At 59.0% G+C, this 57245-nt stretch carries 56 protein-coding genes and 2 tRNA genes (2 of these 58 only partly in view); 50 read left to right on the top strand and 8 right to left on the bottom strand.

What is annotated here, in order from left to right:
- The 6 genes from FAY22_RS09725 to FAY22_RS09700 all read left to right on the top strand — a co-directional run.
- Window positions 1-858 carry the 3' portion of a 2-oxoglutarate dehydrogenase E1 component gene (locus FAY22_RS09725; protein WP_146333397.1) on the top strand. The gene continues 1998 nt to the left of window position 1, outside the view, so the window shows 858 of its 2856 coding nt (coding positions 1999-2856); the start codon falls outside the window, past its left edge; the stop codon is at window positions 856-858.
- Window positions 859-918: 60 nt separating this feature from the next.
- Window positions 919-2172, top strand: coding sequence for a 2-oxoglutarate dehydrogenase complex dihydrolipoyllysine-residue succinyltransferase (odhB, locus tag FAY22_RS09720; protein ID WP_146330017.1), 1254 nt, complete (start codon window positions 919-921; stop codon window positions 2170-2172).
- 77 nt (window positions 2173-2249) lie between these two features.
- Window positions 2250-3677: a dihydrolipoyl dehydrogenase gene (lpdA, locus tag FAY22_RS09715; protein WP_146330016.1), complete on the top strand. Its 1428-nt coding sequence runs from the start codon at window positions 2250-2252 to the stop codon at window positions 3675-3677.
- 10 nt (window positions 3678-3687) lie between these two features.
- Window positions 3688-4089 (top strand): hypothetical protein, encoded by a 402-nt coding sequence (locus FAY22_RS09710; RefSeq protein ID WP_146330015.1) that lies wholly within the window; start codon window positions 3688-3690, stop codon window positions 4087-4089.
- Window positions 4090-4246: 157 nt separating this feature from the next.
- Complete coding sequence (gene zapE, locus FAY22_RS09705) at window positions 4247-5344, top strand: cell division protein ZapE (RefSeq protein WP_146330014.1); 1098 nt, start codon at window positions 4247-4249, stop codon at window positions 5342-5344.
- Window positions 5345-5466: 122 nt separating this feature from the next.
- The gene (locus tag FAY22_RS09700) at window positions 5467-6066 is read left to right on the top strand and encodes a hypothetical protein (RefSeq protein ID WP_146330013.1); all 600 of its coding nucleotides are present in this window, start codon (window positions 5467-5469) and stop codon (window positions 6064-6066) included.
- A gap of 60 nt (window positions 6067-6126) precedes the next feature.
- On the opposite strand, the gene FAY22_RS09695 is transcribed toward FAY22_RS09700, so the two are convergent.
- Complete coding sequence (locus FAY22_RS09695; protein ID WP_146330012.1) at window positions 6127-6933, bottom strand: PP2C family serine/threonine-protein phosphatase; 807 nt, start codon at window positions 6931-6933, stop codon at window positions 6127-6129.
- 273 nt (window positions 6934-7206) lie between these two features.
- Here FAY22_RS09695 and FAY22_RS09690 point away from each other — a divergent pair, with 273 nt between their 5' ends.
- The 3 genes from FAY22_RS09690 to FAY22_RS09680 all read left to right on the top strand — a co-directional run bounded on the left by FAY22_RS09690 (window position 7207) and on the right by FAY22_RS09680 (window position 10531).
- A complete protein-coding gene (locus FAY22_RS09690) occupies window positions 7207-7407 on the top strand; it encodes a YdcH family protein (RefSeq protein ID WP_040041125.1) in 201 nt (66 codons plus the stop codon).
- A 172-nt stretch (window positions 7408-7579) separates the two neighbouring features.
- Entirely contained in the window at window positions 7580-9469 is a 1890-nt protein-coding gene (locus FAY22_RS09685; protein WP_246860746.1) for an ATP-dependent DNA helicase, read from the top strand.
- Between the two features lie 129 nt (window positions 9470-9598).
- On the top strand, window positions 9599-10531 hold the full coding sequence (locus FAY22_RS09680) for a flagellar brake protein (RefSeq protein WP_168204814.1): 933 nt from the start codon (window positions 9599-9601) through the stop codon (window positions 10529-10531).
- Window positions 10532-10613: 82 nt separating this feature from the next.
- Here the strand turns inward: FAY22_RS09680 and FAY22_RS09675 are convergent, their stop codons facing one another.
- Window positions 10614-11594, bottom strand: a complete 981-nt coding sequence (locus tag FAY22_RS09675; RefSeq protein WP_146330009.1) for an NADPH:quinone oxidoreductase family protein — start codon at window positions 11592-11594, stop codon at window positions 10614-10616.
- 157 nt (window positions 11595-11751) lie between these two features.
- Between FAY22_RS09675 and surE the strand changes: the two genes are divergently transcribed.
- The 7 genes from surE to FAY22_RS22335 all read left to right on the top strand — a co-directional run bounded on the left by surE (window position 11752) and on the right by FAY22_RS22335 (window position 17944).
- The gene (gene surE / locus FAY22_RS09670) at window positions 11752-12489 is read left to right on the top strand and encodes a 5'/3'-nucleotidase SurE (protein WP_146330008.1); all 738 of its coding nucleotides are present in this window, start codon (window positions 11752-11754) and stop codon (window positions 12487-12489) included.
- Entirely contained in the window at window positions 12486-13358 is an 873-nt protein-coding gene (locus FAY22_RS09665) for a protein-L-isoaspartate(D-aspartate) O-methyltransferase (RefSeq protein ID WP_146330007.1), read from the top strand. The genes surE and FAY22_RS09665 overlap by 4 nt, the downstream gene beginning before the upstream one ends.
- Window positions 13359-13413: 55 nt before the next feature.
- Window positions 13414-14364 (top strand): peptidoglycan DD-metalloendopeptidase family protein, encoded by a 951-nt coding sequence (locus FAY22_RS09660; RefSeq protein WP_146330006.1) that lies wholly within the window; start codon window positions 13414-13416, stop codon window positions 14362-14364.
- A gap of 6 nt (window positions 14365-14370) precedes the next feature.
- Window positions 14371-15399, top strand: coding sequence for an RNA polymerase sigma factor RpoS (rpoS, locus tag FAY22_RS09655; protein WP_146330005.1), 1029 nt, complete (start codon window positions 14371-14373; stop codon window positions 15397-15399).
- On the top strand, window positions 15396-16178 hold the full coding sequence (locus FAY22_RS09650; RefSeq protein ID WP_146330004.1) for a 3'-5' exonuclease: 783 nt from the start codon (window positions 15396-15398) through the stop codon (window positions 16176-16178). Before rpoS ends, FAY22_RS09650 begins: the two co-directional genes overlap by 4 nt.
- Before the next feature lie 64 nt (window positions 16179-16242).
- Window positions 16243-17583, top strand: coding sequence for a 23S rRNA (uracil(1939)-C(5))-methyltransferase RlmD (gene rlmD, locus FAY22_RS09645; RefSeq protein ID WP_210411929.1), 1341 nt, complete (start codon window positions 16243-16245; stop codon window positions 17581-17583).
- Window positions 17584-17731: 148 nt separating this feature from the next.
- Window positions 17732-17944, top strand: a complete 213-nt coding sequence (locus FAY22_RS22335) for a GDCCVxC domain-containing (seleno)protein (protein ID WP_146330002.1) — start codon at window positions 17732-17734, stop codon at window positions 17942-17944.
- An 8-nt stretch (window positions 17945-17952) separates the two neighbouring features.
- Here FAY22_RS22335 and FAY22_RS09635 read toward each other — a convergent pair whose 3' ends face one another.
- Window positions 17953-19776, bottom strand: coding sequence for a hypothetical protein (locus tag FAY22_RS09635; RefSeq protein ID WP_210411823.1), 1824 nt, complete (start codon window positions 19774-19776; stop codon window positions 17953-17955).
- A 117-nt stretch (window positions 19777-19893) separates the two neighbouring features.
- The gene (locus tag FAY22_RS09630; protein ID WP_146333395.1) at window positions 19894-20583 is read right to left on the bottom strand and encodes a Bax inhibitor-1/YccA family protein; all 690 of its coding nucleotides are present in this window, start codon (window positions 20581-20583) and stop codon (window positions 19894-19896) included.
- 177 nt (window positions 20584-20760) lie between these two features.
- On the opposite strand from FAY22_RS09630, the gene ndk reads away from it, so the two are divergent.
- The 17 genes from ndk to FAY22_RS09550 all read left to right on the top strand — a co-directional run bounded on the left by ndk (window position 20761) and on the right by FAY22_RS09550 (window position 37118).
- Window positions 20761-21186 (top strand): nucleoside-diphosphate kinase, encoded by a 426-nt coding sequence (gene ndk, locus FAY22_RS09625; RefSeq protein WP_146330001.1) that lies wholly within the window; start codon window positions 20761-20763, stop codon window positions 21184-21186.
- A gap of 79 nt (window positions 21187-21265) precedes the next feature.
- Window positions 21266-22435, top strand: a complete 1170-nt coding sequence (gene rlmN / locus FAY22_RS09620) for a 23S rRNA (adenine(2503)-C(2))-methyltransferase RlmN (RefSeq protein WP_146330000.1) — start codon at window positions 21266-21268, stop codon at window positions 22433-22435.
- A 5-nt stretch (window positions 22436-22440) separates the two neighbouring features.
- On the top strand, window positions 22441-23229 hold the full coding sequence (gene pilW, locus FAY22_RS09615; RefSeq protein ID WP_146329999.1) for a type IV pilus biogenesis/stability protein PilW: 789 nt from the start codon (window positions 22441-22443) through the stop codon (window positions 23227-23229).
- A complete protein-coding gene (locus tag FAY22_RS09610; protein WP_246860745.1) occupies window positions 23129-24184 on the top strand; it encodes a RodZ domain-containing protein in 1056 nt (351 codons plus the stop codon). The genes pilW and FAY22_RS09610 overlap by 101 nt, the downstream gene beginning before the upstream one ends.
- 12 nt (window positions 24185-24196) lie before the next feature.
- Window positions 24197-25468, top strand: a complete 1272-nt coding sequence (gene ispG, locus FAY22_RS09605) for a flavodoxin-dependent (E)-4-hydroxy-3-methylbut-2-enyl-diphosphate synthase (protein WP_371417388.1) — start codon at window positions 24197-24199, stop codon at window positions 25466-25468.
- Between the two features lie 30 nt (window positions 25469-25498).
- On the top strand, window positions 25499-26845 hold the full coding sequence (gene hisS / locus FAY22_RS09600) for a histidine--tRNA ligase (protein ID WP_146329996.1): 1347 nt from the start codon (window positions 25499-25501) through the stop codon (window positions 26843-26845).
- Between the two features lie 18 nt (window positions 26846-26863).
- Window positions 26864-27508, top strand: a complete 645-nt coding sequence (locus FAY22_RS09595; RefSeq protein ID WP_146329995.1) for a tetratricopeptide repeat protein — start codon at window positions 26864-26866, stop codon at window positions 27506-27508.
- Window positions 27509-27528: 20 nt separating this feature from the next.
- Window positions 27529-28677, top strand: coding sequence for an outer membrane protein assembly factor BamB (bamB, locus tag FAY22_RS09590; RefSeq protein ID WP_146329994.1), 1149 nt, complete (start codon window positions 27529-27531; stop codon window positions 28675-28677).
- A 6-nt stretch (window positions 28678-28683) separates the two neighbouring features.
- Window positions 28684-30030: a ribosome biogenesis GTPase Der gene (der, locus tag FAY22_RS09585; RefSeq protein ID WP_146329993.1), complete on the top strand. Its 1347-nt coding sequence runs from the start codon at window positions 28684-28686 to the stop codon at window positions 30028-30030.
- Between the two features lie 122 nt (window positions 30031-30152).
- Window positions 30153-30389, top strand: coding sequence for an RNA chaperone Hfq (hfq, locus tag FAY22_RS09580; RefSeq protein WP_146329992.1), 237 nt, complete (start codon window positions 30153-30155; stop codon window positions 30387-30389).
- Between the two features lie 27 nt (window positions 30390-30416).
- Window positions 30417-31538 (top strand): GTPase HflX, encoded by a 1122-nt coding sequence (gene hflX / locus FAY22_RS09575; RefSeq protein WP_146329991.1) that lies wholly within the window; start codon window positions 30417-30419, stop codon window positions 31536-31538.
- Between the two features lie 168 nt (window positions 31539-31706).
- Window positions 31707-32996, top strand: coding sequence for an FtsH protease activity modulator HflK (gene hflK / locus FAY22_RS09570; RefSeq protein WP_146329990.1), 1290 nt, complete (start codon window positions 31707-31709; stop codon window positions 32994-32996).
- On the top strand, window positions 32996-33892 hold the full coding sequence (hflC, locus tag FAY22_RS09565; protein ID WP_146329989.1) for a protease modulator HflC: 897 nt from the start codon (window positions 32996-32998) through the stop codon (window positions 33890-33892). The genes hflK and hflC overlap by 1 nt, the downstream gene beginning before the upstream one ends.
- A gap of 12 nt (window positions 33893-33904) precedes the next feature.
- Window positions 33905-34099, top strand: a complete 195-nt coding sequence (locus FAY22_RS09560) for a DUF2065 domain-containing protein (protein ID WP_210411928.1) — start codon at window positions 33905-33907, stop codon at window positions 34097-34099.
- Between the two features lie 12 nt (window positions 34100-34111).
- Entirely contained in the window at window positions 34112-35257 is a 1146-nt protein-coding gene (locus FAY22_RS22135; RefSeq protein WP_210411927.1) for an ATP phosphoribosyltransferase regulatory subunit, read from the top strand.
- A gap of 9 nt (window positions 35258-35266) precedes the next feature.
- Window positions 35267-36565: an adenylosuccinate synthase gene (locus FAY22_RS22130; protein WP_210411926.1), complete on the top strand. Its 1299-nt coding sequence runs from the start codon at window positions 35267-35269 to the stop codon at window positions 36563-36565.
- A 16-nt stretch (window positions 36566-36581) separates the two neighbouring features.
- Complete coding sequence (locus tag FAY22_RS09550) at window positions 36582-37118, top strand: phosphoribosyltransferase (RefSeq protein WP_146329988.1); 537 nt, start codon at window positions 36582-36584, stop codon at window positions 37116-37118.
- Between the two features lie 174 nt (window positions 37119-37292).
- Here the strand turns inward: FAY22_RS09550 and FAY22_RS09545 are convergent.
- Window positions 37293-37379, bottom strand: a tRNA-Leu gene (locus FAY22_RS09545).
- 147 nt (window positions 37380-37526) lie between these two features.
- Between FAY22_RS09545 and rnr the strand changes: the two genes are divergently transcribed.
- The 4 genes from rnr to FAY22_RS09525 all read left to right on the top strand — a co-directional run bounded on the left by rnr (window position 37527) and on the right by FAY22_RS09525 (window position 42315).
- Complete coding sequence (rnr, locus tag FAY22_RS09540; RefSeq protein WP_146329987.1) at window positions 37527-39980, top strand: ribonuclease R; 2454 nt, start codon at window positions 37527-37529, stop codon at window positions 39978-39980.
- Window positions 39981-39983: 3 nt separating this feature from the next.
- Window positions 39984-40724, top strand: a complete 741-nt coding sequence (rlmB, locus tag FAY22_RS09535) for a 23S rRNA (guanosine(2251)-2'-O)-methyltransferase RlmB (protein WP_146329986.1) — start codon at window positions 39984-39986, stop codon at window positions 40722-40724.
- A 126-nt stretch (window positions 40725-40850) separates the two neighbouring features.
- Complete coding sequence (gene cysE / locus FAY22_RS09530; RefSeq protein WP_146329985.1) at window positions 40851-41603, top strand: serine O-acetyltransferase; 753 nt, start codon at window positions 40851-40853, stop codon at window positions 41601-41603.
- 10 nt (window positions 41604-41613) lie between these two features.
- Window positions 41614-42315: a YceH family protein gene (locus FAY22_RS09525; RefSeq protein WP_371417387.1), complete on the top strand. Its 702-nt coding sequence runs from the start codon at window positions 41614-41616 to the stop codon at window positions 42313-42315.
- Here FAY22_RS09525 and FAY22_RS09520 read toward each other — a convergent pair.
- Genes FAY22_RS09520 through FAY22_RS09510 form a run of 3 tightly spaced genes read right to left on the bottom strand, consistent with a single transcriptional unit; the run spans window position 42296 to window position 44216 of the window.
- Window positions 42296-43111: a UDP-2,3-diacylglucosamine diphosphatase gene (locus FAY22_RS09520; protein ID WP_146329984.1), complete on the bottom strand. Its 816-nt coding sequence runs from the start codon at window positions 43109-43111 to the stop codon at window positions 42296-42298. The genes FAY22_RS09525 and FAY22_RS09520 overlap by 20 nt on opposite strands.
- Window positions 43112-43122: 11 nt before the next feature.
- Window positions 43123-43611: a peptidylprolyl isomerase gene (locus FAY22_RS09515; protein ID WP_146329983.1), complete on the bottom strand. Its 489-nt coding sequence runs from the start codon at window positions 43609-43611 to the stop codon at window positions 43123-43125.
- A 26-nt stretch (window positions 43612-43637) separates the two neighbouring features.
- Window positions 43638-44216 (bottom strand): peptidylprolyl isomerase, encoded by a 579-nt coding sequence (locus tag FAY22_RS09510; protein WP_146329982.1) that lies wholly within the window; start codon window positions 44214-44216, stop codon window positions 43638-43640.
- A gap of 234 nt (window positions 44217-44450) precedes the next feature.
- On the opposite strand from FAY22_RS09510, the gene cysS reads away from it, so the two are divergent.
- From cysS to FAY22_RS09445, 13 genes are all read left to right on the top strand, one after another.
- Window positions 44451-45842, top strand: a complete 1392-nt coding sequence (gene cysS / locus FAY22_RS09505) for a cysteine--tRNA ligase (RefSeq protein WP_146329981.1) — start codon at window positions 44451-44453, stop codon at window positions 45840-45842.
- A gap of 5 nt (window positions 45843-45847) precedes the next feature.
- Entirely contained in the window at window positions 45848-46486 is a 639-nt protein-coding gene (locus tag FAY22_RS09500; protein ID WP_146333392.1) for a DNA-3-methyladenine glycosylase, read from the top strand.
- Between the two features lie 32 nt (window positions 46487-46518).
- Window positions 46519-47493 (top strand): acetyl-CoA carboxylase carboxyltransferase subunit alpha, encoded by a 975-nt coding sequence (locus tag FAY22_RS09495; RefSeq protein ID WP_146329980.1) that lies wholly within the window; start codon window positions 46519-46521, stop codon window positions 47491-47493.
- Window positions 47494-47496: 3 nt separating this feature from the next.
- Window positions 47497-48900: a tRNA lysidine(34) synthetase TilS gene (gene tilS, locus FAY22_RS09490; protein ID WP_168204812.1), complete on the top strand. Its 1404-nt coding sequence runs from the start codon at window positions 47497-47499 to the stop codon at window positions 48898-48900.
- 129 nt (window positions 48901-49029) lie between these two features.
- Window positions 49030-50280, top strand: coding sequence for an aspartate kinase (locus tag FAY22_RS09485; RefSeq protein ID WP_146329979.1), 1251 nt, complete (start codon window positions 49030-49032; stop codon window positions 50278-50280).
- Window positions 50281-50379: 99 nt separating this feature from the next.
- Window positions 50380-50473, top strand: a tRNA-Ser gene (locus FAY22_RS09480).
- Between the two features lie 337 nt (window positions 50474-50810).
- Entirely contained in the window at window positions 50811-52502 is a 1692-nt protein-coding gene (locus tag FAY22_RS09475) for a methyl-accepting chemotaxis protein (protein ID WP_146329978.1), read from the top strand.
- Between the two features lie 402 nt (window positions 52503-52904).
- Window positions 52905-53222, top strand: a complete 318-nt coding sequence (gene flhD, locus FAY22_RS09470) for a flagellar transcriptional regulator FlhD (RefSeq protein ID WP_146329977.1) — start codon at window positions 52905-52907, stop codon at window positions 53220-53222.
- Between the two features lie 52 nt (window positions 53223-53274).
- Window positions 53275-53835: a flagellar transcriptional regulator FlhC gene (gene flhC / locus FAY22_RS09465; RefSeq protein WP_146329976.1), complete on the top strand. Its 561-nt coding sequence runs from the start codon at window positions 53275-53277 to the stop codon at window positions 53833-53835.
- Between the two features lie 47 nt (window positions 53836-53882).
- Complete coding sequence (locus FAY22_RS09460; RefSeq protein ID WP_146329975.1) at window positions 53883-54650, top strand: class I SAM-dependent methyltransferase; 768 nt, start codon at window positions 53883-53885, stop codon at window positions 54648-54650.
- A 191-nt stretch (window positions 54651-54841) separates the two neighbouring features.
- Complete coding sequence (gene motA / locus FAY22_RS09455) at window positions 54842-55702, top strand: flagellar motor stator protein MotA (protein WP_146329974.1); 861 nt, start codon at window positions 54842-54844, stop codon at window positions 55700-55702.
- A gap of 38 nt (window positions 55703-55740) precedes the next feature.
- Window positions 55741-56685 carry a flagellar motor protein MotB gene (motB, locus tag FAY22_RS09450; protein ID WP_146329973.1) on the top strand — a complete coding sequence of 315 codons (945 nt, stop codon included), beginning with the start codon at window positions 55741-55743 and terminating at the stop codon, window positions 56683-56685.
- Between the two features lie 50 nt (window positions 56686-56735).
- Window positions 56736-57245, top strand: partial view of a chemotaxis protein gene (locus tag FAY22_RS09445; RefSeq protein WP_146329972.1) — the 5' portion only. Its footprint extends 36 nt past the window's final position; 510 of the gene's 546 nt are visible here — the first part of the coding sequence; its start codon is at window positions 56736-56738; the stop codon falls past the right edge of the window.

Genomic DNA, 57245 nt, shown 5'->3' with positions numbered 1-57245 from the left:
TCTGTGCTGTCCGAAGAAGCGGTACTCGGCTTCGAATACGGCTATTCGACCGCAGAACCGAACACGCTGACGATCTGGGAAGCGCAGTTCGGCGACTTCGCCAACGGTGCGCAGGTCGTGATCGACCAGTTCATCAGCTCCGGCGAAGTGAAGTGGGGGCGCGCATCGGGCTTGGTGATGATGCTGCCGCACGGTTATGAAGGCCAGGGCCCGGAACACTCGTCCGCGCGCCTCGAACGCTATCTGCAGCTATGCGCCGACAACAATATGCAAGTGGTGCAGCCGACCACGGCTGCGCAGATTTTCCACCTGCTGCGCCGCCAGATGATCCGCCTGTTCCGCAAGCCGCTGGTTATCGCCACGCCGAAATCGCTGCTACGTAACAAGGATGCCGGCTCGCCGCTGTCCGAACTGGCGAAGGGCTCGTTCCAGACCGTGATCGGCGAAGTGGACGAGAAGATCGATCCGAAGAAGGTCAAGCGCGTGCTGGCGTGCTCCGGCAAGGTTTACTACGACCTGGTCAACGCCCGCAAGGAGCGCGGCGCATCGGATGTGGCGATCATCCGCGTCGAGCAGCTGTACCCGTTCCCGCACAAGGCGTTCAACGCTGAATTGCGCAAGTTCCCGAACCTCGCGGAGCTGGTATGGGCGCAGGACGAGCCGCAGAACCAGGGACCGTGGTTCCAGATCCAGCACAACATCTTCGAAAACCTCGAAGATGGCCAGAAGCTCGCCTACGCCGGCCGTCCGGCCAGCGCATCGCCTGCTGTCGGTTACTACGACAAGCACTATGCGCAGCAGAAGGCATTGATCGACACCGCGTTTTCGAAGCTCAAGGGCTTCGTGCTGACTAAGTAAAGACCCGACGGCGCGTTAGAAGCTGGCGCGCCGAACGAACAACCCGAAACGGAGAGTTACATGGCAATTCTTGAAGTGAAAGTTCCGCAACTGTCGGAATCCGTCGCCGAAGCGACCCTGCTGCAATGGCACAAGAAAGTGGGCGAAGCGGTCGCCCGTGATGAAAACCTGATCGACATCGAAACCGATAAAGTCGTGCTTGAGCTGCCTGCGCCGGACGCCGGCGTGATCGTCGAAGTCATCAAGGGTGACGGCAGCACCGTCGTCGCCGGCGAAGTGATCGCCAAGATCGACACCGAAGCCAAGGCAGGCGCCGTGGCAGCGCCCGCAGCCGCTGCAGCACCGGCTTCGGCCGCTGCGCCGGCCGTGGCAGCAGCGGCTGCTCCGGCAGCGAGCGCGGCAGGGATTGCGATGCCCGCCGCCGCCAAGATGTTGGCCGACAATAACATGTCCGCTGGCCAAGTCGCCGGCACTGGCAAGGATGGCCGTGTCACCAAGGGCGATGTGATTACTGCGCTGGACAAGAAGCCTGCTCCTGCCGCTGCGCCGGCACCGGCCGCTGCCAAACCCGCGCTGCAACAGGTCGCCGCTCCGGTCGGCCTTAACCTAGCCAACCGTCCGGAAGAGCGCGTGCCGATGAGCCGTCTGCGCGCCCGTATCGCCGAGCGCCTGCTGCAGTCGCAATCGACCAACGCCATCCTCACCACGTTCAATGAAGTGAACATGCTGCCGGTGATGGACCTGCGCAACAAGTACAAGGACAAGTTCGAGAAGGAGCACGGCGTCAAGCTGGGCTTCATGTCCTTCTTCGTCAAGGCTGCCGTCGCGGCACTGAAGAAGTATCCGATCCTGAACGCATCGGTTGACGGCAACGACATCGTCTACCACGGCTACTTCGACATCGGTATCGCGGTCGGTTCGCCGCGCGGCCTGGTTGTGCCGATCCTGCGTGACGTCGACCAGATGACGATCGCGGAAATCGAGAAGAAGATCGCCGAGTTCGGCGTCAAGGCCAAGGACGGCAAGCTCACGCTGGACGAGCTGACCGGCGGCACGTTCTCGATCTCCAATGGCGGCGTGTTCGGCTCCATGCTGTCCACCCCGATCATCAACCCGCCGCAATCCGCCATCCTCGGCGTGCACGCGACCAAGGATCGTGCCGTCGTTGAAAACGGCCAGATCGTGATTCGCCCGATGAACTACCTGGCGATGTCCTACGACCACCGCATCATCGACGGCCGCGAAGCTGTGCTCGGCTTGGTCGCGATGAAGGAAGCGCTGGAAGATCCGGCACGTCTGCTGCTGGACCTGTAATCATTCACGCGTAGCGGCCACGGAGCAGCGATCCTGTTCCGTGGTCGCAGTCCATCCTGCGAAAAAAGGTTAAGAACATGGCAAAGAATTTCGATGTGGTTGTCATCGGCGGCGGTCCCGGTGGCTATATTGCGGCGATCCGCGCCGCGCAACTGGGCTTTTCCACTGCATGTATCGACGAGTGGAAGAACGAGAAGAACGGTCCCGCTCCGGGCGGCACCTGCACCAACGTCGGCTGCATTCCGTCCAAGGCGCTGCTGCAATCGTCCGAGCATTATGAGCATGCAGGGCACGCATTTGCCGATCACGGGATCGAGGTCAAGGGCCTGACGATGAATGTCGGCCAGATGATTGCTCGTAAGAATACGATCGTCAAGCAGAACAACGACGGTATCCTGTACCTGTTCAAGAAGAACAAGGTCACGTTCTTCCACGGTCGCGGTTCGTTCGTGAAGGGCGATGCAAACGGCTATGAAATCAAGGTGGCCGGCGCGTCCGAAGAAACGATCACCGGCAAGCAGATCATCGTGGCGACCGGCTCCAATCCCCGCGCGTTGCCGAATGCGCCGTTCGACGAAAAATTAATTCTCTCCAATACCGGTGCTCTGGCAATCGATGCAGTGCCGAAAAAGCTTGGTGTCATCGGCGCCGGCGTGATCGGCCTGGAAATGGGCAGCGTATGGCGCCGTCTCGGCGCGGAAGTCTCTGTGCTGGAAGCGCTGCCGGCGTTCCTCGGCGCAGTTGACGAGCAAATCGCGAAAGAAGCTCACAAGCTGTTCGCCAAGCAAGGGCTGGCCATCAGCCTCGGCGTGAAGATCGGCGCTATTGCCGCAGGCAAGAAGGATGTCACGGTTGAATACACCGACGACAAGGGCAATGCGCAAAAGGCGGTGTTCGACAAGCTGATCGTGTCGATCGGCCGCGTGCCGAACACGATCGGCCTGAATGCGGAAGGCGTCGGCCTGAAGCTCGATGAGCGCGGTTTCATCGCAGTCGACGGCGATTGCAAGACTAACCTTCCGAACGTATGGGCGGTGGGCGACGTAGTGCGCGGCCCGATGCTGGCTCATAAGGCGGAAGAAGAAGGCGTGGCGGTCGCGGAGCGCATTGCGGGCCAGCACGGTCATGTGAACTTCAATACAATTCCATGGGTCATATATACATCGCCGGAAATTGCATGGGTCGGCAAGACCGAGCAGCAGTTGAAGGCGGAAGGCGTGGCTTACAAGGCCGGCACCTTCCCGTTCATGGCCAATGGCCGTGCCCGTGCACTCGGCGATACCAACGGCATGGTGAAGTTCCTGGCCGATGCCAAGACTGACGAAATCCTCGGCGTTCATATCATCGGACCGATGGCCTCCGAGCTGATTTCGGAAGCGGTGGTGGCAATGGAGTTCCGTGCATCGTCGGAAGACATTGCGCGTATCTGCCATGCGCACCCGTCGTTGTCGGAAGCGACCAAGGAAGCTGCGCTGGCGGTCGACAAGCGTTCGCTCAACTTCTGAGGAGTATGGCATGCGTCATCTGATCCTGTTACTGACGATGACGCTTGCGGCGTGCGCGACCACAGGATCGGGCGGACACGGCCTGTCGGTGGAGACTGTCTCCCACGGGCAGGCCGTGGTGACCGGCGCCAATTGCACGGTCAGTACCGGCGGCGCGAGCTGGAATGTCATCACGCCCGCCACGGTACCGATCGAAAGTGCAGGCGGAGACTTGCGTGTAGTGTGCAGCAAGCCCGGCTATCGCACCTCTGAACTGATCGTCAAGCCATCGAGCCCGGTCGGATCGAGCATGGGTGTCGGTGTCGGAGGCGGTAGCGGCAATGTCGGTGTCGGAGTCGGGCTTAACTTCCCGATCAGGATGGGCGGTGGCGGCTATCCCTCACGCGTGACGGTCGAATTAAATCCGCAATGAGCTGGGCGGACCTGAAGGGCGCAAAACGGGCATAATTCAAGGATTGCCCGGAGCTAATTCTACGAATCAATCATGTTGGGCGAGCTTGTCTCGCCCATTTTTTCGTGCCGGCTGGGCGTGGCTCTAGTCAATGGCAGGAACGGGTGAAACAAGAGATATGAATGTCAGGGAGTTCTACGAACATGCGCTGGCGCAGCGTGGCTATCAGGCCGATGAGGCGCAGCGGCGCGCGATTGACCGCCTGCAGCAGGCATATGATGACTGGGTTGCATACAAGTCGCATCGCGCCAGCAGACTGAAGCGCCTGATCAGCCGACCAGACGTGCCGCGCGGCGTCTATATGTGGGGTGGTGTGGGCCGCGGCAAGTCGTTTTTGATGGACAGCTTTTTCTCGGCTGTACCCGTGGTACGCAAGACCCGGCTGCATTTCCACGAATTCATGCGCGGCGTGCACCGGCAACTGGACGATCTCAAGGGCGTCGCCGACCCGCTCAATGAAGTGGCCAAGCGTATCGCCAAGAAATACCGGCTGATCTGCTTTGACGAGTTTCACGTGTCGGATATCGCCGACGCCATGATCTTGTACAACCTGTTGAAGGCCCTGTTCGAAAACGGCGTGTCATTCGTCATGACGTCGAACTATGTGCCCGACGCGCTGTATCCGGACGGCCTGCACCGCGACCGGATTCTTCCAGCCATCGGGCTTCTCAAGGGACAGCTCGACGTGTTGAACGTGGACGCGGGCATGGATTACCGCAAGCGGGCGCTCGAGCAGGTCGAGGCGTACCATACGCCGCTGGGCGCGGAGGCGGATCAAGCCTTGCGCAATGCGTTTTCGCGCATCGCGGAATCTGCCGACGAAGATCCGCGCATCCATATCGAGAAGCGCGAGATCCGCTCGCTGCGCCGCGCCGGCGGCGTGATCTGGTTCGATTTTCATACATTGTGTGGCGGGCCCCGTTCGCAAAACGATTATCTCGAGATCTCCAGCCAGTTTCATACGGTGATTCTGTCCGGGGTGCCGCGCATGTCCGCTGCCATGTCGTCCGAGGCGCGGCGCTTTACCTGGCTGATCGACGTCTTGTACGACCATAAGGTGAAGCTGCTGATGTCAGCTGAGGTAGAGCCGCATGAGCTTTATACGGAAGGCATGTTGTCCAATGAATTCCATCGCACGGTGTCGCGCATTATCGAAATGCAGTCGTCCGAGTACATGGAGAGCGAACGGCGCGATGTCGCCGGCGCTATTGCGTAGGAGGTGATATGACTTCAGCCCAGCGAAAGAAAGCCGGCACATGCCGTCTGTGGTTTGCCGTTTTTTCAGCCGCGCTGCTTGTGCAAGATGTCTCGGCACAGCCCACCGAGGGGGAAAGTGCCGTGGCGCGTTATCCTGCCGGTTCCATCCAGTCCGTCGAGGCGGCCGAGCAAGCGCTGGCGGATGTGGGCAAGGAACGAGCGGAGGTCGAACAACGCTTCGTGGTGGAGAAAAATGCATGCCTGTCGCGTTTTTTCGCGTCTTCCTGCGAGGGAGATGCCAAAGAGCGGCGTCGGGCGGCGCTTGAGCAGCTGAAGGCGGTGGAAGTCGAGGCGAACGCATTCAAGCGCCGCGAACGCGTTGCCGAGCGCGACCGGGCGCTGGAAGAGCAGCGCGCACAGGAGGAGAAGGACAGGCAGGACCGCATGCGTCAGCAGAATGAACGCGTGTCGCAGCCGCGACAGCAAGGCGCACCGCAAAGGAGTGCAGAGGAAGCCGCGCAGGCTGAAGCGAAGTCGTCGGAGCGCCAGGCGCGACACCAGGAAAAGCTCCAGCGCATCGAAGCCGAAGAGGCCGCCAAGGCGCCGGAGCGCGCAAAGAATATCTCCGCGTATCAGAAAAAGGTGCAGGCCGCCCAAGCCCGCCAGCAGGAAATCGAAAGAAAGAAGGCGGAAAAAGAACGGGAGGCACAGCAGCGCGCTACGCCGCCCACAAGCCAGTAACAAGATGACGGAAGCGCGGCGATCAGCCGCGCCTCTTTGACGTTTTGTTCCGTGCCAGCCCTATACGGCGCGGCGCATTTTCTGCGCAGTGTAGGACTTGACTTCCTTCGGCTGTTCGACGAATTTCACGATGGCCAGCGTGCAATTGTCGCCGGAGGCACCAGCTGCGCGCTCGCGCGCCTTGGCGATCAACATTTCAGATGCCTGACGCGGCGAATTCATCGCGATCGCGGCGCCCAGTTCGATTTCCGAAAAATAGTGCCAAAGCCCGTCGGTGCAGAGCAGGAAGGAATCGCCGGCGCGAATTCCGGCATGGCGTCCCAGCGTGACTTCTGGCGGAGTTTCGCCGGCGCCGAGCGCGCTGACGAGGACGTTGGACAGATGATGGTTTTGCGCCTCTTCGCGCGGCACCTTGCCGGCTTTGACCAGGCGTTCCACATATGAATGATCGATGGTACGTTCGGCAAAGTTCGGACCGGAGAATCGATATAGCCGCGAGTCGCCGACGTGCGCCCAGAATGCCGTCCGTTCAGGAGTCACGACCAGAATGACAATCGTGCTGTGCGGTTCCTTTTCCGACGAGATGGCCGTCAACCTGATGACGGTATGCGCTTCCTGCGCAATGGCGACCAGCATTTTTTCGATATCGTCGGTCTGCGGCGAAAACAGGTCGAATGCATGTTTGGCTGTGCGGATGACTTGTTCCGCCGCGAGCGCGCCGCCGCTTAATCCACCCATTCCGTCCGCTATGACTGCCATGACATGGCCGGGCGCGCGCGGCGCCGCAAACAGGGCGACGCGGTCCTGTTGCTCCTTACGGTCGCCGATATGTTGACCTGTACCGGCTTCGATCTTGTATTGGCTCATAGGACCGGGTAGATTAAACTGCTTGACTACGAGAAATTATTGCACGCGAAAAAAACATCTGCGTATTTTTCAGCCTTTGTTACATTTCTTCATGATGACCATGGGGCATTCCTGTCTTCAGGCGCTTGGATGCAACAAGGTTGTCCGCTCTTGCATAATCTTGTCTTCCAGTTAGCGCCTAGTTGTTTTACGGCATTGAAATTGTCCTGACGCGCTAGCCGGGCACGCTATTCACTCTTACAATATACTTCATAGCATTCGTCAGAACAGGCCATGATCCCATCCGAAGATATACAGCGTCGAATTATCGAGCTGGAAGTTGAGCATCGTGATCTGGATGCCGTCATCGAGCTGTTGAACCGCGATGGCAGGCATGACGAGCTTCAGTTGCGTCGCCTGAAAAAACGCAAGCTCCAGCTGAAGGATCATATCACCTTGCTGAAAATGCAACTTGTTCCCGATATTCCCGCTTAATCTTTTTGGGCACGGGTAATGGCATTGCCCAACTCGCTCCACTTTGACAGAAAATTCCGATTCATCGCCCGTCGCGGGCGAACATGACGCCGATATCGAGCAGCTGTTTGATGCGTCGGGCTTATTGAGCCAGGCGGTCGCCGGCTTTCGGCCGCGCCAGTCGCAAACCGAAATGGCCAAGGCCATCGCGCAAGCCGTTGCACAACGCCAGACACTGATCGCCGAAGCCGGCACCGGTACCGGCAAGACTTTCGCCTACCTGGTCCCGGCTCTGCTATGGGGCGGCAAGGTCATCCTGTCCACCGGCACCAAGAACCTGCAGGACCAGCTTTATCTGCGCGACATCCCGACCGTGCGCAAGGCGCTCGGTGCGCCGGTCTCGGTCGCCTTGCTGAAAGGAAGGGCCAATTATGTCTGCCATTTTCACCTCGAGCGCACGCTGCAGAATGGCCGCCTGACTTCGCGCGAGGATGTCGGCTATCTGCGCGAAATCTCGCGCTTCATCAAGACCACGACATCGGGCGACAAGGCCGAACTGTCGAAAGTGCCGGAATCGGCGCCGGTCTGGAACTTGGTGACGTCGACCCGCGATACCTGTCTTGGCGCCGAGTGCCAGTATTATCAGGACTGCTTTGTCATGAAGGCGCGCAAGGAGGCGCAGCAGGCTGACGTGGTGGTCGTCAACCATCATCTCTTTTTTGCCGATGTCGCGTTGAAGGATACCGGGGTTGCCGAGTTGCTGCCGTCGGCGAACACCATCATCTTCGACGAAGCACATCAGTTGCCGGAAACGGCAACGCTGTTTTTCGGCGACACCGTGTCGACGTCGCAGGTGCTGGAGCTGTGCCGAGATACGCTTGCCGAGGGGCTGGCACACGCGCGCGACGGCGCCGAGTGGGCGAAGGTGGTGGCGCCGGTGGAGCGCGCCGCGCGCGACCTGAGGCTGGCATTTCCCCAGGATGTGGTGCGCCTGGCGATCAATCAGATCGCGCCTTCCAGTGCATTCTTCCCCGCGCTCGAAACCTTGAAGGAGGAATTGCAGGGCATGACTGCGATTCTGGAAAACCAGGCGGAGCGAGCGGAAACGATCGAGCAGTGCCGCGCGCGCGCGGTCGAACTCGCTACCCGGCTGGAGCGCTGGAATGCGCCGGCACAAGGGGGCAGCGACACTGCTGCGGACGAGCAGGAGCGTGTCCTCTGGGTGGAAGCGTTTTCATCCTCCCTGCAGCTGCACCAGACCCCCTTGTCGATTGCGCCGATTTTCAGCAAGCAGCGCGAAGGATCGCCGCGCGCCTGGATATTCACGTCGGCCACGCTCGCCGTGAAGAACGACTTCAATCACTATGCTTCGCAAATGGGGCTATGGAATGAGACGGCGCAGTCCTGGCCGAGCCCGTTCGACTACGGCCGCCAAGGCCTCTTGTACGTGCCGGAAAACCTGCCGCAGCCGAATTCATTCGAATATACCGACGCTGTCATCGATGCCGCGCTGCCGATGATCGAGGCGGCCGGCGGGCGAACATTCCTGCTCTGCACAACGATACGCGCGGTGAATCGCGCGGCCGAGCGCTTGCGGGAAGAGTTCGGAAAGCGCAACCTGCCGTTTCCGTTGATGGTGCAGGGCGAGGCCGGGCGTACCGAGCTGCTGGAGCGCTTTCGCGCTGCGGGAAATGCGGTGCTGATCGGCAGCCAGAGCTTCTGGGAAGGCGTAGACGTGCGCGGCGACGCGCTGTCGCTCGTGATCATCGACAAGCTTCCTTTCGCGCCGCCGGACGACCCGGTGCTGGCGGCTCGCATCGAGGCGCTCGAGCGGAAGGGCTTGAACGGGTTTGTGCATCACCAGCTGCCGGAGACTATCATCAATCTGAAGCAGGGCGCCGGGCGCCTGATCCGCGACGAAACCGACCGTGGAGTGTTGATGATCTGCGATCCGCGCCTGATTTCAAAGCCATACGGCCGCCGCATCTGGCAAAGTCTGCCGCCTTTCAAACGTACCCGTGACGCCGCCGTGGCGCGTGCCTTCTTCGAACCCGAACAGGGCGCTGGCGAACGGCAGGTGTGACGCGGCGCCTGCCAGGCCTGGGGGTGTCAAAACTGCACGGTTACCCGCTATACTTTCATTGGCGTAATGTCTGCGTCCGGCAGTCGGACGCTTGTGACGTCGTTTCGCGTTGGCCTTGGAAGAGATTACATGTCCGAACCCGCTATTTCACTCGTACCGGTGCGCATGGGCGACATTGCCATCGGCAAGCCATTGCCGAGAGCTATCTATGACGGGCAAGGCAATCTGCTGCTCGCGTCCGGCTGCGTGATCGAGAGTCGCAGCCAGCTCGACGGCCTGATCCACCATGGCTTCATCAAGGACTACGGCTGGGAACAGGGGGCGCCGCTGGCCCGTCCGAAAGAGGGCCTGTTGGTCAAGGCGGCGCGCAAGCCGGTGGATACGCCGCCACCGGAAGATGCGAACGGCAGCAAGGAAGTCGTCGTCGCCATGGATGACGTGCGCTGGCACGTTGGCGAAACGCTTTACCTGCAGCAGGTGGATAACACAAGCACGCGTTACTCGGTCCAGCTGATCGGTTTTGTGAAGAACAAGTCGATATTCGTCACGTCGCCGGCGGTCGACGGCAAGCTTGAATTCGTGCGCGACGGGCAGACCTTCGTGGTGAGGGCCTTCTCGGGCAAGAAGGCCTATGCGTTCGTCGCTGCAGCGCTGAAGTCGGTGCACGTCCCGCACCCCTATCTGCATCTGTCATATCCGAAAGAACTGCGATGCACAGTCGTGCGGCGCGGCGTGCGGGTTCAGGTAAAACTGGCCGCGGTGCTTTCATTGGGGCAGCCGGCGCGCGATGCGGAGTTGATCCTGACAGATATTAGCGTCGGTGGTGCATCCGCCGTCAGCAAACAGGTATTGGGTAACAAGGGGGAGGAGGGCCTGATCAGGCTTAAGGTGTGCGCGGCCGACCAGGATGAAACGTTGACTCTCAAGGTCGCGTTAAGGTCGGTCACGCCAGCGGAAAGCGGTGAAGGATATCGGCATGGAATCGAGTTTCTGGACGTGGCTAGCCACGACAGCCTGATTCTTTCCGCCTTCGTGCATCAGACTCTCGCCGAAGGCCTCTAGCGCCTCAGAATCTTCTTGCCGGCCGATGTCCCGCAGCCGGTTGCGGGACATCGCGCAGAATGTCGCGGAATTGATACCCCGATTACCTTTGCGGCTGGATCACGACTTTTCCGGTGACCTTGCGGGCGGCCATGTCGTTCAGCGCCTGTGCCGTATTGGCAAGGGCGTAACGTCCGGAGATATGCGGCTTGATTTTTCCCTCCGCCATCCAGCCCATCAATTCGCGCATGGCGGCCTGGTTCGCTTTCGGCTCGCGCTTGGCGAACTCGCCCCAGAACACGCCAACCAGCGATGCGCCCTTCAGCAGCGGCAGGTTGAGTGGCAGCTTCGGGATTTCGCCGTTGGCAAAACCAATCACCAGGTAACGCCCGCGCCACGCTATCGAGCGGAATGCCGGTTCCGCATAGACGCCGCCGACCGGATCGTAGATCACGTCCGGTCCCTTGCCGTCGGTCGCAGCCTTGATCGCCTCGCGCAGGTCCTCGGTGGTGTAATTGATTGTCGCATCCGCGCCATGCGCCTTGCAGATTGCGAGTTTTTCATCGGTGGAAGCCGCGGCGATTACGCGCGCACCGAGCGCCTTGCCGATTTCGATGGCGGCCAGACCGACACCGCCGGCCGCACCCAGGACCAGCATGGTTTCGCCTGCCTTGAGTTGCGCCCGATCGACCACGGCGTGGTGCGACGTGCCGTAGGTAAGCGTGACTGCTGCGGCTGTATCGAAATCGAGGCCGGGAGGCATGGGCATGACCATCGCGGCGGGCGCGACGATCTGCTGCGCGAATGCGCCCTGACTCACGAACGCGAGCACCTTGTCGCCCGGCTTGGTATGGCTGACGCCGTCGCCGACGGCGCGAACGATGCCGGCAAGCTCGCTGCCAGGGGTGAAGGGAAGTTCCGGCTTGAATTGGTATTTGCCCTGGATGATCAATACATCAGGAAAGTTGACGCCGGCAGCTTGCACATCGATCACGACTTGGCCGGGGCCGGGCACCAGGTCTGGCAGATCCTCCACAACCAAGGTTTCGGGTAATCCCCAGGATTTGCAGAGGATAGCTTTCATGTTGTCTCCTTCTTCTCATCGGTAAAAAATAGAACGGTCGTTTTATTCTAGGCTTATGCGGCAAAATGTCAACATGCGTTGCCTGTGGGAATTATGAATGGCGCGCGCCCGCGCAAACTGAGGAGGCGCAGCGATGTGCTTCGGTTAAAATCGCCTTATGAAAATTCTTGTCAGTAACGACGATGGTTATCTTGCCCCGGGAATCATCGCGCTGGTCGAAGCATTGCGTCCGATTGCCGAGGTGGTTGTAGTCGCGCCGGACAGCAATCGGTCCGGAAGTTCGAATTCCCTCACGCTCGATCGTCCGCTGTCGGTTTATCGAGCCGACAACGGATTTTATTTCGTAAACGGCACTCCGTCGGACTGCGTACACGTCGCATTGACCGGCGGATTGGCATTCCGGCCCGACCTGGTTGTATCCGGTATCAATCAGGGGCAAAACATGGGGGATGACACGCTGTATTCCGGCACGGTCGCCGCCGCGACGGAAGGCTTCTTGTTCGGCATCCCGGCGATCGCATTTTCTCAAGCCGAGAAGGGCTGGGCGCATATCGACTGCGCGGCACGGATTGCCCGGGAAATCGTCGAGCGCGGATTCGACATGCTGCAAAAGCCTTATTTATTGAACATAAACATTCCTAATCTTCCATACGAACAGATCAAGGGCATTCGTGCCGCACGGCTAGGCAAGCGTCATGAGTCCGAGCCGGTCATCAAGGCGCTAGACCCGCAAGGAAGGGAGATTTTCTGGATCGGCCCAGCGGGCAAGGCAAGAGATGCCGGCGAGGGGACTGACTTTCGGACCGTCGCCGACGGATTCGTTTCGGTCACGCCATTGCAGATCGATCTGACACACGCGCTGCAGCTGGAAGTGCTGAAGAAAGACTTGCCATGACGGGAAAAGACAAACGCTTTCCGCTGCCGCTGTCTTCGGTGGTCGACAAGGCGGCCGGGAGCGCGCGCGCAGGATCTCCAGCCTCGGCCAGGATTGCGACGCCGCAAACGGCCACGCAAAACGCCGCGCAAAATTTTGCCGCGCGCTCGAACGCGCCATCAGACCTGCAGCTCAATTCAGCCGCGCGCGCCACGCCAGCTCCGGCGGGAGGCGCGCTTGCGGCGCCGCTGGTTTCCGGTGCCGTGCGCAATGCGATGGTCGCCCGCGTCGCCAAGCAGGGTGTCCGGGATGGCAAGGTGCTGGCAGCGATGGAAGCGGTGCCGCGCCACATGTTTGTCGAATCCGGCCTCGCCAGCCAGGCGTATATCGATGCTTCCTTGCCGATCGGTCATCACCAGACCATCTCGCAGCCGTATATCGTGGCGCGCATGATCGAGATCCTGCGTGCCAACGGCAATGGCGGCGAACTCAACCGCGTGCTGGAAATCGGCACCGGATGCGGCTATCAGGCCGCCGTGCTGTCGCTGATGGCCAAAGAAGTCTATTCCATCGAACGCATCAAGCCCTTGCACGAGCTGGCAAAGACAAATCTGCGTCCGCTGCGTATCGCCAACATCCGCTTGCACTATGGGGATGGTATGCTTGGGCTTCCGCAGGTGGCGCCGTTCGATGGCATTATTCTCGCGGCCGCCGGATTGGAGGTGCCGCAAGCCCTGCTGGATCAACTGAGTATTGGCGGCAGACTGGTGGCCCCCGTGGGCGAGCGTCATCAAGTGCTGCAGCTTATCGAACGGGTCGGCAAGTTCGAGTGGACGAATACTACCCTGGAAGATTGCCATTTTGTTCCGCTGCGACCCGGTACTGTGTGACTGTCCCGGATAGGACTGTTTTCTGCCGCACAGCCCGAATGAGATTTGAATGAGAATGAATAAAGTACGTTTTGTATCCCTGCTGGTATTGCCGGGCTTGATTGCTGCTTGTAGCACGACGCGCCATCCGGCGCCCGTGATCGACCGCACGACTGCGGCCAAGACCGGAGAGCCGGCAAAAAACGCCGCGCAACAACTCCCCTCGGCGCCGAAGCAGGCTGACAGCCGCGGCTATTACGTTGTCAGGCGCGGTGACACCTTGATTCAGATCGCGTTGGATTTCGGCCAGCACTATCGCGATCTCGTCACCTGGAATAACCTTGCCAATCCGAACGATATCAAGGTCGACCAGGTGCTGCGCGTCTTGCCGCCCGAAGGCGGTCCGCAAACGGCTGCTGCCGCTACCTCGTCCGGCGTGGAGGTGCGGCCCTTGTCGCCGTCGCCTGCGGCGTCTGTGCCGAACAAATCCACGCCGCGCGGAGAGAAGCGCGCTTATTCAGAGGCAGCATTGGCGGAATTGCAAAAGCCGGAAGGGGTAAATCAGACAGGTGCGACACCGCCGGCTGCAGTTGCGAAAGTCGAGCCGACCAGACCGGCTGAGAAAACGCCGGAGGTACCGGCCCCGGTCTTGCCGGAAGATGAAGGTCTTTCCTGGATTTGGCCTGCGGATGGAAAAGTTGTCGCAACCTTTAGCGATGGCAAGAAAGGAATCGACATTGCCGGCAAACTGGGGCAGCCGGTAGTGGCGGCGGGATCTGGCAAGGTGCTTTATGCAGGCAGCGGAATCCGAGGCTATGGTAATTTGGTCATTGTCAAACATTCCAACAACTTGCTGTCGGCGTACGCGCATAACAAAACCATCTTCGTGAAAGAGGATCAAACTGTCAGCAAAGGTCAAAAAATTGCAGAAATGGGCAATTCCGACAGCGATGCCGTCAAACTGCACTTCGAGATTCGTCAACAGGGAAAACCCGTCGATCCGTCAAAATTCCTGCCTAGCCGCTAGATACTAATGACCCGCATTCCACACGACCCCCTCGACGATGATGCATCGGACGACCTGTCCGATGATATTTCGCTCAATGCGCCTGACGAGGCCGAGGCTGCGCTCATCGATGACGGTGAAGACGAGGAGCGTGTGGACGGCGCGGTGGCGGCCGCCGTCGATCCGATCGATGAACTCAAGACGGTTCTGGCGGCAGAGCTGTCGACAGACACCACGCAGCACTACCTGAACCAGATTGGTGCACGCCCGTTGCTGACGGTGGACCAGGAAATTCATTACGCAACGCTGGCCAAGCAGGGGAATTTCGAGGCGCGCCAGAAAATGATCGAGCACAATCTGCGGCTCGTAGTCTCGATCGCCAAGCATTACATCAACCGCGGAGTGGTGCTGCTCGACTTGATCGAGGAGGGAAACCTGGGCCTGATGCGCGCGATCGACAAGTTCGAACCGGAGCGTGGCTTTCGCTTTTCCACCTATGCGACCTGGTGGATCCGTCAGAGCATCGAGCGTGCCATCATGAACCAGGCGCGCACCGTGCGCCTGCCTGTGCATATGGTGCGCGAGCTGAACCAGATCCTGCGCGCGAAATATCACCTGGAGGCGCAGCACCACGACGGCAAGGATGCATCTGCCGAGGACATCGCGCATCTGGTTGACCGGCCGGTCGAGGATGTGCAGGATATTCTCGCGCTGTCCGAGCACGCCACCTCGCTCGACGCGCCGCTCGACAACGATCCGCAGGCAAGCCTGATGGACATGCTGCCGGGGGATCTTGACGATGGCCCAGACTCGCGCGCGGAGCACCATGAGATGATGGTGCTGGTGCGCGACTGGCTGAAAAAGCTGCCGGACAAGCAGCGCGTCGTGATTGTGCGCCGGTTCGGCCTCGACAATGACGATCCTGCCACTCTCGAGGAGCTGGCTGCGGAGATGAGCGTGACCCGGGAGCGGGTACGCCAGATTCAGCAGGAGGCGCTGGTCAAGCTCAAGCGCGCATTGACTGCGCGCGGCGTCGGGAAGGATGCGCTCCTGTGATTCCCGTTCTGGTATTCGACATCGAGACGATTCCCGATGTGCCGGGTTTGCGCGCCTTGAACGGCTCACCCGGCGACATGAGCGATGCGGAAGTCGCGGATGCGGCATTCGCCGCGCGCCGCGAAAAAACCGGATCGGACTTTCTGCAGCATCACCTGCATCGCATCGCGGCTATCTCTTGTGTCTTCAGGGACGATGAGGGGTTTCGCGTGAAATCGCTGGGCGGCACCCAGGACAGCGAACAGAAGCTGATTCACGATTTTTTTCGCATCATCGACAAGTACACGCCGCAACTGGTGTCGTGGAACGGTGGTGGGTTCGATCTGCCGGTGCTGCACTACCGAGCGATGGTCAATGGGGTAACCGCCTCGCGCTACTGGGAAATGGGCGACGAGGATCGCGACTTCAAGTGGAACAACTATTTGAGCCGCTATCACACCCGCCATCTCGACCTGATGGATTTGCTGGCATTGTATACCGGGCGGGCCAATGCCCCGCTCGACGATCTGGCCAAGCTGTGCGGCTTTCCGGGCAAGATGGGCGTGGATGGCTCCCAGGTGTGGACCTTGTTTCAGGAGGGCCGGCTGGGCGAGATACGTGACTATTGCGAAACCGACGTGGTGAACACGTATCTGGTCTATTGCCGGTTCCTGCTCATGCGCGGTGTCATGACGCGCGCCGCCTACGAAGCGGAAGTCGAACTGGTCCGCTCCGCTCTCGCATCGCTGGATGGGGCGCACTGGAAAGAGTACCTGGCAGCGTGGCAGCCGGCGCGCTAATCCGTATAATTCCGCCAGTCTTTTACTTTTCTTGCCGGAATAAACGTCCGGCCATTCAATCATCATGCAGCACCCTATCATCGAAATCGAGTCCCTCGACATGGAAGGCCGAGGCGTCGGCCATTTGCAGAACGAAGACGGCACGCAAGGAAAAGTCATCTTCGTGGAGGGCGCGCTTCCGGGCGAGCAGGTGGGTTTCCAGTCTTTTCGGCGCAAGCCCAAGTGGGAAGCGGCGACACTGACTGAACTGCATCGCGAATCATCATTGCGGGTCAAGCCGAAGTGCGCCTACTTCGGCACCTGCGGCGGCTGCGCAATGCAGCATCTGGAGCCCTCCGCGCAAGTCGCGATCAAGCAGCGCGTATTGGAGGACAACCTGTGGCATTTGGGAAAAGTCCGTGCTGAAACCATGATGCGGCCGATTTTCGGTCCGACCTGGGGCTATCGCTATCGGGCTCGCCTATCGGTGCGCAATGTCCAGAAAAAGGGCGGCGTGCTGGTCGGTTTCCATGAGCGGAAGTCGTCGTTTATCGCGGATATGAAAACCTGCGAGATTCTTCCGCCGCATGTATCGGCGATGCTGGTGCCGTTGCGGCATCTGGTCGAGTCGCTGTCGATCTTCGAGCAGATGCCGCAAATCGAATTGGCCGTCGGCGAAGGCGTCACGGCGCTGGTATTGCGCAATATGGCGCTGCTCACGGCGGACGACGAGGCAAAGCTGAGGGCGTTTGCGGATGAATACCGGATTCAATGGTGGCTGCAGCCGAAAGGTCCGGACACGGTTTATCCTTTTTATCCGACAGATGTTCAATTGCAATATGTGCTTCCGGAATTCGGCGTCAGGATGCCGTTCAAGCCTACCGATTTCACCCAGGTCAACCATCATATCAACCGTGTTCTGGTGGCGCGGGCGTTGCGCTTGCTGGATGCGCAAGCTGATGAGCGGATCGCTGACCTGTTTTGCGGCTTGGGGAATTTCACTTTGCCGATCGCCACGCAGGCACGTGAAGTGGTCGGGATCGAAGGTAGTGCGGCGCTGACTGAGCGCGCGCTTGACAATGCGCGCGTCAATGGATTGGACAAGAAAACCACGTTCTATTCGCGTAACTTATTCGAGGCCACGGCAGATGATTTCGCGGCGCTCGGCAAGTTTGATCGGATGTTGATCGATCCGCCGCGGGAGGGCGCAATGGCGGTTTGTCAGGCGATTGTCGGCATGGGAGAGTCGCATCCCGACATGAAGCCGAAGCGTATCGTATACGTTTCCTGCAATCCGTCGACGCTGGCGCGCGATGCAGGCTTTCTTGTGCATCAGGGTGGCTATATCTTGCGGCAGGCCGGTGTGGTGAACATGTTCCCTCATACGGCGCACGTGGAATCGATGGCCGTATTCGAACTGCCTTGAGTTGTGCAATAAAAAAACCGGCCTCGCGGGCTAGGCGTTAAGTTAACGTGTTGAAAAAATTAAGCCCGCGTAAGCAGCAATGCTCCGCGGGTTTTTCTTTGGGCTGCAGTATCATGGCTACTGTTTTCTCCTGCAGAGCCAATCAATAATGAGTACAGCCGTCCTCGAATCCGTGCTGACATGCCCGAACTGTGGTTTTGCCAAGCGCGAGACGATGCCTACCGACGCCTGCCAGTTCTACTACGAATGCGAGAACTGCAAGGCAATTCTTCGGCCCAAGCCAGGCGACTGCTGCGTCTTTTGCTCTTACGGGTCCGTAAAATGCCCGCCTATCCAGGAACAGCGGAGTTGTTGTGGCTGAGGGCCGGGTTATCGTGTGAAATAAATGATTTCTTCGGGCTCAAGGGGAGCCTGAGCGAGTCCCAACCGCATGGCTGGAGTTTTTCCGTCCTTGCCGACTTCGGTGAAGTTATGGATGACGCGGTAAATACCAAGTAACTTTTCCACGAAAGCTGGGTTGTATGGGCTATAGCCGTACCAGGTCCGGCCATCCCGACTGGCGGTTTTGATAGGCCGCTCCAAGGGATTGAGACTTCGGCGAACCCTCTGGAAGAAATTGTCGATGCCATGCAGGCTTGCCTTGAGAAACAGCATTGCTTGATGGTCCAGGTCATAATCCCCGAGGTCCGTTAGCCAACACATCGCCTTTTCAGGCTCTGACATGTTTGGAATCGGGTGGACGCACCAACGGTCGCTCCATTTGCCAACTGCGACTGCCCGGCTGATTTCGTCCTTCATCATGGCCAGTTCCACGCCCTGCGGTGACAGGGCGGGATTTGCGTCCTGGTAGGCCTTAAAGATTGCGCGGGCTGAACTGATGGCCGACCGCTTCTTGTCAATGGTCATCTCCTTGGCGGTTCGGACATAGAACACATCTACGCGGCGAGCCCGGATGTCGGGTGCGAATGCGGCTAAGCAAGCGGCACGTATACCGGAGTCCTGGTCCAGAAAGAACCTGATTTTCTCGACCCGCCGCAGCAACCCTTTCAGGAACAAGAAATGGGCATACATCACGTATTCCTCGTGAGTCTGCATACCCTTCGCTTCGGGTAGCTTTTGCCCTTCGTCCTTCAGTTCAGAAACCTCGGAATCTTCGCGTGACGCCGCAGCGTCGTACTGGTCCTCAATCTTGGCGCCTAGCGCCTGCGACACCGGGCCCTTCTTCGCCTTGGCTGATTTCCGGTCGCGCTCGCGCTTTACCGCGTCCAACCCCTCCTCGTAGTCGTGACTAAGCCAGACCCGAGCGTACTTCCGGTGCGGATATGGCAACTCGGCATCACGGGCGGCCAAGGCATCCGACTCGACTTCGGACGGATTCAGGAAAGGGTCGAAGTTAAGGTGCATCCCGAACACGTAGCCTGTATGGTTGTCGGCGCTACCGATAGCCCGGAGAACGACGTTCCGGCGGTCGGTGTCCCGGCTCCAGTTGACCTTGTACTCTTGGCGGTCGACACTGACATACAGCCGGGAGAGGTCTAACTCGAAAAGGGCTTGCTCTCGTGCTGAGGCAAAGGCGAGGCATTGGCGATAAAGAAAGTCGATTTTGCCGTACAAGGTAACCGCGTTGAGCCCGGTCACCTTCGCGATTCTGCGCAACGGCATTTTGTTTGTCAGCGACAGCAGGATTGTCTTGTTCAGATGGGTAATCCGTTGCCGCTTGAGTGCACGACCACCGGCCGTAAACGTCTTCAAGCAAAGGCGGCAGCGCCAACGAGGCGAGCCAGCCGGAGTTGTCCCGAAGCGGTAATAGGCTCCGTCGGTTTCAACAGGGACATGATGGTTAGTACATTCAGTATCGGGGCAACTCGCTGACTCTATCGGCAGCAAATGCTGTGTCAGCCGATACACCTCTTCTGCAACCGCCAGGTTGCTCTTGATGGAAAAGTGTTCACCGCAGAGGAGGCATTTCAGGGAGGGACGAAGCTTGCCGACCGCTCCGATGGTGTAAGCGGAGCCCGGCTGGACGCCTAGCGCGGTTTCCTTACGTCGTGCCCATTTGGCCAACTTCGCGGGTACACCGAAGTTCGGGCACGTAGGACTCTTGCAGAAATTGACGTTGATTCCTCCGACCTCCGGGGGAAGGGGCGGATTGCTTGGCGGTGGGCCTTCTGGCTCGGAAAAAATCGTCTGCAATGAAGAATCCCCTATAAGTCGTTAAACCTATAGGGGATTTTGAACTTTTAGCCAACGTTTTTCAACACGTTAACTTAACGCCTAGCCTCGCGGGCCGGTTTTTTCAGGTGAAGGTTCTCAATCGCGTTCGCCGCCGAAAATGCCTAGCAACGCCAGCAGGTTGCTGAAAATATTGTAGATATCGAGATAAATGCTGAGTGTTGCTGAAATGTAGTTAGTCTCGCCGCCATTGATGATTTGCTGGACATCGAACAGGATGTAAGCGGAAAAAATCACGATCGCCAGCACGGAAACGACGAGATAGAGTGCCGGCAAATGCAGAAATGCATTTGCCAATGCAGCAACCAGGATTACCAGCATGCCCGCGAACAGCCATTTTCCAAGGCCGGAAAAGTCCCGCTTGGAAGCCGTGGCAATCGTCGCCATCCCGGCAAAAATGGTTGCCGTGCCGCCGAAGGCCGTCATGATCAGTGACGCTCCATTCGAAAAATGCAGGGTGTGTTCGACCAGGCGTGAAAGCATCAGGCCCATGAAGAAGGTAAAGCCGAGCAGGATAGCCACGCCTGCGCCGGAATTCTTGGTTTTCTCGATCGCATAGAAGAAACCGAACGCGATACCGAGAAACATCATGAGGCCGATGAATGGGCTTCCCGGAAAAAATGCAAATTTGATTTGCACGCCAAGCCAGGCGCCCAAAATGGTCGGGATCATCGACAGCGCCAGTAGCCAGTAGGTGTTGCGCAGCACACGGTTGCGCACGACCAAGGCTTCGCTGGACAGGCCATAGGTTTGCAGACGTTGATTCATTATGCCTCCGATTTTGATTGGTTCGGGATGAGTGCGCAAAGAATAACACGCAGGCGCGCGGCAGGACGGGCTGCGGGTACGAAATCCCTTAGGTAGGGTGATTCGTGGTAAAATCAAAGGTTAGTTGAATTCTCAATTAGTAATCTTAACCCTTTCTTTTTATTGGAGTTTTTACAGATGGCAATCGAACGCACCCTGTCAATCATCAAACCGGACGCAGTCGCCAAAAACGTGATCGGCCAGATTTATACCCGTTTCGAAAACGCCGGCCTGAAGGTCGTTGCCGCCCGCATGGCGCAATTGTCCCGTGCCGAAGCCGAAGGTTTCTACGCCGTGCACCGCGAGCGCCCGTTCTTCAAGGATCTGGTCGATTTCATGGTTTCCGGTCCGGTGATGATTCAGGTGCTGGAAGGCGAAAATGCCATCGCCAAGAATCGCGAACTGATGGGCGCGACCGATCCGAAGAAGGCTGATAAAGGCACCATTCGCTCCGATTTTGCTGATTCGATCGACGCCAATGCCGTGCATGGCTCCGACGCAGCGGAAACCGCCAAGGTCGAAATCTCGTATTTCTTCCCGGCGCTGAACGTTTACTCGCGTTAATTCACTCACGTTGATGGAATAGCCGTTCGAATTGAAGCTTCCATGGTCTCAAGGTTGAACGGCAGAATGAAAAGTAGTTATGACGGCTCTCACCAATTTGCTGGACCTCGATCCCGCGCAACTCGTTGCCTATTGCGGCGAGTTGGGTGAAAAGCCGTTTCGCGCCAAGCAATTGCAGCGCTGGATACATCAATTCGGCGCCAGCGATTTCGATGCGATGACCGATCTGGCCAAGTCGCTGCGCGACAAGCTCAAGGCTCGGGCAACAATTGCAGCACCTGCCGTGATCAGCGATCACACGTCGGCGGACGGCACCCGCAAATGGCTGTTGGACGTAGGCCAGGGCAATGCGGTCGAAACGGTATTCATCCCCGAAGAAAATCGCGGCACGCTGTGCGTTTCCACGCAAGCGGGTTGTGCGGTCAATTGTCGCTTTTGCTCGACCGGCAAGCAGGGTTTCAGCCGCAATCTCGCCGTGGGCGAAATCATCGGCCAGCTCTGGATGGCCGAATTCGCGCTGCGCAAATCGAAAGGAATCGAGCCTGGCCCCAAGGGCGAGCGCCAGATCACGAACGTCGTGATGATGGGCATGGGTGAGCCGCTATTGAATTTCGAGCCGACCGTTACCGCGCTCAAGCTGATGCTGGACGATAACGCCTATGGCTTGTCGCGCCGCCGCGTGACGGTGTCGACAAGCGGCGTGGTGCCGATGATCGACCGCCTCGCCCAAGAGTGCCCGGTGGCCTTGGCAGTGTCGCTCCACGCGTCCAACAACGCGCTGCGCGATGGTTTGGTGCCGCTGAATAAGAAGTATCCGCTGGCCGACTTGATGTCTGCCTGCAGGCGCTATCTGGAGTACGCGCCACGCGATTTCATTACCTTCGAATACTGTATGCTTGACGGCGTCAATGATGCCGATGAGAACGCGCGCGAACTGGTGGCGCTGGTGAGGCGTGGTGCCAATCCGGTGCCATGCAAGTTCAACCTGATTCCGTTCAATCCTTTCCCGGAATCGGGCCTGAAGCGGTCGAACAATGTGCGTATCAAGGCCTTCGCCCAGATCTTGATGGATGCCGGTATCGTCACGACCATTCGCAAGACGCGTGGCGATGACATTGATGCCGCCTGTGGGCAGCTTGCAGGCGAGGTGCAGGATCGCACCCGAGTGCAGGAACGTATGCAAAAAATGGCTGAGTACCAGGAAAAATTCGGCAAGAATTTCGGCCGTATCGTCGAGGTGCCGCGGTGATAAGGATGCCAGGATTGCGCCGGTGCGCCGCTGTCATCGCCCTAACCGTGTTGATGGCAGCCTGCGGCACCAATCCCGCCGTCGGAAAAGGTGATCTGCCGACCATCTCGGATCAGACTGACAATCAAAAGCGCGCCAATATCCGTTTGCAACTGGCTATCGGATATTATGAGCAGCGGCAGCTGCCAGTCGCGCTGGACGAGATCAAGCAAGCGCTGCAGGCTAATCCGGATTTTGCCGACGCCTACAGCATGCGCGGCTTGATATACATGGACATGGGTGAAAATCGTCTTGCGGAAGAAAATTTCCTGCAGGCGCTCAGGCTTGCCCCGAATAATCCGGATTTCAACAATAACTATGGATGGTTCCTGTGCCAGAGCGGGCACGAACGCCAGTCCATTGCCTATTTCGAAACGGCGTTCAAGAACCGCGGTTACCAGTCCCCCGCCAAGGCATTGAACAACGCCGGTGTTTGCAGCATGAAAATCGCGGATCGCACGGCGGCGGAAAAATATTTTTCGCAAGCCTTTCAACACGATCCAAGTAACCCGTCGACCAACGCCAATCTGGCGAAAATTTATTTCGAGCAGCGCGATTTTGAGCGCGCTCGCTTTTATATACAAAGGGTGATGAAGGCTGATGTGATGACGGCGGATGTACTGTGGTTGGCAATCAGAATCGAGCATCGGCTTGGTGATCGTGCCGCGGAATCCAGCTTGGCCAATCAGCTGCGCCGGCGGCATCCGGATTCCTCCGAATTCGCTGCTTATCAACGTGGAGCATTCGATGAGTGAGCCAGGAATGAATGATATGCCGGCGGGCGGCGCCGCTTCGCCGGAAGTTCCGCACACGCCTCCTTCTCCGGGCGCCCAGCTCTCCGCTTATCGTACGGAGCGCGGCTGGACGGTGGAGCAGGTCGCAAAGCATTTGAATCTGGCGCCGCGCCAGGTCGTGGCGATCGAGAGTGACGACTATGCGTCCTTGCCCGGCATGCCGATCGTGCGCGGATTTGTTCGCGCATATGCGAAGCTGCTGAAGGTAGACGCTGCGCCGTTGCTGGCCATGCTGGGTGGTGAAACCGTGCTGGCGCAGCAGCCGCTGGTTCCCCGAAAGACGCTTTCCACGCCTTTTTCGGAAGCGCGCTTGCCGTCCATGGCCGAACGTCCGGGCCTGTCGTCGAAGTGGTTGATCGGATTGCTGGTGTTGGTGTTGCTGGGTGTTGCGATTTGGGCGGCCCAGCAAAATTCGGAGGTCACCAAATTGCAGCAATCGGCCGCGACGCAAGTCAAGGATGGGTTGGCATATTTGTCCGGACCCGAATCGAAGCCTCAAGACAAGGCGCCGGCCAAGACGGAAGAGGCGAAACCCGACATGGCGCCGCCGGCGCCGGTTGTGGCTGCATCCGGCAATCAGGCGGCAAGCCCGGCGTCCGCCGAGTCGGGCGCTGCCGCTCCTGTCGTGGAGCAACCGGCAGCGCAGCCCGCGGCGCCCGAAACGAGTGCGCCACCAGTCAAGAATGGTCTGGTGCTGGCGGCCCGTGAGAATTCATGGATCGAGGTCAGGAGCGCCGAAGGTAAGCGCAGCTTGGTATCGCGCCTACTGAAGTCCGGCGAAACCGAAACCCTCGAAATTAACGAGCCGGTCTTGCTGGTTATCGGAAATGCCTCTGGCGTGGACGCCAGCTTGCGTGGCGAGCCGCTGGAAATCAAGGCTGGCAAAAGCAATGTCGCCCGCTTAAACCTGAAGTAAATAAAGACCAGCATGTCTCGAATGAATTCTCCCATTGTCTCTGGCCCGCGTACGCGTCGCGACAGTCGCGGCGTGACAGTACGCTACGGCGAGCGTGAAGTCGTCGTTGGCGGCGGCGCACCGGTCGTGGTTCAGTCCATGACCAATACGGATACGGCCGATGCGATCGCAACCGCGATCCAGGTCAAAGATCTGGCGCGCGCGGGATCGGAACTGGTGCGCATTACCGTTAACAACCCTGAGGCTGCCGCGGCGGTGATCGCGATTCGCGAGCAATTGGACAAGATGGGCGTGGACGTGCCGCTGGTCGGCGATTTCCACTATAACGGCCACAAGCTGCTCATCGATTTTCCCGAATGCGCCCGGGCCTTGTCGAAGTACCGCATCAATCCGGGCAATGTGGGACAGGGCGCCAAGCGCGACACGCAGTTCGCGCAGATGATCGAAGTGGCGTGCAAGTACGATAAGCCCGTGCGTATTGGCGTGAACTGGGGCAGCCTGGACCAGGCGCTGCTGGCGCGCATCATGGATGAGAACGCGCGGCGTGCCGAGCCATGGGATGCTCAAGCCGTGATGTACGAGGCGCTGGTCACCTCCGCGATCGAGAATGCGGTGCGCGCAGAGGAGGTTGGCATGGCAGGCGATAAGATCATCCTGTCATGTAAAGTGTCTGGTGTTCAGGACTTGATCGCCGTCTATCGTGAACTGGCACGGCGCTGCGATTATCCGCTTCACTTGGGATTGACCGAGGCTGGCATGGGTAGCAAGGGCATCGTGGCCTCGACCGCAGCCCTGTCGGTTCTGCTTCAGGAAGGTATAGGCGACACCATCCGTATCTCGCTCACCCCCGAGCCAGGCGGCGACCGGACCAAGGAAGTGGTGGTGGCTCAGGAGATCCTGCAGACGATGGGACTGCGCAAGTTTGCGCCGATGGTCATTGCCTGTCCGGGGTGCGGGCGCACCACCTCGACGGTTTTCCAGGAACTGGCGGATCGGATCCAGACCTACTTGCGCGAACAGATGCCAGTGTGGAAAAAGCAGTTCCCCGGCGTGGAAAACATGAATGTCGCCGTCATGGGTTGCATCGTCAACGGGCCGGGAGAGTCGAAGCATGCCAATATCGGGATTAGCCTGCCGGGAACGGGCGAGTCGCCGGCGGCGCCGGTGTTTGTCGACGGTGAAAAGACAGTTACCTTGCGTGGTGAACGCATTGCAGAAGAGTTCCAGGCCATCGTTCTGGAATATGTGAAAACACGCTATGGAAAAGCGACGGCCGCTGCTTGAAGCGAACCGTATATTGATCGTCCGAATAGAATGTCAGAAAACAAGAAAGCAGAAAAAATCGTCGGCGTAAAAGGGATGAACGACATCCTGCCGGCAGATGCGCCGTTGTGGGAATTGTTCGAGAATACGGTGCAGTCGGTGTTGAAGAGCTACGGCTTCCTGCAGATCCGCACGCCGATCGTCGAGCCGACAGCACTGTTTGCGCGTGGCCTTGGCGCCGTTACCGACATCGTCGAGAAGGAAATGTATTCCTTTGTCGATTCGATGAACGGCGATCAGCTGACGCTGCGCCCGGAAAGCACGGCCGGGGTGGTGCGCGCCGCAATCGAGCACAACCTGACCTACGAGGGCCCTAAGCGTCTGTGGTACGCGGGGCCGATGTTCCGCCATGAAAAGCCGCAGCGCGGCCGCTATCGCCAGTTTCACCAGGTCGGCGCCGAGGCGCTCGGCTTCACCGGCCCGGATATCGATGCCGAGCTGATCATGCTGTGCCAGCGTCTGTGGGACGACCTCGGTCTGCAGGGCATCCGCCTCGAACTCAATTCGATTGGCAATGCCGAGGAGCGCAACCGGCATCGCGCCGACCTGATCGCGTATTTCGAGCAGCACAAGGAGCTGCTCGATGCCGACGCGCAGCGTCGCCTGCATTCGAATCCGCTGCGCATCCTCGACACCAAGAATCCCGCCATGCAGGAGATGGTCAACGCCGCGCCGAAGCTGCTTGACTATCTCGGTGAAGAGTCGCTGGCCCACTTCGAAGGCGTGCAGAAAATTCTGCGCCATAACAGCATTCCATTCACCATTAATCCGCGCCTGGTGCGTGGCATGGACTATTACAATCGCACCGTGTTCGAGTGGGTCACAGACCAGCTTGGCGCGCAGGGCACGGTATGCGGCGGCGGACGTTACGACCCGCTGATCGAAATGTTTGGAGGAAAACCAACGCCTGCATGCGGATTCGCGATCGGGGTCGAACGCCTCTTGGAGTTGATGAAGGCTTCCGGCGAAAAGTTTGCGCAAAAGCTGTGCGACGTTTATGTCGTTCATCAGGGCGAGGCCGCCGGGATGCAGGCGTTTGTAGTGGCGGAACGCTTGCGCGATGCCGGCCTAGACGTCGTGCTGCATTGCGCGTCGGCCAGCGCCGGCGGCAGCTTCAAGGCGCAGATGAAACGCGCAGACGCAAGCGGCGCGGATTTTGCAGTCATCATCGGGGACGATGAAGTCGCCAATGGCAGCGCAACCGTCAAGACGATGCGCGGCGAGAATGCCGACAACAACCAGACGACCGTGGCATTCGAAGAGGTTGCCGACTACGTGGTCGACCAGATTACCTGCAGCGACGGTTGCGACCACCCGGACCACCACCATCACCATTAACACTACAAAAATATCATCATGGCATACGATCTCGAAGAACAGGAGCAGTTAGCGTCTCTGAAGGCTTGGTGGAACCAGTACGGCAATCTCGTCACCTGGCTGCTGATCATCGCATTGGCCGCCTATGCGGGATGGACGGGCTGGAACTACTACCAGCGCACTCAAGCCGCGCAGGCCGGGCAACTGTACGAGGAATTGCAAAAAGCCGCTGCGTCCAAGGACAACGCCAAGGTGCAGCGTGCGGCGTCCGATATGACCGGGAAATTCGGGCGCACGGCATATGCGCAGATGGGTGCACTTGCCGCAGCCAGAAGCGCTTTCGATGCCAATGACCTGAAGGCGGCAAAGGCGCAACTGCAATGGGTGGTTGAGCATGGCAGCGACGAGTATCAGGCAATCGCGAAGATTCGCCTGGCCGGCATTCTGCTCGATGAAAAGGCCTTTGATGAAGCATTGAAACTGCTATCGGGCAACTTCCCCGATGCGTTTGCGGGAGCTGTTGCCGATCGCAAGGGTGATATCCTCGCCGCACAAAACAAGATCGAGGATGCGCGCACCGCTTACAAGCTGGCACTCGACAAGACGGATCAGAAAAATCCGGAGCGACAGCTGATCCAGTTGAAACTGGATGCGTTGGGCGGTGCCGCGGACAAGGCGGCATAAGCCGGATCAAAGGGGAAGAAATGCGCATTGCAGTAAAACTGGGCTGTATCGCTGTCGCCGTCGCGCTGGCAGGATGTTCGTCCTTGAATCCGTTTTCTCATAAGGAAACTCGCAATCCACCGGCGCCGCTGGTTGATTTCAAACCGACACTGACCGTACGCACCGTATGGTCTGCTTCGGTGGGTAAATCGGACGGCTTTGTGTTCTCGCCGGCGCTGGCCAATGGCAGCATTTATGCGGCCGCTGCCAAGGGGGGCTTGGAGCGCATCGACGCGGCGACAGGCCGTTCTATCTGGCGTATCGATGCCGGCACGCGCCTGACTGCGGGCGTCGGGACCGACGGCACGATAGTTGCGGTTGCCGGTGAAAAGGGCATGTTGCTGGCATTTGATGCGGACGGCAAGCTGCGCTGGAAGGCTCAGGCATCGAGCGAAGTTCTGTCGGCGCCGGCGGTCGGGCAGGGATTGGTGATCGTGCGCAGTGTCGACAACAGGATCGCAGCCTACGACGTGGAGTCCGGTACGCGGCGCTGGATTGTGCAGCGCACCGCGCCGCCTCTGACCTTGCGCACCGCGCCCGGCATCGTGATATCGGGTGCGACTGCATATGTCGCGATGCCTGGCGGGCGTTTGCTGGCCCTGACATTGGCCAATGGCGGACCGCGCTGGGAAGTGGCGGTCGGCGATCCGCGCGGCACCACCGAACTGGAGCGGGTTGCCGATGTATCGGGGGCTCCCGTACTCGCTGGTCGCGACGTTTGCGCCGTGGCGTATCAGGGGCGCATCGGATGTTTTGACGCGATGACGGGCGCCGTGCGCTGGGGACGGGAGCTTTCCAGCGATGTGGGGCTCGGCATCGACGACCGCTTCGTGTATGCAGCGGACGATAAGGGGAATGTCACGGCTTTCTCGCGTGAAAGCGGCTCCGGCGCATGGCGCAACAGCAAGCTAGTCAATCGCGATCTTTCGACGCCGGTGGCGTTTGATGGCAAGGTCGCCGTTGGGGATGCGCAGGGATACATTCATTTCCTGTCGCGCGAGGACGGTGCGTTCGTGGCGCGCACAAACCCGGACGGCAGCGCCATTACGGCGGCAACGCCGCTGGTCGACGGCAAGAACGTCATTTTTCAAACACAGGCAGGTACAGTGGTTGCGTTAGCGGCCAATTGAGATTCAATGAAGCCGGTTATTGCATTAGTAGGCCGACCGAATGTCGGCAAATCCACCTTATTCAATCGGTTGACTCGGTCGCGCGATGCGTTGGTCGCGGACCTTCCGGGGTTGACGCGCGATCGACATTACGGTGAAGGACGGATCGGCGAAAGGCCTTTTCTCGTCATCGACACAGGCGGTTTCGAGCCTGTCGCCAAAGAAGGCATCATGCACGAGATGGCCAAGCAGACCAAGCAGGCGGTCGCGGAAGCCGATGTCGTGGTGTTCATCGTCGACGGCAGGCAAGGCCTGACGCCGCATGACAAGACGATCACCGATTTTTTACGCAAGTCCGGGCGGCCTGTCATGTTGGTGGTCAACAAGGCGGAAGGCATGAAATACACCTCCGTCACCGCCGATTTCTACGAGCTGGGGCTGGGCGATCCCTACGTGATTTCCGCAGCGCATGGCGATGGCGTACTCGACCTGGTCAACGAGGCACTTGACGTCGCCGCCGCCCAGCAGCCGGCCGTGGCGGAAGACGAACCGGCTGCTGCCAGCAAGGGGATCAAGATTGCAATCGTCGGGCGGCCGAACGTGGGCAAATCAACACTGGTCAATACGCTGCTCGGCGAAGATCGCGTGATCGCGTTCGACATGCCCGGTACCACGCGCGACTCGATTGAAATCCCGTTCGAACGCGACGGCAAGCACTATACGCTGATCGATACGGCAGGTATCCGACGGCGAGGCAAGGTATTCGAGGCGATCGAAAAATTTTCGGTCGTTAAGACGCTGCAATCGATTTCTGAGGCAAATGTCGTTGTCCTGCTGCTCGATGCTCAACAGGATATCTCCGAGCAGGACGCGCACATCGCCGGGTTTATCCTGGAGTCCGGTCGCGCGCTCGTTGTTGGCGTCAACAAATGGGATGGTCTCGACGTCGACAAGCGCGACCAGATCAAGATGGATATGGAGCGTAAGCTCAACTTCCTGTTTTTCGCAAAATTCCACTTCATTTCGGCATTGAAGGCAAGCGGCATTGCACCCTTGATGAAGTCGGTCGAGGCCGCTTATGACGCGGCGATGGCGAAGCTGTCGACACCGCGCCTGACACGCGCGCTGATCGAGGCACTCGAACACCAGCAGCCGCGCCGCAAAGGATCGATCCGTCCGAAAATGCGCTATGCGCATCAAGGCGGACAGAACCCGCCGATTGTCGTTATCCACGGAAACGCGCTGGAAGCGATAGACGACAATTACAAGCGATATCTTGAGAAGCACTTCCGCGAAACTTTTTCGCTGGTCGGCACTCCATTACGTATCGAACTGCGTTCGAGCAAGAATCCTTTTGCCAAGAGCGAAAAATAGGCTTTTCTCGGCACTTGATTGGCGCGAATAGCAAAAATCGATTACAGTCGTAATTCACTGGCGACTTGAAATTTTTCAGGTCGTCTTCAACTCCTAAATCACAACTACACAATGGAGCTCCCATGAGCAATAAAGGGCAATTGTTACAAGACCCGTTCCTCAATGCCTTACGCAAAGAGCACGTACCCGTTTCGATCTATCTCGTCAACGGCATCAAGCTTCAGGGGCACATCGAATCGTTCGACCAATACGTCGTTCTGCTGCGCAATACCGTAACGCAGATGGTGTATAAGCATGCGATTTCCACAGTCGTGCCGGCTCGTGCCGTTAACATCAATCTTGAATCCGACGCGGAATAACACATCGTTACACAATTCAAATACTCTATGCGCGCTGCCTTGGTCGGCGTGGATTTTGGCAAGGGGGATTTCGCCGCCAGTCTTGACGAACTTTCCCTGTTGTCGAAGTCGGCCGGGGCAGATCCTGTTGTAACCGTTACAGGAAAGCGCTCCAGCCCGGATGCCGCACTGTTCGTAGGCGCAGGCAAGGCCGACGAAGTGGCACATGCCGTCGCGGACGGGCAGCTCGACATCGTCATTTTCAATCACGCTTTGTCGCCGGCACAGCAACGCAACCTCGAGCGCCATCTGAAGACGCGCGTGGTTGACAGGACCAGCCTCATCCTCGATATTTTTGCGCAGCGCGCAAAAAGCCACGAGGGTAAGGTGCAGGTTGAACTGGCCCAGTTGCAGCATCTCGCTACCCGCCTTGTCCGCGGGTGGACGCACTTGGAACGGCAGAAGGGCGGTATCGGTTTGCGCGGTCCGGGCGAGACGCAATTGGAAACGGACCGTCGCCTGCTGGGTGGCAGGGTCAAGGCACTGCGTACGCGTCTCGACAAGTTGCAGCGGCAACGCGAAACGCAAAGACGGGCGCGCAACCGGAACAATACGTTCTCGGTTTCGCTGGTCGGTTATACCAATGCCGGGAAATCGACCTTGTTCAATGCCTTGACTAAGGCGCAGGCCTATGCGGCTAATCAGCTGTTTGCCACGCTAGACACGACCTCGCGCCGAATTTATCTGGGCGATGCCGGGAGTGTCATCATTTCCGATACGGTCGGATTCATCCGCGAGCTGCCGCACCAATTGGTTGCGGCTTTTCGCGCTACTCTAGAAGAGACGATCCATGCAGATTTGCTTCTGCATGTGGTCGATGCGTCCAGCCCGGTGCGTATGGAGCAAATTGATCAGGTCAATGCTGTGCTGGCCGAAATCGGTGCCGATCACATTCCGCAGATTCTTGTCTGGAACAAGATTGACGCTGCAAGTCTTGCTCCGGGTTTTGAGCGTGATGAATATGATAAAATCCAGCGAGTTTTTATTAGTGCCCAAACTGGGGCCGGCCTTGACCTGCTTCGCAATGCCATCGCTGAATATGCAAGGATGAACGCGCCAGCACATCTCGGTCGCTTGCCGGCGCACGCATCGGACGATGCGCGCGCCTAGTGCAGCTTGTGCGCGCCGGCGGAAATGTCGCTGGTGGCAGCGGTAGCCTGCTTGATGAGTGCAGCCCGGATTTTGGCGCGGAAGGATTGAGCCTCGCCGGACAGCTTCGCGAGTAGCTTTAATAATAACTCGCATTGCGACCCATTACATTTGCCCGATAGCGAGAGAATGCCTGTTCCTCAACTAAAAAAAATTGGCCTGAAGTTTTCATTGAACGACCCGCGCTGGGGCCGTGGCTCTCAGGACAATGGTCAAAACCAGGACGGTAAGAAGCCGAACGAGGGGCCGCCCGATCTGGACCAGCTCTGGCGAGAATTCAATCAGCGCCTCAATCGCTTGTTCGGAAACAGGGGCAGCGGAGGCGATGGTGGTGGCTTCAGTCCCGACATGCGAGGCGCGGGCGTCGGCGTCGGATTGATCGGCGCCATTGTTCTGTTCCTGTGGCTGGTCAGCGGTTTTTTCATCGTGCAGGAAGGGCAGACTGCGGTAGTCTTAACCTTCGGTAAATATAGCCACATGGCGCCGGCAGGCTTCAACTGGCGCTGGCCGTATCCGATCCAGAGCCACGAAATTGTCAATGTGTCGCAGGTTCGTACAGTTGAGGTGGGTTACCGCTCTAGTGTACGCAACAAACTGGCGCGCGAGTCGCTGATGTTGACCGATGATGAAAACATCATCGATATTCAGTTCGCTGTTCAATACAAGCTCAAGAGCGCATCCGAGTGGGTGTTCAACAACCGTGACGCCGAAGAGACCGTGCGTCAGGTTGCCGAAACTGCTATCCGCGAAGTTGTCGGCCGCAGCAAGATGGATTTCGTGCTCTATGAAGGGCGTGAAAAGGTTGCCTTGGATGTCAGCCAGTTGATGCAGCAGATTGTCGACCGTTATAAGGCGGGCGTGCAGATCACTAACGTTACGATGCAGGGCGTGCAGCCTCCGGAGCAGGTGCAGGCGGCATTTGACGATGCCGTCAAGGCGGGGCAGGATCGCGAACGCCAGAAGAACGAGGGGCAGGCCTACGCCAATGATGTGATACCGAAGGCGCGTGGTGCCGCATCGCGTTTGATGCAAGAGGCAGAGGCGTATCGTGCACGCGTGGTCGCCAATGCCGAGGGTGATGCGGCGCGTTTTAAGCAGGTGCTGGTCGAGTACCAGAAAGCGCCGGCTGTGACGCGCGAGCGGATGTACCTGGAAACAATGCAGCAGATTTTTGCCAACACGACGAAGGTGCTAGTGGATAGTAAGAATGGGAGCAATCTTCTTTATCTGCCTCTTGATAAGCTGATTTCGCAATCTTCCACCAGCGAATCCGCCGCGACACGCTCCGGAGTCGGACAGTCGCAAGCGCCCGCCATGCCACAGCCGAACAACGAGCCATTGCAATCGATGGATACCCAAAGATCAAGAGACTCGCGCAGCCGCGACGGACGCGATTCGCGTGACAGGGAGACGCGTTAATGAATCGCCTTGTCTCCTACGCCATTGCGGCGCTGATCATTCTGGCCGCACTGTTCTCGACATTGTTCGTTGTCGATCAGCGTCAGTATGCGATCGTGTTTGCGCTCGGTGAAGTCAAAAAAGTGATCAATGAACCTGGCTTGCATTTCAAGCTGCCGCCGCCGTTTCAAAACGTACTGTTTCTGGACAAGCGGATTCTGACGCTCGATACGCCGGAAGCGGATCGTTTCATCACTGCGGAAAAAAAGAACATTCTCGTTGATGCTTATGTGAAGTGGCATATCGTTGATCCGCGCCTGTATTTCATCAGCTTTACCGGTGACGAGCGACGTTCGCAGGATCGCATGTCGCAGATCGTGAAAGCCGCACTGAACGACGAGATCACCAAGCGCACGGTACGCGAGGTGATTTCCGGCGAACGCGGCAAGGTGATGGATGCCATCCGCCAGAAGGTTGCCGAAGAGGCGAAGCAGATCGGTGTGGAAATTGTCGATGTCCGTTTGAAGCGGGTCGACTATGTCGAGCAGATTAATAATTCCGTGTATGACCGCATGAAAGCGGAGCGTACGCGGGTGGCCAATGAATTACGTTCCACCGGTGCGGCGGAATCGGAAAAAATTCGTGCCGATGCAGATAGGCAGCGTACGGTTATTCTTGCTGAAGCCTACCGGGACGCGGAAAAGATTCGTGGCGATGGCGACGCCAAGGCGTCGCAGATCTATGCGCAAGCGTTCGGGCAGAATACCGAGTTCTACAAGTTCTATCGCAGCTTGGAGGCCTATCGTGCCAGCTTCAGGAGCCATAACGACTTGATGGTGGTTGATCCGAACTCGGAGTTTTTCAAGTATTTCAAAGGCGCCGGCTCGGGGGGGGGTTCTGGCGCCCCGAGGAAATGACACGGATGCGTCGTGAAAGGATTGTTGACTGCCGCACTTGGATTGATGCTGCTATTGGAGGGCATCTTTCCTTTTCTCTTTCCAAGGCAGTGGCGCGAAACATTTATCCGCATTGCTCGTTTTTCTGACGGCCAGATCCGCTTCCTGGGACTGATGGCGCTATCGTGCGGCATCTTGGTGCTGGGGCTCGCCGAACTATTTTCTTAAAGTATTTCCGTCATGCCCAATTGGCTATTACCTGAAAACATTGCCGACGTTTTGCCGTCCGAAGCGCGGAAAATCGAAGAGTTGCGGCGCAAGCTTCTCGACAACTTCCGGTTATACGGCTACGAGCTTGTAATGCCGCCGATGCTGGAATATCTGGAATCGCTGCTTACCGGCGCCGGGCAGGACATGAATCTGCGCATCTTCAAACTGGTCGATCAGCTGTCCGGCCGCACGATGGGGATTCGGGCCGATATGACGACCCAAGTTGCACGCATCGATGCGCATCTGCTCAACCGCGCGTCGGTGACGCGTCTGTGCTATGCGGGCAGCGTGTTGCAAACCCGCCCGTCAGGCTTGCATGCGACGCGTGAACCGTTGCAGATCGGCGCAGAGATTTATGGTCATTTCGGCCTAGAAGCCGATGCGGAAATCCAGGAGTTGGTGCTGGCGTCGCTGGCGCTGGCGGGTATCTCGCAGGTTCGTCTCGATTTATGCCATGTGGGCGTGCTGCGCGCCGTCATCGCAAATGACGCCAAGGCGCAAAAGCAGGAGGCGGAGCTGTTCAGCTTGCTGGAGGCGAAAGACATTCCCGGGCTGCGCGCGCTTGCCAAGGATTTCGACCGCGCGACCCGTGATGCATTGCTTGCGCTGCCTGGTCTGTACGGCGATGTGACCACGCTTGATCGCGCGCGCAGAACATTGCCGAATGTAGCCGGGATCGGCAAGGCGCTGGATGAATTGGAGTTTTTGGTCAAGTCGGCCGGGGGCGCGAGCGTGACAATAGATCTGGCCGACCTGCGCGGCTATCACTATCACAGCGGTGTGATGTTCGCTGCGTATGTGCCGGGCTTGCCGAACGCCGTGGCGCGCGGCGGGCGCTATGATCATGTGGGGGAGGCGTTCGGGCGTGCACGGCCCGCGACGGGTTTTTCGCTCGATTTGCGCGAGCTGGCACGTCTGATTCCGGTGGCGGAGCGCAAGAGTGCTATTCGAGCTCCCTGGAGCACCGAACCGGCATTGAGAGAGAAAATCGCTGACTTGCGAAGAATAGGCGAAGTTGTCATTCAGGCTTTGCCCGGGCATGAAAACGAGCAGGACGAATTCGATTGCGACCGCGCAATCGTGTTTGAAAACGGAAACTGGGTTCTTAAAAATTAGGTTAACAGTATGGCAAAAAATGTCGTTGTCATCGGCACCCAATGGGGCGATGAGGGAAAAGGAAAAATCGTCGATTGGTTGACCGATCATGCACAGGGCGTGGTTCGCTTCCAAGGGGGGCATAACGCCGGCCATACGCTGGTGATTGGTGGGCAGAAGACAGCCTTGCAATTAATCCCATCTGGCATCATGCGCGCCGGCGTAGCATGTTATATCGGAAATGGCGTTGTGCTGTCGGTGCCGGATTTGTTGCGCGAGATCGACAAGCTGCAGGGCAATGGTATCGAAGTCGCCTCGCGATTGAAGGTATCGGAAGCCTGCCCGGTCATCCTGCCGTACCACACCGCGCTCGATGCAGCCCGCGAAGCGGCACGTGGCGCTGCCAAGATCGGCACGACAGGCAAGGGCATTGGCCCGGCTTACGAAGACAAGGTGGCGCGCCGCGCCATTCGCGTCGCGGATTTGCTGAGTGAACAGCGCTTTGCCGAAAAGCTCAAGGAAAACCTCGATTATCACAACTTCGTGTTGGCCAATTATCTGAAGGCTCAGCCAGTTGATTATCAGAAGACGCTGGATGATGCGTTGGCGACCGTGCCGCGTATTGCGCCGATGGTGACGGATGTATCGAGCGCGCTCTATGCGGCGCATAAGGCGGGCGCAAGCCTGCTGTTCGAAGGAGCGCAGGGCAGCCTGCTGGACGTGGATCACGGCACCTATCCGTTCGTCACTTCCAGCAACTGCGTCGCGGGCAATGCCGCTGCCGGTTCCGGCGTCGGCCCCAACATGCTGCATTACATCATGGGAATCACCAAGGCGTACACTACCCGTGTCGGCTCCGGCCCGTTCCCATCGGAGCTGCCGACCGACCAGGGTATCGGCAAGCATCTTGCAAGCGTTGGGCATGAGTTCGGAACGGTGACGGGCAGGGCGCGACGCTGCGGCTGGTTCGATGCAGCACTGCTGCGCCGCTCAGTGCAAATTAATGGTGTCTCAGGCATGTGCCTGACCAAGCTTGACGTTCTTGATGGTCTTGAGGCGCTCAAGCTGTGCACTGGCTACAAGCTCGACGGCAAGGTCATCGATGTTTTCCCGGTCGGTGCCGAAGACGCGGCGCGGTGCGAGCCGATTTACGAAGAAATGCCGGGTTGGAAAGAGTCAACGGTTGGCGCCAAAATGCTGTCGGCGTTGCCGGCAAATGCGCGTGCCTACATCAAGCGAATCGAAGAGCTGGTTGGTGTGCCCGTCGATATGGTGTCGACTGGCCCGGACCGCGAAGAGACGATTGTTTTGCGCCATCCTTTTGAATGATGTGGGTGGGTAAGCAATGAATGTTTCGAATGAAAAGCACCTGTGGGTGTCGTGGGATGAATATCACACCGCGATTGCCGAGCTGGCACGCATAGTCCACGATTCCGGATGGGAATTTGATCAGGTGTTGTGCCTAGCGCGCGGCGGCTTGCGTCCCGGCGATATTTTTTCACGCATCTTCGACGTGCCTCTGGCTATTCTTTCCACCAGCTCGTATCGGGAAGAGGCTGGCACGGTCCAGGGGAAACTGGATATTGCCAAGCACATTACAATGACGAAAGGTTCGCTGGGCGGGAAAGTCCTGTTGATTGACGATCTCGTCGATTCCGGCGTCACGCTGCAGAATGTTCAGAATCACTTGAAAGAAAATTTCCCTGCCGTGAGCGAAGTGCGCTCGGCTGTAATCTGGTGTAAAGCATGTTCGGCAGTTCGCCCGGATTACTTTTTGCAGTACTTGCCGCATAATCCCTGGATTCATCAGCCGTTCGAGGAGTTCGACGGATTGCGCCCCCATCAGTTAGCAGCATGGCTGAAAAAGGGTGAGGTGAATTGAGTGAAACTAGATGGCAATTCCTGACTCAAAAAATAAAAAACCCGTTGGCGCGCCAACGGGTTTTTTACTTGCCGAACTCCATCGCCTGCGGAGATGGACACTTGGATGAGGAATGGGTCTTGTCGCGAAGGCGGAAAAAGAAAAAGGTCCGCGATTGCGGACCTTTTTTAAACTTGGTGCCCAGAAGAGGACTCGAACCTCCACAGTGTTGCCACCGCTAGGACCTGAACCTAGTGCGTCTACCAATTCCGCCATCTGGGCGATGCGAAAGACCAGAATTATAGCGGAATTCCGGAGGATGTCAATTCACAGGTGCAATAGATCTTTAGGAAAGTTGGGGTTAGGTAAATACGGCAGTCCTCCGTTACACTTGAGCCCGTATTAATAATAATGAACAGAAATTCCCATTTGAGCCAATTTCCCTACACAATTCCCAGCCGGGAGGAAATTCTCGGCATCCTGCGCACAGCGGCCGAGCCGCAAGACGCCTCTGCATTGGCAGCAGCACTCGCTGTCAAGCCCAATGAAATGGACGGCCTGATGCGCCGGCTGAATGCGATGGAGCGTGACGGGCAGATCAAGCCGAATCGAAGCGGCCAGTATCAGCTTACGCATCAGGCTAACTTTATCGAGGGCCGGGTCAGCGGGCACAGGGAGGGCTACGGCTTCTTGACGCCCGACGACGGCGGCGACGATATCTTCTTGCCGGAAAAGGAAATGCAGAAGGTCTTGCACGGAGACCGCGTGCAGATCCGCATCGTCGGCACCGATCGGCGAGGTCGTCCGGAAGGCGCGATCGTCGAAGTCGTCGAGCGCGCCAATACGCATGTGATCGGCCGCCTGCTGAATGAAAATGGCGTCTGGATCGTCGCGCCCGAAGACAAGCGGATCGGGCAGGATATTCTGCTGTCCGGTTCTCCCGGCAAGGCAAAGACAGGGCAGGTCGTCAGCGTGGAGCTGCTGGAGCAGCCGTCACGCTATACGCAGCCGGTCGGCAAGATCGTCGAGGTCCTGGGCGACATCGACGATCCCGGCATGGAAATCGAAATTGCAGTGCGCAAGTACGGCGTGCCGCATGAATTTTCCGATGCGGCGAAAAAGCAGGCTGCGAAGCTGCCGGCACAAGTGCGCACCGCCGACTTGGCCGATCGTGTCGATTTGCGCGACATCCCGCTGGTGACGATCGATGGCGAGGATGCGCGCGACTTCGACGACGCGGTGTACTGCGAGCCGGTGAAGATCGGGCGCAGCAAGGCCTTCCGCCTGATTGTCGCGATCGCCGATGTAAGCCATTACGTGAAGCCGAACGATGCGCTCGACGCCGATGCCTTGGAACGGAGCACCTCGGTATATTTTCCACGGCGCGTGATCCCGATGCTGCCGGAGAAGCTGTCCAACGGGCTGTGTTCGTTGAATCCGGATGTCGATCGCCTGACGCTGGTATGCGACGCAGTCATCACCGCCAAGGGCGAAATCAAGGCGTACCAGTTTTATCCGGCGGTGATTCATTCTGCGGCTCGCCTGACGTACACGGAAGTCGCGGCCATTCTCGAGAATACGAAGGGCCCAGAAGCAGGCAAGCGTCATGGCCTGGTGCCGCATCTGCTGAACCTGTATGACGTGTTCAATGCGCTATTGCATGCACGCCAGAAGCGTGGCGCTATCGATTTCGAAACGACTGAAACCTATATCGTCTGCAATGCGGCGGGCAAGATCGAGCAGATTTTGCCGCGCACGCGCAACGATGCCCATCGGCTGATCGAGGAATGCATGCTGGCGGCGAACGTTTGCGCGGCCGACCTGCTGGCACGTCACAAGCACCCTGGCATGTATCGCGTGCATGCGGCGCCGTCCAAGGAAAAGCTCAACCAGGTGAGGACCTTCCTCAAGCAGATGGGGTTGCACCTGGGCGGGGGAGATTCCCCGACGGCGTCGGACTACGCCGAGCTGATCCCGAAGATCAAGTTGCGTCCGGATGCGGTGCTGTTGCAGACCATGCTGCTGCGCTCAATGCAGCAGGCAGTCTACAGCCCGGACAACATCGGTCACTTCGGACTGGCCTATGAAGCGTATGCCCATTTCACCAGCCCGATCCGCCGGTATCCGGATTTGCTCACGCATCGCGCGATCAAGGCGATCTTGCAGGGCAAGCGTTACGAGCCGAAGGGTATCGATATCGGCAGCCTGAATACAACCTTGTCTCCGGCCGCGCGCAAGATGCTTGCCGAAGACAAGGCTGCCGGCAAGAAAAGGAAGGAGGGCGAGCTCGCCGTCTGGGAATCGCTCGGCATTCATTGCTCCGCCAATGAACGGCGCGCGGATGAGGCATCGCGCGATGTTGAGGCCTGGCTGAAGTGCTACTTCATCCGCGACAAGCTCGGCGAAGAATTTACCGGCACGATTTCCGGCGTGGCCCCGTTTGGTATTTTCGTGCAGCTCGACGCATTGTTCATCGAAGGGATGGTGCATGTCACCGAGCTGGGGTCGGACTACTTCCAGTACGACGAAATACGCCATGAGTTGCGCGGCGAGCGCACCGGCATTCGCTATCAACTGACCGACCGCGTGACGGTGCAGGTCAGTAGGGTCGACCTGGATGCGCGCAAGATCGATCTGCGGCTGGTGAACGAGCCTGGCATCCGTACCGTGCTGAGAAACGAGGCGCGCCGCGCCGACGCTGAACATGCCCGCGAAAAGAAAGCGCCGGAAAAATCCGCTCCGGTAAAGCCGGCACGCAAAGCAGCGACGCCGGACAAGACCGCGAAGGCCAAGCGGGCGAAGCCGACTTCCGGTGCCGGAAAGACCTCCCGGCCCGCCAAGGCGCGGGCAAAACCCGGCAAGCCCGGCAAGAGAAGAAGATAAGACATGAAAAGTAAAATGATTTTCGGCTTTCACGCCGTGACGGCGCGGCTGCGCCATGACGCATCCTCGATCGAAGAGCTGTATGTCGATGCCGGCCGCCATGACCGCCGCATGACCGACCTGTTGCGCGCAGCGGAAAACGCCAAGGTGCGCATCATCCATGCGGACGGACAACGGCTTGATGGCATGGCGGGGACGCGCCGCCATCAGGGTGTCGTGGCCAAGGCGGGAGAACTTTCGCTCGCGCGCAATCTCGACGAATTGCTCGATGCGATCGAGGGGCCGCCCCTGCTGCTGATCCTGGACGGCATCACCGATCCGCATAACTTGGGCGCATGCCTGCGCGTGGCCGATGGCGCCGGGGCGCATGCGGTGATCGCGCCCAAGGACCGCGCTGTCGGCTTGAATGCGACCGCTGCCAAGGTCGCCAGTGGCGCTGCCGACACGGTTCCGTATATCACTGTCACCAACCTCGCGCGCACCATGCGCGAACTGAAGGAGCGGGACGTCTGGCTGATCGGCACCACCGACGATGCGGAGAAAAATCTTTATGAGGCCGATTTTGCCGGGCCGGTCGCGTTGGTCATGGGATCCGAGGGGGAGGGCATGCGGAGGTTGACACGGGAAACCTGCGACGTGTTGGTGAGTATTCCAATGCATGGCGCTGTCGAAAGCTTGAACGTGTCCGTCGCTTCCGGGGTGTGCCTGTACGAGGCGCGCCGCCAGCGGATGGTCGCGGCGTAACTGCGGCTTCCGCCCTTTCCAACAAGCGTTGACGGCGCTCGCTGCGCCAGCGGCTGGATAGGGCAACTTGGCAGAACGCACCGTCAACGCGATAACATTACGGTTTCAATACGCATTCGCCTTTCTATGTTCAGCCGCATTCGCGAAGACATTTCCAGCATCATCGAGCGCGACCCGGCCGCCCGCACCGCATGGGAAGTGCTGACCTGTTATCCGGGGCTGCACGCGATCATGATGCATCGCTGGGCGCACTGGTGCTGGCTGCGCGGACTGAAATGGCTGGGCCGTTTCATTTCGCACATTGCGCGCGGCCTTACCGGGATCGAGATTCACCCAGGCGCGACGATCGGGCGCCGGGTTTTCATCGACCATGGTTTCGGCGTCGTGATCGGGGAAACGGCCGAGATCGGCGACGACTGCACAATTTATCAGGGCGTGACGCTGGGCGGCACATCGTTAAGCAAGGGCGCCAAGCGCCATCCGACCCTGGAGCGCGGCGTGATTATCGGTGCGGGTGCCAAGGTCCTGGGCGGATTCACGGTGGGTGAGGGGGCGAAGGTCGGCTCCAACGCGGTCGTGGTCAAGGCAGTGCCGGCGGGCGCGACGGCGGTCGGCAATCCGGCCCACATCATGCAAAAGGATGCCAACAAGCAGCGCGAAGAAGCTGCAGCACGCGTCTTCGCAGCCTATGGTGTGACGCCCAACAGCGGCGACGATCCGCTGTCGACTGCCTTGCACCAGCTGATCGACCGTGCCGTCGCGCAGGAGCGGCAGATGCGGGAGATTATTGCTGCATTAAAGGCGGCCGGGGTGAATTGTGAGGTGTTGCCGCAGTCTGATCACTTCGATCCTGCGCAACTGAATAAACTGGTTGAATGAGGATGCTGCTGTGACTGACACGATTGCCGCGCCAACCGCAGATTCTGCTGCGGATGGGCGAGAGGTGCTCGATCCCTTCGAGGTGCGCGTGCTTGCCGTACTGGCGGAAAAGGAGGCGCTCACGCCGGACAACTATCCCCTGTCGCTCAATGCGCTGACCAATGGCTGCAACCAGTTGTCCAGCCGCGATCCGGTGATGTCGATTTCCGAGGATACGGTGCAGGACGTCTTGCAGCGCCTGGTGCAGAAAAAGCTGGTGTCCGAAGTGCGGCAAGCCGGCGCACGCGTGGCCAAGTACGAGCATCGGATGCGAATGAAATGGTCGCTCGAGCAGGACAGGCTTGCGGTGCTGACGATGCTGATGCTGCGCGGGATACAGACTGCCGGCGAAATTCGATCGCGCAGCGGTCGGCTGCACGAATTCGCGACCGTGGCCGACGTGGAGCAGGGGCTGCAGTTTCTGATCGACAAATTCCCGCCGCTGGTTGCGCGCCTTGCGCGTGCGCCGGGCACGAAGGAGGCGCGCTACGCGCATCTGCTGTCGGGCGATGAAGTGCTAGAGCGTCAGGAAACCGCAGCCGGCTTCTCCGGCGCGGTCGAGATGCCGCGTCAGGATCGCGTGGCGCAGCTGGATGCGGAAGTGGCGAGGCTGCGCGCCGAAGTCGAGCGGCTGAGCGAGCAGTTCGACAGCTTCAAGAAGCAGTTTGACTAGAGCAGTCGGGCCTGCACTGCGTCATGGAACCGTCGGCATTCAGGGCCAGCCAGCCGCCGCGCGTCTGGGGCGCCTCGCAATCCCAGTCGGGGAGCACGTAGCGCAGGCGCTTTTGGCCGTTGGCCGAATATTCGTGGCACGCGGGACGATGCGTGTGGCCATGAATCATGACCGTCGTGCCCGTTGCTTCGAACAGCGCCGAGGTTGCGGCCGGATTCACGTCCATGATGTCGTATGACTTGCCGCGCTGCGCTTCGCGGCTGCCTGTGCGCAGCCCTTCAATGATGGCCTTGCGTTGCGCCAGCGGCATGGCGAGGAACTGCTTTTGCCACGCCTGCTGCCTCACCTGGTTCCGGAACGCCATGTAGTCGTGATCGTCGGTGCATAGTGCATCGCCATGGGTAAGGACGATACGCCGGCCGCTTATCGTCACGACGGCCGGGTCGGGCAGAGGCATTGCGCCTGTGGCCGAGGCAAACTCCGCGCCGGCCAGGAAGTCGCGATTTCCAGCGATCCAGAAGATCTGTACGCCAGCATCGCTTACTGCCCGCAGCACATCGACGATCTGCCTGTTATAGCTGGAATCGAGGTCGTCGTCGCCTGCCCAGTACTCGAACAAGTCGCCCAGCAGGTATAGCTGCTGCACATTGGCCGCATCGCGCTTCAGAAAGTCGAGGAATGCCTGCGTGGTGCGCGGCAAGGATGCCTGCAGATGGACATCTGAAACAAAAAGCGCAACCGGTTTCGATTGCGCTTTTTCCGTGGCCTTCGCCAGTCCTTGATTCGGATCGTGCATGCGTTGAAGAATCAGACTTCTTCGGCTTTTTCAATCACGACGTCTTCCACCGGAACGTCCGAGTGCATGCCGGCGCGCGTGGTCTTGACCGACTTGATCTTGTCGACAACATCGGTACCTTCGGTGACCTTGCCGAATACGCAGTAGCCCCAGCCGTCCTGGCCCGGATAGTCGAGGAAGCTGTTGTTCTTGACGTTGATGAAGAACTGGGCGGTCGCCGAGTGCGGGGACGAAGTGCGTGCCATCGCGATCGTGTACGGCTCGTTCTTCAAGCCGTTCTTGGCTTCGTTTTCGATTGGCTCACCGGTCGGCTTTTGCTTCATGCCCGGCTCGAAGCCGCCGCCCTGGATCATGAAGCCGTCAATGACACGATGGAAGATCGTGCCGTTGAAATGGCCGGAACGGACATACGCCAGGAAATTTTCAACGGTTTTGGGTGCTTTTTCGGCGTCGAGTTCGAGCTTGACCTTGCCGTGGTTGGTGGTGAGGAGAACAGCCATGGGAATCCTTAAAAAGAGAGTTGAATTTACTTGGTGACGGAGGCCGACTCGATCACGACCGGCTTGACAGGCACGTTCTGGAACGGGCCGATGGTCGTGGTTTCGACCGACTTGATCTTGTCGACGATGTCGGTGCCCTTGATGACCTTGCCGAACACGGCATAACCCCAGCCGTCCTGGCCCGGATAGTCGAGGAAGCTGTTGTTCTTGACGTTGATGAAGAACTGAGCGGATGCCGAGTGCGGGGACGAGGTGCGTGCCATGGCGACCGTGTAGGGCTCGTTCTTCAGGCCGTTTTTGGCTTCGTTTTCAATCGGGGGATTGGTCGGCTTTTGCGTCATGCTCTTGTCGAAGCCGCCGCCCTGGATCATGAAGTTTTCGATCACGCGATGGAAGATCGTGCCGTTGTAGTGGCCGGTCTTGACGTACTGGAGGAAGTTGGCGACCGATTTCGGCGCCTTTTCCGGATAGAGTTCGAGCACGATCTCGCCCATGTTGGTTTTCAGTGATACGTGCGGCGTATCGGCTGCCTGGGCGCTGTACATCGTTCCCGTCAAGGCCAGGGCCGACATCAGCTGAACGAAAGATCGACGCGAATTTTTCATCGTTTATTCCTTATCTCTTTACAGGCAATTACTGATTGTGTATCTTCCTTGTCCCTTTCGCCGGGAGAGGTTTCATCGATGTTATACTGCGGCGAAAGGCGCATTTTATCAAAATACACATGACAAGAGGGTTCGGCGACCCTGTTGCAGAATGTCACACAAACGCTCCGAAAAAGTCCGCAGGCTGTTTGCCCGGGTATGTGACACACCCCCAGCCGAAACGGAAAACCGCCCATGACCACCATCAAGATCTACAACACGCTTGCGCGTGAAAAGCAGACGTTTGTTCCTATGCAAGCCGGCAAGGTCCGCATGTATGTGTGCGGCATGACCGTGTACGACTACTGTCATCTTGGACATGCGCGCGTGATGGTGGTTTTCGACATGGTGCAGCGCTGGCTGCGGGCGTCGGGGCTGGACGTGACCTATGTGCGCAACATTACCGACATCGACGACAAGATCATCCGGCGCGCGGTCGAAAACGGGGAATCGATTTCTCAACTGACCCAGCGTTTTATCGAAGCGATGGACCAGGACGCCGGCGCGCTCGGCGTGCAAAAGCCTGACTTCGAACCGCGTGCCACCGGCTATGTGCCGCAGATGCTGGGCCTGATCGAGAAGCTCGAGCGCAATGGCCTTGCCTACCGGGCGAGCGATGGCGACGTGAATTATTCGGTGCGCGATTTTCCGGGGTACGGCAAGCTTTCCGGCAAGTCGCTCGACGACTTGCGCGCGGGGGAGCGCGTGGAACTCAATACCGGCAAGCGCGACCCGCTCGATTTTGTGTTGTGGAAGGCCGCCAAGGAATCGGAGCCGGAAGAAGTGAAATGGGATTCGCCGTGGGGCAAGGGGCGTCCGGGCTGGCATATCGAGTGTTCTGCAATGAGTTGCGATCTGCTCGGCGAACAGTTCGACATCCACGGCGGCGGCGAAGACCTGCAATTTCCGCATCACGAGAACGAGATCGCGCAATCGGAAGGCGCGCATCGCCATCCTTTCGTGAACTACTGGATGCATAACGGATTCATCCGGGTCGACAACGAAAAGATGTCCAAGTCGCTTGGCAACTTTTTCACGATCCGTGACGTATTGAAAAAATACGACGCCGAGGTCGTGCGGTTCTTTATCCTGCGCGCGCACTATCGCAGCCCGCTCAATTACTCGGATGCCCATCTGGACGACGCCAAGCACGCGCTCACTCGGCTCTATACCGCATTGAAGGAAGTCGCGCCGGATGCCTCGCCGCTAGATAAGGATGAGGTGCATGCCGTGCGCTTTGCCGAGGCAATGAACGATGACTTCAATACGCCGATTGCGATTGCCGTACTGTTCGATCTGGCCAACGAGGTCAACAAGACGAAGTCGGCGGCGTTAGCCCGCCAGCTGAAAGAGTTGGCCGCGACCATCGCGTTGCTGCAGCGTGTTCCGCAAGAGTTTCTGCAGGCAGGGCCGGCCGAGCAAGGTGCTTATGGCGAAGCGGTGATCACGGAGCAGATTGCGGCCAGAGCCGCCGCAAAGAAGGCGAAAAATTTTGCCGAGGCGGACCGCATTCGTGCCGACCTGCTGGCGAATGGCATTGTCTTGGAAGACAAGCCGGGTGGCGTGACCGAGTGGCGCAGGGCGTAAGCGGCATGTCCACGGCGAGGCAGGCAGGCGTTCCTGTATATTGGCATGATGCCAAGCAAGAGCTGATGCAGCGGGACCGCATCATGCGCAAGATCATTCCGCAATTCGGCGACATGCAGCTGATGGCGCGCGGGGAGGCTTTCACGACACTGGCGCGCGCGGTCATTGGCCAGCAGATTTCGGTAAAGGCCGCCGATGCAGTGTGGCAACGTTTGTTGGCACAATGTCCAAAATGCACTCCGGCACAAGTATTGAAAGCTGGTACGGAAACGCTGGCAACCTGTGGCTTGTCAAAGAGGAAAGCCGAGTATTTGATCGATCTGGCGGAACACTTCAAGGCCAAGCGCGTCCATGCCGACAAGTGGGCCGAGATGGATGACGAGGAAGTTATTTCAGAATTGATTCAGATCCGCGGAATCGGTCGCTGGACAGCGGAGATGTTTTTGATATTTAATCTGCTCCGGCCGAATATTCTGCCCTTGGACGACGTTGGATTGCTCAAGGGCATTAGCGTTAATTATTTTTCCGGCGAGCCGGTATCCCGCAGCGATATACGCGAGGTGGCCGCCAACTGGGAGCCGTGGCGTACCGTCGCGACCTGGTATCTGTGGCGCAGTCTTGACTCTGCGCCGGTAGTGTATTGAACCCGTCTCGTGTTGAGATAAAAGGAGGCACGATGAGCAAAACAACTTTTCTCGGTTTCGAGCAGCCGATTGCCGAACTCGAGGGAAAAATCGAAGAGCTGCGCTTCGTGCAGGACGATTCCGCCGTCGACATCTCGGAAGAGATTGATCGCCTGTCGAAGAAAAGCCAGCAACTCACCAAGGACATCTATGCCAAGCTGACGCCGTGGCAGGTGTCGCAGATCGCGCGGCATCCGCAGCGTCCGTACACCATGGATTACGTGAACGAGATCTTCACGGATTTCCACGAACTGCATGGCGATCGCACCTATGCGGATGATCTGTCGATCATCGGCGGCCTGGCGCGCTTCAATGGCCAGCCCTGCATGGTGATCGGGCATCAGAAAGGCCGCGACACCAAGGAGCGCGCGCTGCGCAACTTCGGCATGCCCAAGCCGGAAGGCTATCGCAAGGCGATGCGCCTGATGAAGCTGGCGGAAAAATTCGGCCTGCCGATCTTCACCTTTGTCGACACACCAGGCGCCTTTCCCGGCATCGACGCGGAAGAGCGCGGCCAGTCGGAAGCCATCGGCCACAACCTGTATGTGATGGCCGAGCTCAAGGTGCCGCTGATCGCGACCATCATCGGCGAAGGCGGCTCCGGCGGCGCGCTGGCCATCGCTGTGGGCGACGTCGTCCTCATGCTGCAGTATGCGACCTATTCGGTGATTTCGCCGGAAGGCTGCGCGTCGATCCTGTGGAAGACATCCGAGCGGGCGCCCGAAGCAGCCGAGGCTCTGGGCCTGACCGCACACCGTCTCAAGGCGCTGAACCTGATCGACAAGATCGTCAACGAACCGCTCGGCGGCGCACATCGCGACCCGAAGCAGATGGCCTCGCTGCTCAAGCGCGCACTGGCCGATTCCCTGCGCCAGCTGCAGGGAATGAAGCCCAAGGAGCTGATGGCTGCGCGCCATGAAAAACTCCTTGGCTACGGCAAATTCAAGGAAATCAATTCCCCCGAATAGCCCGTGACGGCAAGTCAGCCAGCGTCGCCCGTCGACGCTTTCGAGCGCGCGCTAGATGTCATTCTGGCGCGCGTTTCTGTTTTCGCGCCCGGTGCGCCGCCTTCGATCGCCGTGGCGTACAGCGGCGGGCTCGACTCATCGGCGCTGCTGCATCTGGCGAAGCGGTACGCTGCCGCCCGCGATATTGTTCTGTTCGCGTTTCACGTCCATCACGGCATCAGCGCCAATGCCGATGCCTGGCAGGCGCATTGCGAGCGTGAATGCCAGCAGCTCGGGATTCGCTTCGATGCGCGCCGGGTGTCGCTGGAAGAGCGCAGCCGGCATGGGCTGGAGCAGGCGGCGCGACTTGGGCGCTACGCGGCGCTCGGCGAGCTTTGCCGGATTCATGGAGTGCGGCTTTTGCTGACTGCCCATCACCTTGACGATCAGGCTGAAACGATCCTGCTGCAGTTGTTACGCGGCTGCGGTGTGGCAGGAATGTCGGGCATGGAGCTGGTAGCCTCCGCGCCGGATCTGGTCGGCGATTCCAGCTTGCGTGTGGCGCGCCCGCTGCTCGACATCGCGCGTGTTGACCTGGAGCGCTTCGTGGCGGCATGCAACATCGATTACGTCGAGGATGAATCGAACACCGATCCTCGCTATGCACGCAACGCCTTGCGCCACCACGTGATGCCGGCGCTCTTCACCTATTTTCCGGGCTATCAGGCGCGGTTCGCGCGTTCGGCGCAGCACGCGCAGTCTGCGCAGCGATTGCTCGACGAGATGGCTGCATCCGATCTTGCCGAATGCAGGGACGGGGAGGGCATCGATATCGGCCGGCTGAAGTCGTTCAATCCTGACCGGATTGACAATCTGTTGCGCTATTGGCTCGCATTGTCCGGCGTGCGCATGCCGTCGACTTCATGGTTGGGCGAAATGCGCGCGCAGCTGTTCGAGGCGCGGGAGGATGCGCAGGTGTGCGTATCGCTTCCCGACGGCGATATCCGGCGGCATCGCGACAAGGTGATGCTAACGCCAAGAGCGATGCGCGTGCCGCCGCAAGCGCCACCGCTGCGCTTCCAGTGGCGCGGCGAGGACTGGCTGGATTTTCGGAGTTATCGAGGCCGGCTCCATTTCGAGTCGGGGGCAGATGGAATCGATGCCGAATGGTTGGCCGTCCAAGACTTGGTTCTCGGATATCGCCGCGGCGGCGAGATGTTGAAATCGGCCCGCAATCGCCCGACCCGGTCCTTGAAGCATCACTACCAAGCGCTTGACATTCCTGCCTGGGAGCGTTCGAACCTGCCGCTGGTCCATACGGCCGCCGGTCAGCTACTGTTTGCTGCCGGGATCGGATTGAACTGGCGTGATCTGCCATCCGGTAGTGCCAGGCGAATTTGCCTAAGATGGGAGGCAACAAATTTTTGACGGTTTTTTCGGCTTTTTCGTGCTATTTCGCTGGCCTGCCACTTGCCATTTTACGTTGCAGGCGGTAAAGTAAAAGGTTGATTTTAATCATATTTCTTCATTTCCTTCAGCGCAAGCTTCCCAACCCTTATGGCTTTAATCGTCCACAAATACGGCGGCACTTCCATGGGCTCGACCGAGCGCATCAAGAACGTCGCCAAGCGCGTCGCCAAATGGCATGACGCAGGCCACCAGATCGTCGTGGTGCCGTCCGCGATGTCCGGCGAAACCAACCGCCTGATCGCCCTCGCCAAGGAAATCATGCCGCAGCCAGATCCGCGCGAGCTCGACATGCTGGCCTCGACCGGCGAGCAGGTGTCGGTAGCGCTGCTGTCGATGGCGCTGCTGTCGATCGGCAAGGAGGCTGTGTCCTATGCCGGGTGGCAGGTGCCGATCAAGACCGATTCGGCCTACACTAAGGCGCGCATCCAGTCGATCGACGACAAGCGCGTGCGCAAGGATCTGGAAGCGGGCAAGATCGTGATCATCACCGGCTTCCAGGGCGTGGACGACGGCGGCAACATCACGACGCTCGGACGCGGCGGTTCCGATACGTCGGCGGTTGCAGTGGCGGCCGCGCTGAAGGCGCAGGAATGCCTGATCTACACCGACGTCGACGGCGTCTATACCACGGACCCGCGCGTGGTGTCGGATGCGCGCCGACTGAAGACGGTGACCTTCGAAGAGATGCTCGAGATGGCTTCGCTCGGTTCGAAAGTGCTGCAAATCCGCTCGGTGGAATTCGCCGGCAATTACAAGGTGCCGACGCGCGTGCTGTCGTCGCTGACCGATCCGCTCATGCCGCTAGAAGAAGAAGCCAATTCCGGCACCCTGATTTCGTTTGAGGAAGATACACACATGGAACAAGCCGTCATTTCCGGTATCGCGTTCAATCGCGACGAAGCAAAGATCACCGTGCTGGGCGTGCCGGACAAGCCGGGCATCGCCTACCAGATCCTCGGTCCGGTCGCCGATGCCAATATCGAAGTCGACATGATCATCCAGAACCAGTCGGTCGAGGGCAAGACTGATTTCACGTTTACCGTGCCGCGCGGCGATTACGCCAAGGCGATGGACGTGCTGAACAAGGCGGTCAAGGAGCACATTGGCGCGGCTAGCATCGCCGGCGACGCCAAGGTGTCGAAGGTGTCGGTGGTGGGCGTCGGCATGCGTAGCCATGTCGGTATCGCGTCGCAGATGTTCCGCACCTTGTCGGAAGAGGGCATCAACATCCAGATGATCTCGACTTCCGAAATCAAGATCTCCGTGCTGATCGATGAGAAATACATGGAGCTCGCCGTGCGCGCGCTGCATAAGGCGTTCGACCTGGAAAAAGCTTGATCAAATCCTGACCGAATTGCATTGTTTCATTGACCAAGTCCGCATGAGCAGTTATTATGCGTGGCTTCACTCGGTGGGCTAAAGGTTCGCCAAGTGTGTGGAGACGTGGCCGAGAGGTCGAAGGCACTTCCCTGCTAAGGAAGCATACGGGCTTAAACCTGTATCGAGGGTTCGAATCCCTCCGTCTCCGCCAGAAATTCCAAACCCGTTGAGCTTCAACGGGTTTTTTTATGTCTTTTTTTGCGCTTTTGCGTCATGCGGACCGGCGCTGTTGGCGCGTCTCCCGATACGGCCTTCACGTTGCATCTCTTTCAGCCACTTGGGGCGTCGTTCCGATCTGCAGCCAGCCGCTCAGCTTCTCTGGGCGATGAGCTCGATGGTGTGGCATCGCTGATAAACGTGTGCGTCACCCTTCAGTTTCTGGCAGCATATGCCGACAACAGATCTGCATGCCATACGCGGCACGGATATGTCCCGTTTCTCCGTCGTGTTGTCTGTGCATTGTTTAAAACCCATCCCCAGAGTTGCTCATGTTGAAAAGCCTTACCATCAAGACTCGGCTGATAGCCGTCATTGCATTCCTGTCCCTTCAGCTAGTCATCGCCGGGGTCGTCGGCGTAGTCAGCCTCGGCAAAGCCAATGATGCGATGCGTACGATGTACGACGACCGCATGGTCGCCTTGGGGCAGCTCGACCACATCATCCGGTGGATGAATCTGAACGAGTCAGGCGTCGCGAGGGCGCTCACGGGCGAGCAGGCCATGCGGGATGAGGCGATCAAGGAGATCGGCGAGCGCATTCAGCGCATCGACGAGGAATGGAAGGCCTACATGGCGACTTATCTCACGCCGGAAGAAAAGAAGCTGGCGGACGAATTCACCGAGGCGCGCAAGAAGTATCTGGCGGAAGGACTCCGGCCCGCAGTCGAGGCGTTAAGCGTATTTGATACGCAAACCGGCGTCGCTACCCTGCACGGGCCGATGGCGACGCTTTTCAAGCCCATGCGCGACAAGATCGACGCGCTGATCAAGTTGCAGAGGGATGTCGCGAAGGCGGAGTACGACAAGTCGCAAAGCATGTACTTGTGGATTCGCAATGCCAGCATAGTGGGTATTCTGATTGGCTTGTCGCTGGCCGGGCTGGTCGGCTGGTGGCTGGTGCTGGCCATCACGAAACCGCTCGATGCGGCTGTCAAGGTGGCCTCCGGCGTCGCGGGCGGCGATCTGACGCAAAAGATCGTGGCTGCGTCCAACGATGAAACTGGGCAGTTGATGTATGCGCTGAAGAACATGAACGACAGCCTGGTGCAAATTGTCAGCCAGGTTCGTGCCAGCACCGACGCCATCGGGACGGCGTCGTCGCAGATCGCCGCCGGAAACCAGGACCTCTCCGCGCGCACCGAGCAGCAGGCCAGTTCGCTGGAAGAGACCGCGTCCTCACTGGAGGAGCTGACATCGACCGTGAAGCAGAATGCCGAGAATGCAAGCCAGGCAAACAAACTGGCGCAATCGGCGTCCGATGTCGCGAATCGGGGTGGCACCGTGGTATCGCAAGTGGTCGAGACGATGGGCTCCATCAACGAATCCTCGCGCAAGATCGCGGACATCATTAGCGTGATCGACGGTATCGCTTTCCAGACCAATATCCTGGCGTTGAATGCGGCGGTGGAGGCTGCGCGCGCTGGCGAGCAGGGGCGCGGCTTCGCGGTGGTGGCGGCGGAGGTGAGAACGCTGGCGCAGCGTTCGGCGGGGGCGGCCAAAGAGATCAAGGACTTGATTAACGATTCGGTGGAAAAGGTCGATGCAGGTTCGCGGCTGGTGGATGAGGCGGGCGAGACGATGCAGGAAATCGTCACAAGCATCCAGCGCGTGACCGACATCATGAGTGAAATCACGGCGGCCAGCCATGAGCAGACGGCTGGTATTGAGCAGATCAACCAGGCGGTCAGCCAGATGGACCAGGTGACGCAACAAAACGCCGCGCTGGTCGAGGAGGCGGCTGCAGCTGCGGAAGCGATGCGTGAGCAGGCCGGCGGGCTCGCGCGGGCCGTGGGCGTGTTCAAGCTCGAAGGTGGGCGCGTGGCTGCAGCCCCGACTGCGGTTGTTGCAACGAGCGCAACTGCGGCTGCAGGGCGCGCGATAAGCGCGCCGCCGGCGTCGCCGCGCACCCCGCGCGTGTCGTTGCCCAAGGCGACATCGGCCGACGGATGGGAAGAGTTCTGAAGATCTGCCGCAGTGCTGCCATGATTCGACGGCATTGCGGATCTCCCGCGCCATGGTACAAATGCTGCGATATTGCAACATCGCTGCATAAGGTCGTCGGAAAAAGTGGCGTTTTTAGTGGTGGTGCGCCGACTTTGTAGTACTCACCTCCTGTCATTTTTCAATATCTGAGATACCTCCAGGTGCGACATGCGCACAAGCCGCAAGGCTAGAATTCATGCGGCTTTTCGCTGCTTTGGTGGATGTCGGCCTGCGGCTGAATGGTTATTCGTGTAGGACAAAGGACTACATGTTGTTGGGGTCATTTCCAACGCAAAATACCGAAAACTACCTATTTCCGCTTGGCAATCCAACGAGCAGAATGCTTCTCACCAGCGTCCGCTGGATTGGAGAGATGGAAAAATGAACACGAACGACATGATTGCCGAAATTCGTGAGGCGAATCTGAGCTACCTGATGCTCGCCCAGCAAATGATTCGCGCCGATAAGGCAACTGCGATTTTCCGTCTTGGCATCAGCTGTGAAATTGCAGATTTGCTCGAAGGGCTGAGCAATGCGCAAATCCTGAAACTTGCCGGCACCAACATGATGCTGGCGCGCTTCCGTTTCGACGATGGCCACATCCTCGGCATGTTAACTAACTATAACAAGGATCGCGAACTGGCTCATTCGCATGCTGCCATCCTGATGGCGCGGCAGCCGGTCGAGCAAATTTCCTGAAAAATAAGATGCTGTGCGGGCCGGGATGGCACGCATGAATACGAGGTTGAATATGGCAAAAAAAAGTGTGGTGACAGAAGCGCAGGAAATCCAGCTCGCGATTGAACTGATCAATCTCGGCGCTCGCCTGCAGCTGCTGGAGTCGGAAACCACGCTGTCGCGCGAGCGTCTGCTGAAGCTCTACAAGGAACTCAAGGGAGTGTCGCCGCCGAAGGGGATGCTGCCATTCTCGACCGACTGGTTCATTACCTGGCTGCCGAACATCCATTCGTCCCTGTTCATCAATATCCACAGATATCTGGTGGAGCATGCCGGTGTCACCGGGATCGAGGCGGTCATGAAGGCGTACAAGCTCTACCTGGAGCAGGTTGAGCCCGATCCAAGCGGGGAGCCGGTGCTGTCGCTGACGCGGGCCTGGACCCTGGTGCGTTTTTTCGAAAGCAGGATGCTGTCGACCGCATGCTGCAGCAAATGTGCGGGTGAGTTTGTCGTGCACAAGCTCGACTTGCACAACCACTATGTCTGCGGCTTGTGCCACATGCCTTCTCGCGCCGGGAAGACCAAGAAGGCCAAAGAGGATGCCGCTTCCGCTGCGGCGGAAATGCTGGCGTAACGCAGCCGGAAGCATTATCGACCCGCATCCATGACGGGCTCCGACCGATGAGCCGCAAAACAATTCTGCGTGCCCCCGCGATGCGCGCTGCATCGATCCAGCTTTTAGCCTTCGCTTTCGTACTGGCGCTCGCCGGCGCCGCGCCATTGCTATCGGTTCGCCAGCCAACGGTTGCCGTCGCCGTGCTGTTGCAGGGGGCGATCGCGGCATCGCTGTCGCGCTTGTTCGGCCTCGCTCCCTGGTGGCTTGCGATCCAGGCAGTGTTCCCCTTGGCGCTGGTCGCGATGCTGGCGCTGCAGCTTCCTCCGGGGATTTTCCTTGCCGCGTTCGTTGCACTGCTCGCGCTGTACTGGAGTACGTTCCGCACGCAGGTTCCGTTTTATCCTTCCAATCGCGCCGCCTGGGCGGCGGTTGGTGCTCTGCTTCCGACCGGCGGGCCGGTGCGGTTTGCCGACGTCGGCAGCGGACTGGGCGGCCTGGTGATGCATCTGGCGCGTACGCGCCGCGACGGTACGTTCACCGGCATCGAGATCGCCCCGTTGCCATGGCTGGTCAGTGCATTGCGCGGCCGCGCGTCGCGTAGCGGCGCGCGCTTCGTGCGCGGCGACTATGAGCGTGTCGATTTCGCGCAATACGACGTCGTTTTCGCATATCTGTCGCCGGCGGCCATGCCGGCGCTATGGCGCAAGGCGCGCGCGGAAATGCGCCCCGGGGCGCTGCTGCTGAGCTACGAGTTTGCGATTCCAGGCGTGGCGCCGGATCTGACGACGGCGCCGGCGACTGGCGGGCCACTTCTGTATGGATGGCATATGTAGCTCCACAGACCGATGAAAATCGCGGGAGGCGGCGTCAAGTTTCCGGACTGCGCGCCGTAATTGAAGTGAAAGCCGTCTTTCAGGCATCTGTTCGGGCATTTGCTTGAATAAACTGATTGTTATGCTGGCGGGTACAGGTAAAAAATCCGGCTGCTGTCTGCAGTCCATCAATTGAGAGCGGAGCATCACCCTTGTTAGTCATTCTCGGATACCTCATCGTGACAGGCGCCGTATTCGGCGGCTTTGCGCTTGCGGGCGGACACCTCGCTGCGCTGGTCCAGCCGGTCGAATTGCTCATGATCGGCGGCGCCGCTGCAGGCGCCTTCTTCGTCGGGAACAATGGAAAGGCCGTCAAGGCGACTCTGAAGGCCCTGCCCACGACGTTGAAAGGCTCGAAATACACCAAGGCGCTCTACATGGAGCTGATGACGCTCCTGTTCGAATTGCTGAGCAAGGTGCGCAAGGAGGGCCTGATGTCGATCGAGGGCGATATCGATGCGCCGGAGGAAAGCCCGATCTTCAGCAAATACCCCGGCATTCTGCACGACCATCACGTGATCGAATTCATGACCGATTACCTGCGCCTGATGGTGTCGGGGAACATGGACGCGTTCCAGATCGAGAACCTGATGGACAACGAGATCCAGACGCATCACGCCGAAGGAGAAGTGCCGGTGCATGCCGTGGCCAAGCTGGGCGACGCCATGCCGGCATTCGGTATCGTGGCGGCGGTGATGGGCGTGGTGCATACCATGGAATCGGTCGGCCTGCCGCCGGCCGAGCTCGGCATCCTGATCGCGCACGCGCTGGTCGGCACCTTCCTGGGCATTCTGCTTTCCTACGGCTTCATCGGTCCGTTGTCGACCGTGCTGGAGCAGAAACTGCACGAATCGTCGAAGATGCTCGAGTGCGTCAAGGTCACGCTTTTGGCTAGCCTGAACGGGTATGCGCCTGCGCTGGCCGTTGAGTTCGGACGCAAGGTGCTGTTCTCTACCGAGCGGCCTTCGTTCGCCGAGCTGGAAGAGCACATCAAGCAATCCAAATCGAAGTAAGCACGGCCAATCAAGTCAACATCAACGCGGAAGTCGATATGGCAGACGAAGGGCTACGGCCAGTCATCGTAAAAAAGGTGAACAAGACCGGCGGCGGCCATCACGGCGGCGCATGGAAGATCGCCTACGCCGACTTCGTCACGGCGATGATGGCATTCTTCCTGCTGATGTGGCTGCTCGGCTCCACCACTAAGGGCGACCTGCAAGGCATCGCGGAGTATTTCAAGACGCCGCTCAAGGTGGCCATGGCCGGCGGTTCGGGCAGCGGCGACAGTTCCAGCGTGATCCAGGGCGGCGGGCGTGATTTGACGCGCAAGGTGGGGCAGGTAACGAAGAGCGACCTGGACCCTGGCCCGAAGCGCCTGTACACGTCGAGGAGCGACACCGCGTCGGTGCAGGCGGAACTGGCGCGCGCCGAACTCAATCGCCTGAAAGCGCTAAAGCAGAAAATCGAAGCCGCGATCGACGCCCGGCCGGCGCTCAAGCAGTTCAAGAACCAGCTGCTGCTCGATATTACGACGGAAGGCTTGCGCATCCAGATCGTCGACGAGCAGAATAGGCCCATGTTCGCCCTGGCCAAGGCCGAGCTGCAGCCCTACACCAAGGATATCCTGTTCGAGATCGGGCGCGCGTTGAACGACGTGCCGAACCGGGTCAGCCTGTCGGGGCATACTGATGCCACGCCATATGCCAGCGGAGAGAAGGGGTACAGCAACTGGGAACTGTCGGCCGACCGGGCCAATGCGTCGCGCCGCGCGCTGATCGCGGGCGGCATGGACGAGGCCAAGGTGCTGCGCGTGGTTGGGCTGTCGTCGGCCGTGTTGTTCGACAAGGCCGATCCGTTCAATCCGATCAACCGGCGCATCAGCATCATTGTGATGAATAAAAAAGCGGAAGAATCAGCATCGAAGGATGGCGGGTCGGTGGAGGTTACGAACGAAGCGCAGGTCAGGCAGGATGTGATCGACGCCGCGGCTCGGTGAGCTTGCGCGATCCGTGATCGAGTCAACGAGAGGGTGGACAGGATAATTTCATGACAAGAGAAAAAATGTTGGGATCTCAGGTAAAGCACCTGTTATCCAACTTGTCGGATCATGGGACACAACACCTGACGGAAGTCGAGACCGACCTGGTGCAGACCAGCATCCTGCTGGGCGAAGCCATCACCAAGCTGGGGGGCAGCTTCATGGCGATACACGAAGCCGTCACCGCGCAGCAGGAGACGATCGACCTGCTCCTGTCCGGCGCAAAACCCACTCCCGAAATCGCGGAAAAGCTCAAGGCCAAGCATGGCGAAATCAGCCAGCACGTGAATGCGGCGGTCACCGGGTTGCAGTTCCAGGACATGACGAGCCAGCTGATCGGCCGCACCGTGACGCGCGTGATCGGCTTGCGCGAGGTTCTGAGCGGTGTCGGCTCGGGCAGTTCCGGCATATCGGAAAATTCAGCCGAAGAGATCGTCGAGACCCTCAAGGGAATCAACAAGGTGCTGGAAGAGCAGAGCGTCAAGCTGGAAAGCGCGTTGTGGAAGGCGGTCTGCCAG

The sequence above is a fragment of the Noviherbaspirillum sp. UKPF54 genome (assembly GCF_007874125.1).
Taxonomy (GTDB): domain Bacteria; phylum Pseudomonadota; class Gammaproteobacteria; order Burkholderiales; family Burkholderiaceae_D; genus Noviherbaspirillum.
This window is presented reverse-complemented; position numbering and strand designations above follow the sequence as displayed.

Bases quoted from the DNA above. Each gene is read 5' to 3' on its own strand.
- FAY22_RS09475 (WP_146329978.1), top strand. From the start codon at position 50,811: ATGTTGAAAAGCCTTACCATCAAGACTCGGCTGATAGCCGTCATTGCA.
- cysS (WP_146329981.1), top strand. From the start codon at position 44,451: ATGACCACCATCAAGATCTACAACACGCTTGCGCGTGAAAAGCAGACG.
- FAY22_RS09495 (WP_146329980.1), top strand. From the start codon at position 46,519: ATGAGCAAAACAACTTTTCTCGGTTTCGAGCAGCCGATTGCCGAACTC.
- ndk (WP_146330001.1), top strand. From the start codon at position 20,761: ATGGCAATCGAACGCACCCTGTCAATCATCAAACCGGACGCAGTCGCC.
- FAY22_RS09630 (WP_146333395.1), bottom strand. From the start codon at position 20,583: ATGAATCAACGTCTGCAAACCTATGGCCTGTCCAGCGAAGCCTTGGTC.
- hflK (WP_146329990.1), top strand. From the start codon at position 31,707: ATGCCTGTTCCTCAACTAAAAAAAATTGGCCTGAAGTTTTCATTGAAC.
- FAY22_RS09710 (WP_146330015.1), top strand. From the start codon at position 3,688: ATGCGTCATCTGATCCTGTTACTGACGATGACGCTTGCGGCGTGCGCG.
- FAY22_RS22130 (WP_210411926.1), top strand. From the start codon at position 35,267: ATGGCAAAAAATGTCGTTGTCATCGGCACCCAATGGGGCGATGAGGGA.
- FAY22_RS09595 (WP_146329995.1), top strand. From the start codon at position 26,864: ATGGCATACGATCTCGAAGAACAGGAGCAGTTAGCGTCTCTGAAGGCT.
- surE (WP_146330008.1), top strand. From the start codon at position 11,752: ATGAAAATTCTTGTCAGTAACGACGATGGTTATCTTGCCCCGGGAATC.
- hflX (WP_146329991.1), top strand. From the start codon at position 30,417: ATGCGCGCTGCCTTGGTCGGCGTGGATTTTGGCAAGGGGGATTTCGCC.
- FAY22_RS09510 (WP_146329982.1), bottom strand. From the start codon at position 44,216: ATGAAAAATTCGCGTCGATCTTTCGTTCAGCTGATGTCGGCCCTGGCC.
- flhC (WP_146329976.1), top strand. From the start codon at position 53,275: ATGGCAAAAAAAAGTGTGGTGACAGAAGCGCAGGAAATCCAGCTCGCG.
- lpdA (WP_146330016.1), top strand. From the start codon at position 2,250: ATGGCAAAGAATTTCGATGTGGTTGTCATCGGCGGCGGTCCCGGTGGC.
- bamB (WP_146329994.1), top strand. From the start codon at position 27,529: ATGCGCATTGCAGTAAAACTGGGCTGTATCGCTGTCGCCGTCGCGCTG.
- FAY22_RS09690 (WP_040041125.1), top strand. From the start codon at position 7,207: ATGATCCCATCCGAAGATATACAGCGTCGAATTATCGAGCTGGAAGTT.
- FAY22_RS09695 (WP_146330012.1), bottom strand. From the start codon at position 6,933: ATGAGCCAATACAAGATCGAAGCCGGTACAGGTCAACATATCGGCGAC.
- FAY22_RS09680 (WP_168204814.1), top strand. From the start codon at position 9,599: ATGTCCGAACCCGCTATTTCACTCGTACCGGTGCGCATGGGCGACATT.
- rlmD (WP_210411929.1), top strand. From the start codon at position 16,243: ATGCAGCACCCTATCATCGAAATCGAGTCCCTCGACATGGAAGGCCGA.
- FAY22_RS09515 (WP_146329983.1), bottom strand. From the start codon at position 43,611: ATGGCTGTTCTCCTCACCACCAACCACGGCAAGGTCAAGCTCGAACTC.
- odhB (WP_146330017.1), top strand. From the start codon at position 919: ATGGCAATTCTTGAAGTGAAAGTTCCGCAACTGTCGGAATCCGTCGCC.
- hflC (WP_146329989.1), top strand. From the start codon at position 32,996: ATGAATCGCCTTGTCTCCTACGCCATTGCGGCGCTGATCATTCTGGCC.
- rpoS (WP_146330005.1), top strand. From the start codon at position 14,371: ATGACCCGCATTCCACACGACCCCCTCGACGATGATGCATCGGACGAC.
- hfq (WP_146329992.1), top strand. From the start codon at position 30,153: ATGAGCAATAAAGGGCAATTGTTACAAGACCCGTTCCTCAATGCCTTA.
- FAY22_RS22335 (WP_146330002.1), top strand. From the start codon at position 17,732: ATGAGTACAGCCGTCCTCGAATCCGTGCTGACATGCCCGAACTGTGGT.
- FAY22_RS09520 (WP_146329984.1), bottom strand. From the start codon at position 43,111: ATGCACGATCCGAATCAAGGACTGGCGAAGGCCACGGAAAAAGCGCAA.
- motB (WP_146329973.1), top strand. From the start codon at position 55,741: ATGGCAGACGAAGGGCTACGGCCAGTCATCGTAAAAAAGGTGAACAAG.
- FAY22_RS09485 (WP_146329979.1), top strand. From the start codon at position 49,030: ATGGCTTTAATCGTCCACAAATACGGCGGCACTTCCATGGGCTCGACC.
- FAY22_RS09500 (WP_146333392.1), top strand. From the start codon at position 45,848: ATGTCCACGGCGAGGCAGGCAGGCGTTCCTGTATATTGGCATGATGCC.
- FAY22_RS09675 (WP_146330009.1), bottom strand. From the start codon at position 11,594: ATGAAAGCTATCCTCTGCAAATCCTGGGGATTACCCGAAACCTTGGTT.
- FAY22_RS22135 (WP_210411927.1), top strand. From the start codon at position 34,112: ATGCCCAATTGGCTATTACCTGAAAACATTGCCGACGTTTTGCCGTCC.
- ispG (WP_371417388.1), top strand. From the start codon at position 24,197: ATGTCTCGAATGAATTCTCCCATTGTCTCTGGCCCGCGTACGCGTCGC.
- zapE (WP_146330014.1), top strand. From the start codon at position 4,247: ATGAATGTCAGGGAGTTCTACGAACATGCGCTGGCGCAGCGTGGCTAT.
- rlmB (WP_146329986.1), top strand. From the start codon at position 39,984: ATGAAAAGTAAAATGATTTTCGGCTTTCACGCCGTGACGGCGCGGCTG.
- hisS (WP_146329996.1), top strand. From the start codon at position 25,499: ATGTCAGAAAACAAGAAAGCAGAAAAAATCGTCGGCGTAAAAGGGATG.
- flhD (WP_146329977.1), top strand. From the start codon at position 52,905: ATGAACACGAACGACATGATTGCCGAAATTCGTGAGGCGAATCTGAGC.
- der (WP_146329993.1), top strand. From the start codon at position 28,684: ATGAAGCCGGTTATTGCATTAGTAGGCCGACCGAATGTCGGCAAATCC.
- cysE (WP_146329985.1), top strand. From the start codon at position 40,851: ATGTTCAGCCGCATTCGCGAAGACATTTCCAGCATCATCGAGCGCGAC.
- FAY22_RS09460 (WP_146329975.1), top strand. From the start codon at position 53,883: ATGAGCCGCAAAACAATTCTGCGTGCCCCCGCGATGCGCGCTGCATCG.
- FAY22_RS09665 (WP_146330007.1), top strand. From the start codon at position 12,486: ATGACGGGAAAAGACAAACGCTTTCCGCTGCCGCTGTCTTCGGTGGTC.
- FAY22_RS09660 (WP_146330006.1), top strand. From the start codon at position 13,414: ATGAATAAAGTACGTTTTGTATCCCTGCTGGTATTGCCGGGCTTGATT.
- FAY22_RS09550 (WP_146329988.1), top strand. From the start codon at position 36,582: ATGAATGTTTCGAATGAAAAGCACCTGTGGGTGTCGTGGGATGAATAT.
- rlmN (WP_146330000.1), top strand. From the start codon at position 21,266: ATGACGGCTCTCACCAATTTGCTGGACCTCGATCCCGCGCAACTCGTT.
- FAY22_RS09685 (WP_246860746.1), top strand. From the start codon at position 7,580: ATGGCCAAGGCCATCGCGCAAGCCGTTGCACAACGCCAGACACTGATC.
- pilW (WP_146329999.1), top strand. From the start codon at position 22,441: ATGCCAGGATTGCGCCGGTGCGCCGCTGTCATCGCCCTAACCGTGTTG.